Origin of the sequence: Bradyrhizobium iriomotense (assembly GCF_018129405.1) — a bacterium.
Lineage (GTDB): Bacteria > Pseudomonadota > Alphaproteobacteria > Rhizobiales > Xanthobacteraceae > Bradyrhizobium > Bradyrhizobium iriomotense_B.
The window spans coordinates 55273-112286 of sequence record NZ_JAFCLP010000004.1; the positions used below are offsets into that span (position 1 = coordinate 55273).

Consider the following 57014-nt stretch of genomic DNA (forward strand, 5'->3'; position numbering starts at 1 on the left):
CTGCCGGGGGATTTCGTTTGGGGGATAGATAACCCCGCAGATAAAGTGCTCGGCTGGAGTAACGGAAATCGCCAAACAACCTTTGCTAACTGGCGAACACCAGCGCCCATCTTCGGCGCACGACGTCGTGCGCACGGATGTTGAGGTGACCACCGCCTTCGACGTTTTCGGCTCGGAGCTTCCGGAGGAGGCGTTCGAAGGTGTGTTCGATCAGCCGCGGCCAATCTGCAAACCGGTCAATTGGTCATTTCGTGGCTCGTAAGCCCCGACACCTTCTTTACCCAACCACCGGCGCAACCAGAAAATTCTCGGACGCAGAGCTTCCCGCCGTCCTGCAGACATCGCCCTCGATCCGGACCTTGCCGGTCGCGAGCAGCCGCAGCGCTTCGGGATAGATGCGGTGCTCGACTTCGAGGATGCGCTCCGACAGCGTGTCCGCCGTGTCGTGGTCGCCGACGGGAACCGCGCCCTGCATCACGATCGGGCCGGCATCGGTCTCGGGAATGACGAAGTGCACCGTCGCACCGGACAGCTTGACGCCGGCGCGCAGGGCTTGGCCGTGCGGGTCGAGGCCGGGGAAGGACGGCAGCAGCGAGGGATGGATGTTGAGCATCCGCCCGTACCAGGCTTTGGTGAACTCGGCCGTGAACAGGCGCATGAAGCCGCCGAGGCAAATCAGCTCGATGCCGTGCTGGTCGAGCGCTGCCTGCAGCACCTTCTCGAAACCGGCGCGGTCCTTGCCGAACGGCTTGCTCTCGATCACCAGCGTATTCACGCCGCTCGCTTTGGCCCGTTCGAGCCCGAGCGCATCGGCCTTGTTCGAGATGACGAGCGAGATCTCCGCCGGAAAATCAGCCGCGGCGGCGGCCTTGATCAGCGCGGCCATGTTGGAGCCGCGACCGGAGATCAGGATGGCGACGCGGCGCTTCATCACAGCGCCAGATCGAGGTGACCGTTATAGACGACGCGGTGCTCGCCTTCGGCCGGGATCACGGTGCCGAGCTGCGCCACGATCTCGCCGGCGGCGGTGAACACCTCGATCACCTTGTCGACCTTGTCGGGCTCGACGATCGCGATCATGCCGATGCCGCAGTTGAAGGTCCTGAGCATTTCGAGCTCGGCGATGCCGGCCTGCGCCGCCAGCCATTTGAACACCGGCAGCACCGGCAGGCGCGCGAGGTCAATGCCCACACCGAGGTTCTGCGGCAGGACGCGCGGAATGTTGTCGGTGAAACCGCCGCCGGTGATGTGGGCGAGCCCCTTCACCGCGCCGGTCTCGCGGATCGCCCGCAGGCAGGATTTGACGTAGAGCTTCGTCGGCGTCAGCAGCGCGCCGCCGAGCGTCATGACGGGCGCAAACGGCGCCTTCGCCCCGAAGCCGAGGCCGGATTGTTCCACGATCTTGCGCACCAGCGAGAAGCCGTTGGAATGCACGCCCGACGAGGCGAGGCCAATCACGGCGTCGCCCGCGGCGATATCCTTGCGCGGCAACAACGTACCGCGCTCGGCGGCGCCGACGGCAAAGCCGCCGAGGTCGTAGTCGCCATCCTTGTAGAGGCCGGGCATCTCGGCGGTCTCGCCGCCGATCAGGGCGCAGCCGGATTCGCGGCAGCCTTCGGCAACGCCGGCGACGATCGCGGCGGTGGCCTCCGGGTCGAGCTTGCCGCAGGCGAAATAGTCCAGGAAGAACAGCGGCTCGGCGCCCTGCACCACGAGGTCGTTGACGCTCATGGCGACGAGGTCGATGCCGATCCCGCCATGCAGGCCGGTCTCGATCGCGATCTTCACCTTGGTTCCGACGCCGTCGGTGGCGGCAACCAGGACAGGGTCCTTGAAACCGGCCGCCTTGAGGTCGAACAGGCCGCCGAAGCCGCCGATCTCGGCGTCGGCGCCGGGGCGCGCGGTGGCGCGCACCATCGGCTTGATCAGGTCGACCAGGCGGTTGCCCGCGTCGATATCGACGCCTGAATCGGCGTAGGTGAGGCCGTTTTTGCGGTCGGTCATGCCCGATTTCCAGTGGGTTTGCGGCTGGTTACGTCGAATTCCGGGGATGCGCAATGGCTCGCATGGCGCTCCCGGGCGTACTATGTAGATATCAACCGGTTCAGCCTCCAAGGGGCCGGATTCGAGGTCAGGCCGGGTGCCGGGAAGCGCCGCGTGAGTATTCCGAACATCATTACCCTGGGCCGCATCATGCTGGTCCCGATCATCGTCTGGGCCATCGTGTCGAGCCAAATGGAGGTGGCATTTGCCGTCTTCCTGATCGCCGGCATCAGCGACGCCGTCGACGGCTTCCTGGCCAAGCGCTTCAACATGACGAGCGAGCTCGGCGCCCTGCTGGATCCGCTCGCCGACAAGGCGCTCCTGGTCTCGATCTACCTGGCGCTCGGCATCTGGGGCGACATCCCGCGCTGGGTCGTGATCCTGGTGGTGTCGCGCGACATCATGATCGTCACTGCGGTGATCGTGTCCTGGCTGTTCGACAAGCCGGTCGAGATGAAGCCGTCGAAAGTATCCAAGCTAAACACAGCCGCCCAAGTCGCCTACGCCGCCCTGGTGCTGGCGTCTCTTGCCTTCGGCTTCAAGCCTGCGCCCTATGATATAATCATGATGGGCCTCGTTACGGTCTTCACGCTCTCCTCCGTGTCGCTCTACCTCGTCGAGTGGCTGCGGCACATGAGCACGATCGAGGCCAAATGAGGTGGGATGCGGCCCCGCAAAAGGCCAACTCCCGCTCGATGAAGTCGAATCTATCAAGCGAAGCCGGTGCGCCGGCACGGAGCAAAGCAAGCGTGGCAGGCCGCGTTCACCCCCGACAATTGGCGTTTTCGCTTCCGCATGCGGAGAGCCTCAGCCGGGACAATTTCCTCGAAGGCCCCGCCAACGCCGCCGGCCTCGCCCTGATCGACGGCTGGCCGGAATGGACGAACCGCATCATGTGGCTGGCCGGCCCAGAAGGCAGCGGCAAGAGCCATTTGGCCGCGATCTGGGCCGAGGAGGCCGGCGCCCGCTCGACCACGGCCAATGCACTGACCGCCGCGGGCGTTCCGGCCGCGCTCGCCACCGGTGCCCTGGTGGTCGAGGATCTCAAGGCGAAGAATTTTGACGAGCGCGCCCTCTTCCACCTGATGAATCTCGCCCGCGAGGACGGCGCCTATATCCTCTTCACCGGACGCGACGCACCGGCTTCGCTCGAGATCGAGCTCCGCGACCTGCGCTCGCGGCTGCGCGCCTTGCCCGTCGTCACGCTGCTGCCGCCCGACGACCAGCTGTTCCGCGGCCTGATCGTCAAATTCTGCGCCGACCGCCAGCTCACCGTGGACGAGAGCGTGGTCGGCTACCTCGCCACCCGGCTGGAGCGGTCCTCGGCGGCCGCCCGGCAGGCCGTGGAATTGCTCGACAGCGAAGCCCTGCGCCTCGGCCGCCCCGTCACCCGGGCGCTGGCCGCCGAACTGCTTCGGGACGCCTGACCCCCGCCCGGGTTGCAACGCCGCTTGACGGCGCGGAGCGGCGGAACATCAATGTCATCGAAACGTCATCGCTCTAACACATGCTCCCGCCGGTTTTGCGCATAAGTCGCAAATTGGGGTGAACTGGATGGATCGACTTCTCATGGACTCTGTGCAAGCCGTTGAAATCAAAGAAAAAGCCCCGGAGACCGAGGGCCTTCCGGCGATCGCATCGAGCCCCGAACGGTTCATCAACCGCGAGCTGTCCTGGCTGCATTTCAACCGCCGCGTCCTGGAGGAAGCGGTCAATCCCAGCCACCCCATGCTGGAGCGGGTGCGATTCCTGTCGATTTCGGCCAACAACCTCGACGAATTCTTCATGGTCCGCGTCGCCGGCATCAAGGCCCAGGTGCGCGAGGGCATCGCCGAGCGCAGCCCCGACGGCCTGACGCCGTCCGAGCAGCTGGCGCTGATCAACCGCACCGTCTCCCAGCTCGCCTCCGACCAGCAGGCGATCTGGCGCGATCTGCGCGGCACGCTCGCCGATGTCGGCATCGTTCTGGTGGACGGCAAGGACGTCACCAAGGCGGAACGGACCTGGGTCGAGGACTACTTCCTCAACAACGTCTTCCCGCTGCTGACGCCGCTCGCGATCGACCCGGCCCACCCCTTCCCGTTCATTCCGAGCCTCGGCTTCACCATCGCGCTCCAGCTCACCCGCGCCGCGGACGGCAGGCAGATGAACGCGCTGATCCGCATGCCCGGCAAGATCGATCGCTTCATCCGGTTGCCGTCCGAAGGCAAGACCGTCCGGCTCATTTCGCTGGAGCAGGCGACCGGGCTATTCATCAACCGACTGTTCCCCGGCTACAATCTGCACGGTCAGGGCGCCTTCCGCATCATCCGCGACTCCGAGCTCGAAATCGAGGAAGAGGCCGAAGACCTCGTCCGCCTGTTCGAGACTGCGCTGAAGCGCCGCCGCCGCGGATCGGTGATCCGGCTCGAGATCGACGCCAAGATGCCGGAAGAGCTGCGCAGCTTCGTGCAGCACGCGCTCTCAGCCGCCGACGACGAGGTGTTCCTGGTCGACGGCGTGCAGGCGATGAACGAGCTCTCGCAGCTCACCCGCCTCGACCGGCCCGACCTCGAATTCACCCCTTACGTGCCGCGCCACCCCGAGCGCGTGCGCGAGCATGGCGGCGACATCTTTGCCGCCATCCGGCAGAAGGACCTGATCGTCCACCACCCCTATGAGTCCTTCGACGTCGTCGTGCAGTTCCTGCAGCAGGCCGCGCGCGACCCCGATGTCGTCGCGATCAAGCAGACGCTCTACCGCACCTCCAACAACTCGCCGATCGTGCGCGCGCTGGCGGAGGCTGCCGAGGCCGGCAAGTCCGTCACCGCGCTGATCGAGCTGAAGGCGCGCTTCGACGAGGAGGCCAACATCCGCTGGGCGCGCGACCTCGAGCGCGCCGGCGTGCAGGTGGTCTACGGCTTCCTCGAATTGAAGACGCACGCAAAGCTCTCGATGGTGGTGCGCCGCGAGGGCGGCATCCTCACGACCTACGTCCATACCGGCACCGGCAACTACCACCCGGTCACCGCGCGCATCTATACCGACCTCTCCTACTTCACCTCGGATCCGACCATCGGGCGCGATGCCGCGCGCGTGTTCAACTTCATCACCGGCTATGCCGCGCCGAGCGATCTGGAAAAGATGGCGGTGTCGCCGCTGACGCTGCGCAAGCGCATCATCGAGCATATCCAGGGCGAGACCGCGCATGCGCGGCACGGCCGTCCCGGCGCGGTCTGGATGAAGATGAATGCGCTGGTCGACCCCGACATCATCGACGCGCTCTACGAGGCTTCGCAGGCCGGCGTCCAGGTTGAGCTTGTGGTGCGCGGTATCTGTTGCCTCAGGCCCGGCATTCCCGGCCTGTCGGAGAACATCCGCGTCAAGTCCATCATCGGACGCTTCCTGGAACATGGCCGAATCTACTGCTTCGGCATGGGCCAGGGCCTGCCGAGCGCGAAAGCGGCTGTGTATATCTCCTCGGCCGACATGATGCCGCGCAACCTCGACCGCCGCGTCGAGGTGCTGTGTCCGCTGCAAAATCCCACGGTGCATCAGCAGGTTCTCGAACAGATCATGGTCGCGAATCTCAAGGACAATGAGCAGAGCTGGCAGTTGTTGCCGGACGGGTCCTCAACGCGTATGAAGGCCGCGAAGGGCGAGGAGCCTTTCAACGTCCACAACTACTTCATGACAAATCCGAGTCTGTCTGGCCGTGGAAAGTCGCTCAAGGAATCCTCGCCGCGCCGTCTCACGCGCCGGAATGAACGTCATCAATCCTGATTCGGGATCCCTGACGTGACGCGGCCGCGCAAGCGCGGCGCCACCGTCGCAGTCATCGACATCGGCTCCAACTCGGTCCGTCTCGTCGTCTACGAGGCGCTGGCGCGGAGCCTCATTCCGATCTTCAACGAGAAGACGCTGTGCGGCCTCGGGCGCGAGGTACAGAGCACGGGCCTGCTCGCGCCCGATGCCGTCGACAAGGCGCTGACCTCGCTCAAGCGCTTCCGTGCGCTGTGCCGGGTGATGCAGGTCGGGCGCGTGTTCGCGATCGCGACCGCGGCGTGCCGCGACGCCTCCAACGGCCCCGACTTCATCGCGAAAGCCGAGCGCATCTGCGCCGTCAAGATCGAGATCCTGTCCGGACCGCGCGAGGCGCGGCTGTCGGCGCTCGGCGTCATCTCCGGCATCCACCATCCCGACGGCATCGTCGGCGACCTCGGCGGCGGCTCGCTCGAACTGATCGACGTGCGCCGGAACAGCGTGCGCAGCGGCGTCACGCTGCCGCTCGGCGGCCTTGCGCTGCAGGACCTCGCGCACAAATCGCTCAAGCGCGCCGACCGCATCGTGCGCGAGGAGATCGACGAGGTGCAGTTGCTCACTGCCGGTCGCGGCCGCACCTTCTACGCCGTCGGCGGCACCTGGCGCGCGCTCGCGCGCATCCACATCATCCAGAGCGGCTATCCGCTCCAGGTGATGCACGGCTATTCCATTTCCGCGACTGAGGCGCTCGACTTCTCGCGCCGCCTGCGGCGGCTTGCGGCCGCCGACATGCTCGCCGACATCGAGATCGTCGCCGATGCGCGCCGTCCTCTCCTCACCTATGCGGCGCTGGTGCTCGAGCACATCATCCGCGTCGCAAAGCCCAGGAACATCGTGTTCTCGACCTTCGGCGTGCGCGAGGGCCTGCTGCACGAGAAACTGCCGGAGTCCGAGCGCAACAAGGACGGGTTGATCTGCGCAGCCGAGGAGCTCAACCAGCTGCTGTCACGCTCGGCCAAGCACGCCCGAGAGCTGATCGCCTGGACCGACCGCCTCGCGCGCGTCGTGAGGCTGCGCGAGACCGAGGAGGACCGCCGCCTGCGCCACACCGCGTGCCTGCTCTCCGACATCGGCTGGCGCGTGCATCCAGACCATCGCGGCGAGCAGACGCTGAGCCTCGTCGTCAACGGCAATTTCGGCGCGATCACCCACACCGAGCGCGCCTTCGTCGGCCTGTCCGTGTTCTATCGCTATGCTGGCCTCAGCGAGGAAAACCAGCCGCCGGTCACCATGCAGGAGCTGCTGACGCCGGCGCAGCTCGAACGCGCCCGCCTGCTCGGCGCGGCATTCCGTGTCGCGCATCTGATCTCGGCGGCACGACCGGGCGTCCTGCCCGCCACGCATTTCCGCACCCAGGGCCGCAAATTGATGCTGGTGTTCGAGCACCGGCTCGTCGACCTCGTCGCCGACCGTGTCGGCAGCCGCTTCAAGCAACTCGCCCGCCTGGTTGGCCGCGCCGGCTCGATCGTGAGGCGGTGAGGCACGACGAGATCAGGTGCCGACGTTGCGCACCGACATCTACTTCGCGACGAAGCGGCTCCCATTCCAGCGTAACGTCCGGCGGTTTCCATCCTCACCCATGAGTTCGACGAAAGCCTGACCGTTGGCAGACGATAGCCGGACGTCGTAGGCGTGCACGGCGAGCACCCGACGGTATCGGCCGGCCGTCGCGACATACACCTGGTGCAGGCAGCCCGCGGAATTGCAGAGAACGGCGCCGCCGCGGCAGCGAAAATCGTCGAAATGCAGAGCCACGAACTCGGCGCCTGGCACGGTCAGATAGAGAGCAAAATGTTGAGCGGCAGCTATTGAGCCTCCGCAGGCAGCGTCCCATTTCCGCACGTCTGCGCGGATCTCGGCCGGGAGCATGTCAAGGTGCGCAGGGCTCCAGGGGTCTTGCGCCATTCCGCTATGGGGAAGCGCCGGCTGCGCAAGAGCAAGCAACGCAATGACACCGCTTAGCAGCGCGGTAGCGGGTTTGCGAAATTTCACGGCTTTGCTCCTGAGCCCGCATCCGGATCGACGCTAGATTCAAATGTACGCTCCACAGGCGAGGCGAGCTTGATGCACATCAACTCACCCGAGTCGCACCGGCCTTAAGAGAGATAAAGACGCGAGGCTTCGAGCGATTGCCGCCATGCAATTCCACCGTGGGACATTTCTTCCGAGCAGCGCTCGGAACGTGGCTGCCTGTGTGCTCCTTGCGCTCGCATTGAGTTTTTGGCCTTCGACGCCGAACGCGCAGGATGAATTGAAGCTGAGCGATGCGCAGGCCCGGAATCTCGGCGTGCGCGTCACCCGTCCGATCGCGAGTCGGACCGACCTGACGCTGCCCTACCCCGTCCAGATCGTGATCCCCACGCCGCAATTGTGGGTCGTCAGCGCGCCGGTGCCCGGCATGGTCGCCAATCTCCTGGTCGGGCGCGGTGACCGCACCTCGGCCGGCCAGCCGCTGGTCATCCTGGAAAGTCCGAGTTTCGTCTCCCAGCAGCGCGACTTCCTGCACGCGATCGCACAGGAGCTTCTCGCCAGCCAGCAGCTCAAGCGGAATATCGATCTGTTCGAGGGCAAGGCCGTGCCCCAGCGCGTGCTGGAGGCGAGCCAGGCCGAAGCGCGCCAGGCCACTCTCGTGGTCGCCGAACGGCGACAGATGCTGCATCTGAGCGGGATGTCGGACGGGGCGATTACGCGGCTGGCCCAGGAAGCTGCGATCAGCGCAACGCTCACGGTCAATGCGCCGCAAACCGCATCCGTGGTTGATATCACGGTATCGCCGGGGCAGCGGCTTGAACAATCCGCGCCGCTCGTCAAACTGGCGAGGCTCTCCCCGCTATGGGCCGAAATCGCGGTTCCTGCGGACAATATCCGGGCGATCCGTCCCGGTGCGAAAGTGGAGATCGAAGGCTATTCCACGCCCGGCAAGGTCGTGCTGGTTTCCGAGACGATCGACCCTGCTACCCAGACCATTCTGGTTCGCGCAGAAGTCCCCAACGACGGAGGGCTGCATCCCGGTCAGACGACCGCCGCCCGCATCGGCTTTCTCTCCGCCGGCGAAAGCGCCTGGGAGATTCCTTACAGCGGGCTGGTGCGGAGGGGCGAACAGACTTCGGTCTTCGTCGCCGTCGACGGCGGCTTCCGGCTGGTAGCGGTCAAGCTCCTCGCCGAGGATCAGGACCACGTCGTCGTGTCGGGTCCCGTCACAGACCAGGACGAGATCGCGATTGGCGGCATCTCGGCGCTTCGCGGCATTCTCTCGGGGCTGGGGCAATAGATGCTCCGGCGCCTGGTTGCGTTCGCTCTTTCCCAGCGACTGTTCGTCATGCTGGGCGTGCTGTTGTTGATCGGGGCGGGCGCAGTCCTCCTGCCCGGCCTGCCAATCGACGCGTTTCCTGACGTCTCGCCGGTGCAGGTGAAGATCATCATGAAGGCGCCGGGCCTCACTCCCGAAGAAGTCGAGCAGCGCATCACGGTGCCGGTCGAGCTCGAGCTGCTCGGATTGCCAAACAAGAAAATCCTCCGTTCAACCACGAAATACGCGCTGGCCGATATCACCGTGGACTTCGAAGACGGAACTGACATCTACTGGGCGCGTAACCAGGTCTCGGAGCGACTATCGAACATCTCGCGCGATTTCCCGGACGGGGTGAGCGGCGGTCTGGCGCCGATCACAAGCCCTCTCGGCGAAATGTTCATGTTCACGATCGACAGTCCCGAGCTTTCGCTCGCCGAGCGCCGAACCCTCCTCGATTGGGTGATCCGTCCTGCCCTGCGCACGGTCGCCGGCGTTGCGGACGTCAATGCGCTCGGCGGTTACGTGCGCGCCTTCGAGATCGTGCCACGCAACGATGCACTTGCCGCTCGCGGCATTTCCTACGACCTGTTTCGCCGGGCCATCGAAGCCAACAGCCGCAATGACGGCGCCGGACGGGTAAACCAGGGCGAGGACAGCGCCCTGGTTCGGATCGAAGGCAGCATACGCTCGATCGAAGACATCAAGGCCATCGTCGTCGACACCCGCGAGGGCGTGCCGATCCTGGTCAACGACGTCGCGAGCGTCAAAGTCGGAACGCTGACCCGCTATGGTGCAGTGACGTCGGACGGCCGCGGCGAAACCGTCGAGGGGCTCGTGCTCGGCTTGCGCGGCGCCAATGCGGGCCAGCTCGTCCGCGACGTGCGTGCCCGGATTGCCGAGCTGCAATCTTCGCTGCCGAAGAGCGTTTCGATCAACGTGTTCTATGACCGCAGCCGCCTGGTCAACCGCGCCGTCGGCACCGTGGTGCGAGCGCTCGGCGAGGCCACCGTCCTCGTCATCGTTCTTCTGCTGCTCTTCCTCGGCAACTGGCGGGCCTCGCTGGTGATCGCTCTCAGCCTGCCGCTCGCCATCGTCATCGCACTGATCGTGATGCGGCTAGTGGGAATGTCGGCCAACCTGATGAGTCTCGGCGGACTTGCGATCGCAATCGGCATGCTGATCGACGCACTGGTTGTCGTGGTCGAGAACATCGTCGGCAACCTGAGCAAGCACGAATCGAGCAAGGCGCTTCCGCTGATCCATCTGGTGTATCGTTCGGTTTGCGAGGTCCTGGAGCCGGTCGCATCGGGCGTCCTCATCATCATCATCGTGTTCGTCCCCCTGCTGACGCTGCAGGGATTGGAGGGCAAGCTTTTCATCCCCGTCGCGCTGGCAATCATTTTCGCGCTGGCCGGCTCGCTGCTGCTGGCGCTCACGGTGATCCCGGTCGCAACGTCCTACGTGCTCACGTCTGAGTCCCATCACGATCCCCTGCTAGTGCGCGCGGCACAACGGGTCTACGCGCCTGCATTAGACTGGGCCTTGAACAACGAGCGCAAGGTGATGGCTGCGGCGCTGATCGGCCTGCTCGCTGCGGGCTTCGCCTATACGAAGCTCGGCAAGACGTTCATGCCGACGATGGACGAAGGCGACGTCATCGTCAGCGTCGAGACGCTTCCGTCCGTCAACCTCGACGAGTCGCTTGCCATGAATGCGAGGCTCCAGGCAGCGCTGCTGGCCGTGCCTGACATCGCCGGCATCGTCGCGCGGACCGGGTCGGACGAGCTCGGCCTCGATCCCATGGGCCCCAACCAGACCGACACGTTCCTCGTGCTCAAGCCAGCCGCCGAGCGACAGACAGAGAATCGCGAGGCCCTGCTGCAGACCCTTCGCGAGGTCCTGGCCGGCTTTCCCGGTATTTCGCTCAGCTTCACCCAACCCATCGACATGCGCGTGCAGGAGATGATCAGCGGCGTTCGTGGCGACGTCGCCGTCAAGATTTTCGGTCCCGACGTCGCCAAGCTGAACGAAACCGCCGCCCGGCTGTCGGCCATCCTATCGAGCATCGACGGGGCCGAGGACGTCTACACCACCCTCAACGAAGGCGCGCAATATTACACGGTTGCCGTCAACCGGATGGAGGCCGGCCGCCTCGGCCTGACGGTGGACTCCATCGCGAACTCGCTCCGCACGCAGATCGAGGGCCGCACGATCGGGACCGCGCTCGAGGAAGGACGCCGCACACCGATTCTCGTTCGGGGCAGCAACACGACACGGGAGGCGCCGACGCTGTTGGCGAGCCTGCCGCTGACGCTCGCTTCCGGGCAGCACGTAGCCCTGTCGCAGGTCGCCCGAATCCAGCGCGTGGACGGGCCTGTGAAAATCGATCGCGAAGACGGCGCACGAATGAGCGTGGTGCGCGCTAATGTCCGGGGCCGCGACATGGTCGGCTTCGTCGAAGCGGCCCGCCAGAAGGTCATGGCCGGACTCCCGCTTCCCGAAGGCTACCGGTTGACCTGGGGCGGGCAGTTCGAGAACCAGCAACGTGCCGCCACGCGCCTGTCCGTCGTTGTGCCCGTCGCAATCGGCCTGATCTTCGTGCTGCTCTTCACCACGTTCGGCGCCATCCGGCAGGCCCTGCTGGTGCTCGTCAACATTCCCTTTGCCCTGATCGGGGGCGTCTTCGCGCTGGTCCTTACGGGCGAGTATCTGTCGGTGCCGGCGTCGGTTGGATTCATCGCGCTGCTCGGCATCGCCGTCCTCAACGGCGTCGTTCTCGTCTCTTACTTCAATCAGCTCCGCGCCCATGGCCTTAGCGAAGATCGTATCGTCGTCGAAGGCGCCATGCGCAGGCTTCGGCCGGTGCTGATGACCGCGAGTATCACCGCGCTTGGCTTGATCCCGCTGCTGTTCGCCTCGGGCCCCGGGTCCGAAGTTCAGCGCCCGCTCGCCGTCGTCGTGATCGGAGGACTCGTGTCCTCCACCGTGCTCACCCTGATTCTCCTGCCCATCCTGTATCGCCGCTATGGCGGATCACCGAAGGTGACTAAATGACCGAGCAGCCGGTCTGCCTCACGCTGATCGTGCCGCGCCAGCTCCGCGACGAGGTGTTCGACTATCTCACCGAGCAGGCCGACCTGATTTCGGGATTCTCGGCATCGCACGGCACCGGCCACGGTGCCGACGTCCGACTGCACACCGCCGCCGAGCGGGTGAAGGGCCATGCCGACCAAGCCATCGTGCAGGTTGTCCTGGCGAGGAGCGATGCCAGCCGCTTGCTCGAAGCTCTGCGGATCTCGTTCGCCGGAACCAGGCTCGTCTATTGGGCGACGCCGGTTACGGAATTCGGCAGGATCGATTGAACCTGCCTATTCCGCCGAAGCCTTGGCGTGCTGCTCGGAGGACTCCAGCGCCGCCGCGCTCAGGCTGCGCCGGCGCCAGATGGTGCCGACGACCAGCACGACGACGACGCCGAGCGCTGCGCAGAGATATTCGCCGCCTGCCCCGCCATGGGCGAATTGCGGCGGGATGCGGAACGTGCCGAGGATCGAATCCAGCGAGGCGCCGAGCGGGCCGTCGAACAGCGTGTGCAGCCTCGGGGCGACGCCGGGATCGGTCGCGATCACCTCGCCCGCGATCCAGCCGAGCAGCGCAGCACCAGCCCACACCAGCACCGGCAGCTTTGCGAGCAGCGCCATGATCAGCGCCGCGCCGGCGACGATCAGCGGAACGCTGATGGCAAGGCCGAGGATCAGCAGCGGCACGCTGCCATTGGCCGCAGCCGCGACCGCAATGACGTTGTCGAGGCTCATGACGATGTCGGCAACGACGACGATCTGCACCGCCTGCCACAGATGCGAGGCGGACTCGACGTCGTCCTCGTCCTCGTTTTCCGGCACCAGCAGCTTGGCCGCGATCACGATCAGCGCGAGACCGCCGACGAGCTTGAGATACGGCAGCTCCATCAGGCTCGCGACGATGCCGGTGAAGATGATCCGCAGCATCACCGCCGCGCCGGCACCGAAGATCATGCCCCACAACCGGTGCCGCGGCTTGAGGCCGCGGCAGGCAAGCGCAATCACCAGCGCGTTGTCGCCGGACAAAAGGATGTTGATCCAGATGATCTTGCCGACCGCAATCCAGAAGGTCGGTTCGGCCATCTCATTGCGGAACTGGGTGAAGAATGCCCCGATCGTAGCGGGATCGAAGATCTGCCAGAGCCAGCTCACAATAGGTCCTTTCGCCCCGTCGTCTTAAACTTTATCAGCTGATCGATCAGCCGACGATCTCGTTGCCCGAGAAGAACTGCGCGATCTCGATCGCGGCGGTCTCCGGCGCATCCGAGCCGTGTGCGGAATTCTCGCCGATCGACTTTGCGTAGAGCTTGCGGATGGTGCCCTCGGCCGCCTTGGACGGATCGGTCGCGCCCATGGCGTCGCGATACTTGGCGATGGCGTTCTCGGCTTCCAGGACCTGGACGACGACCGGGCCCGAGGTCATGAACTCGACGAGCTCGCCGAAGAACGGGCGGGCCTTGTGGACGGCATAGAAGGTCTCGGCCTGTTCCTTGGTCATGCGGATGCGCTTCTGCGCGACGATGCGCAGGCCCGCCTTCTCGATCACGGCGTTGACCGCACCGGTCAGGTTACGCGCGGTCGCGTCGGGCTTGATGATCGAGAAAGTGCGTTCGATGGCCATAATCTTGTCCTTGGGAAGAAAGCGATGGTTCGGAGTTGCGGGGCTTATATCGGCGCCTTTGCCGGACGGCAAGCGACCGCCGAACCCCTCTCACGGGCGCTTCGCCGCAGGGCTGCCCAGCCGAATTTAGGGATGGATTACCGCGATTTCACCCAGATGAACCGAATCTGAAGCCGCCATTCAGGGTTTGGTTCAGCCTCGCCGGCGTAAGGTCGGGCCTATCGAAACCGAAACCTGATCGACAGGCGGAACGTTTCGGCGGCCTTTCCATCGACGCGATAGCCCCGCGCCGGCAGTTTTGAGGAGATCACCATGTTGAGGAAACTTTCGCTTGCCGCCGTTGCCGCGGTCGCGCTGGGTGCCGCACTGGCACCGACCTCGGCCTCCGCGCACTGGCATGGCGGCGGCTGGGGCTGGCACGGCGGCGGCTGGCACCACGGCTACGGCTGGGGTGGCCCGCGCTTCTATGCCCCCGTCTCCTACGGCTATGGCGGCTGCTATGTGCGCCGGCTGGTCCCGACCCCCTGGGGACCCCGCTGGCGGCTGATCAACCGCTGCTACTGAGCCCGACAGCACCTTCTTAAAGCACCTTCCAAAGGTACCTAAGCCCCCCAGGTACCCCCCAGAGAGGCCCCGGTGATCCCCCCCGCCGGGGCCTCGTTTTTGGGCAGGCACGGCGAATTCATACAATTTTTGCTAGAACGCCGGACATCCCCCGAGGATGGCGAAACCATTTGGGGGGTCAATGACTTGGTACCGTGTCGTTACTCTGCAACATGGAACCCGTCATGACCGGCCGTCTCGCCAATGACAGCGAACAGATCGATCGGCGCACCAGCCGCGCGATCTGCGATGCCGTGGGCGAACGGCTCCAGCAGAGCCTGAGGCCCGACCCCCGCTTGCCCACACATCTCGAGCAGCTCCTGAACGAGCTGAAGCGGCTCGAGCGCGAGACGCACTGAGCATGATCCGGAAAAGTGCGAAGCGGTTTTCCGGAAAGATCATGCTCAAGCAATAATCTGACGGAAAAACGAGTTGCGTTCGGCGCGCCTTGCGGTGACAAGGCCGCATGCTTGCCATCACCGACCTCTCCATCCGCCTCGCCGGACGCCTTTTGATTGACCAGAGTTCCGTGCAGATCACGCCCGGATCGCGTGTCGGCCTGGTCGGGCGCAACGGCACCGGCAAGTCGACCCTGTTCAAGGTGATCCGGGGTGAGGTGGCCGCCGAGCACGGCACAGTGACCCTGCCGCCGCGCTGGCGCGTCGGCAGCCTGGCGCAGGAGGCCCCGAACGGCCCCGAAAGCCTGATCACGGTCGTGCTGAAGGCCGACCTCGAACGCGACGCGCTGCTCGCGGAGGCCGAGCACGCGACCGATCCGCACCGGATCGCGGAGATCCAGACCCGGCTCGTCGACATCGACGCGCATTCGGCACCTAGCCGCGCGGCGGCGATTCTCTCCGGCCTCGGCTTTTCCGCCGCCGACCAGCTGCGTCCCTGCGCCGAGTTCTCCGGCGGCTGGCGCATGCGCGTCGCGCTCGCCGCGACGCTGTTCGCCGCCCCCGATCTGCTGCTGCTCGACGAGCCCACCAACTATCTCGACCTCGAAGGCACGCTGTGGCTCGAGGATCACCTCGCGCATTATCCGCGCACGGTGATCGTGATCAGCCACGACCGCGACCTCCTGGAAAGCTCGGTCGACCAGATCCTGCATCTGGAGCGCGGCAAGCTCACGCTCTACAAGGGCACCTACTCCTCCTTCGAGGAGCAGCGCGCCGCGCGCGAGCTGCTCGACGCCAAAGCGGTCAAGCGCCAGGAGGCCGAGCGCGCCCGCCTGCAGGCCTTCGTCGACCGCTTCAAGGCCAAGGCCTCGAAGGCCCGCCAGGCGCAATCCCGCGTGAAGATGCTGGAGCGGCTGAAGCCGATCACGGCGCTGGTCACCGAGGACGTGCGCGAGATCAGCTTTCCCGCGCCGGAGAAGATCCTGTCGCCGCCGATCATCGCCGTCGACAACGCTTCGGTCGGCTACGATCCGGCGAGCCCGGTGCTCGGCCGCGTCACCTTGCGTATCGACAATGACGACCGCATCGCGCTGCTGGGGGCCAACGGCAACGGCAAGTCGACACTTGTAAAACTGCTCGCCGGACGGCTTGCGCCGTTCTCCGGCAAGGTCACGCGCGCCGACAAGCTGTCGATCGCCTATTTCGCGCAGCACCAGCTCGACGAGCTCAACGAGGACGCCTCCGCCTACGACCACGTCCGCAAGCTGATGGGCGATGCGCCCGAAGCCAAGGTCCGCGCCCGCGCCGGCGCGATCGGCTTCTCCGGCAAGGCTGCCGACACCAAGGCCGGCAAGCTCTCGGGCGGCGAGAAGGCGCGGCTCCTCCTGGGCCTTGCGACCTTCTTCGGCCCCAACATGATCATCCTGGACGAGCCGACCAACCATCTCGACATCGACAGCCGCGGCGCGCTTGCGGAGGCGATCAACGAATTCCCCGGCGCCGTGATCATGGTCTCGCACGATCGCTATCTGATCGAGGCCTGCGCCGAGCGGCTCTGGATCGTCGCCGACCGCACCGTCACCGATTACGACGGCGACCTCGACGAATACCGCCGCCTGGTGCTGTCGGCCCGCAACGCGGAATCCGCGCCGCGCGAGCGCAGTGCGCCGAGCGAAAAGCCGCAGCGTCCGAAGTCGGACAATCGCGGCTCGCTGAAGAAGCGCATCGCCGAGGCCGAAGCCGAGATCGCCCGCGTCGGCGACATCATCGCCAAGATCGACACGGCGCTGGCCCTGCCCGACATCTTTACGCGCGATCCCAAGCAGGCCGCGCAGCTGTCAAAAGCGCGCGCCAATGCCGCCGACGCGCTGGCGCGCGCGGAGGAGCAATGGCTCGAGGCGAGCGCGCAGTTCGACGAGGCGGCGGGGTAGATTCAAAACCTCGAAAACAACCCCATGCACAGTACAGGTAATAAATCACCAAGCCGCAAGTTATTGAACGGCTTGATCTTTACTCAATCCGCATATTGCCCCGCCGCCTTGATGATCGGCGCCCAGCGATCGACCTCGCTGGCCAGCATCGCGCCCAACGCCTCCGGCGTCGCCTTGTCCTGCGGGACCGGCTCGGTGTTGATGTCGTTGAACCGGGCGATCAACGTAGGATCCCTCAGCGCGGCCTGAAGCGCCGCCGTCAGCTTCTGAACGACCGCGGGCGGCGTGCCCTTGGGAGCATAGAGACCGTGCCAGACGCCGAGCTCGAAACCCTTGAGGCCGGCCTCGTCAGCGGTCGGCAGATCAGGCAGGCTCTTCAGCCGCTCCTTGGTGGTGATCGCATAGGCCTTGACCTGCTTGGCCGTGATCGGGCCGGTCGTGTTCGTCGCCTGGTCGCAGGTGAGATCGATCTGCTTGCCGAGCAGATCGTTCATGATCGGACCGTTGCCCTTGTAGGGCACCGTGGTGAGCTGCTTCTGGATCGCCGTCATGAACAGCATGCCGCAGAGATGCGATGCCGCACCTAACCCGGCATTGGCGTAAGTCAGCTTGTCGCCCTGCTGCTGGGCGTAGGCGACCAGTTCCTTGAGCGTGTCGGCCGGGAAATCCGGACGCGCGATGATGGTCATCGGCGCATTGGTCACAAGCCCGATCGGCGCAAAGGCCGTCTTCGTGTCGTAGCTCAGATTGCGGTACAGCGTGGCCGCAGTCGAAATGCCGACGTGATGGACCAGCAGCGTGTAGCCGTCCGGCTGGGCACGCGCGGCGCGGGTCGTGCCAATCGTGCCGCCGGCGCCGGTCGCGTTCTCGACGATGATCTGCTGGCCGAGCGATTTCCCCATGGCCGCAGCGGTCAGGCGCGCGATGGTATCCGTCGGTCCGCCCGCGGCGTACGGCACCAGCACGGTAATGGGCCGCGACGGATAGTCCTGGGCAACAGCCGAGCCGAGCGACACGAGCAGAGCCGATACGAGGGTAATGAACCGCACGATTTCCTCCAGTTTTTTCTCACGCCATATGAGCGCATTCCCGGCCGCTCCGCCATCACGAAAGCTCGTTTTGGCGAGCGTAGCCTAAAGCATGATCCGGAAAAGTGCGAAGCGGTTTTCCCTCGCGACAAACGCGGAACGCGTTTGCGCGGAGATCATGCGCAACAACAACCTAAAGCGTGATGACGATTCATCCTGATCTCATCGCGCTTTAGCCTTTTTCTGCCCCAGGCGGCAGAGGCATTCTGGCGGCATATCGCGAAAGGCGGCGGTCTCTGAGCTGTAAGCTCACGACGTGCACTCTGGCACCGGTCATGCCCCGGTCGGATTGAAGACCGGGCTGGTAGTTTGGCGCGCGATGCGTATGCCGCGCTCGGTCAGGTCGCGCAACTGCACGAACATCATCGCGGTCATCAATGCGTCGTTGAAGGCATCATGCTGTCCGAGCGGCGGAATGCGGAGGTCGCGGAGCATCGCGGCGAATGACAGATCGACCGAGGTGTTCGGAGGCGCGTCGCCGTATTTGCGGTCGTAGTAAAGTCGCGACACTTCGATGCGTTCGTTGGGCAACTCAATTCCCACCAGCGGCAGGATGTACTTGTCCAGCATGGCGATGTCGAAATCGACATAGTAGCCGATCAACGGGCGCGGCCCGATGAAGTGCAGAAAGCTCGGCAGCACCTTCCAGACGATCGGCGCAGCTTCGACGTCGGACCGACGCAAGCGGTGAATTCTGATCGCCTCCGCCCCGAGCTCCCTGTCAGGATGGATGATGGCTTCGAAACGCGTGCTGGTCAAAATCCGATTGCCGCGGATCTTGATGGCAGCAATGGCGACAACGTCGTCCGTTCGCACGTTCAGACCGGTGGTCTCGCAATCAATGACGACAAACTCGTCGTCAGGCGGGCGGTCGAACATGAAGCGGTAGGACTGGTCACTCAGGGTTGCCTGGTGCAACAGTCGCTTGATCGCGCGAGGCAGCATTCTAGAACATGCCGAGCTTGAAATGATGACCAACGATCTCGCGAAACTTCTTCACCACCTGGAGCGCATCACGCAACAGGTGGCGTTCCATGCTGGACAGGTGCGCCGGTCGCACCAGGGTCCCCGATGCGCCGGCGGACGCGGCCAGCTGCCCGTCGAGCCGAAGCATCAGCAGGAACCGGAAGGCCTGTTTCAAGTCGCGTCCGAAGTCCGTCTGCAGCACGCCGAGCTCACATAGCCGGGAGATGCGCTTGTCGGTGGAGGTCTCGCGCAGCCCCTGTTCGAGTGCCAGACTGCGAACGCCGTGCACGATCGGAAAGATGCCGCCTTTCTTGAGGTCGAGCGCGTCTCCCGTGCCCTCGGACGTGATCAGATTGTTGAAGAGGCCGATCGGCGTCTCGAACGCGTCAACCGCGCGGGCAAAATGGGCCATGAACGTCTGCTCACCTCGGGTCATATCGATCAGCGCCGTCTTGGCGTCATCCAGCAGTTGCTGATCGCCGGCGATCGCCTGCGCATCGTAGATGATGGCCACATTCATGTGCCCGGCCTGGTTGGGAAGCACGATCCAGCGGCGCAGATCTGCGAGATATTCGGACAGCGGCCGGGACCATGCCGGATTGCGCACCATGATCTCGCCGGGACAGGGAGGAAAGCCGAAGCTCTCGAGAGCAGCGAAGAACTCGTGACGGAACGCCTCCAGGATTTCACCTTGCACCGGGCCAGCCAGGATCAGGCCGTTGTCCTGGTCGGTCCGTACGGTCTGCTCTCCCCGTCCCTCGCTTCCCATCACGATCAGACAGCTGCCGGCGCGCAGCTTCGCCGGCGCGACCATGTCAAACAGCCGGGACAGGAGGCGCCGGTTGAGATCGGAGACGATCTCCGCAATGACTTCCACCTTGACGCCCTGCCGCCGCAGCACGCGCGTCTGCGTCTCGATCTCGCGCGCTGCGGTGGCCAGGTCCTGCCGGCTCGAGGCGCGATCGATGCGGCCGGCGGTGACCTGGGCGCTTCCCGCCAGGAATCCCAGCAGATCGATCTCCTCCAGAATTCCGACGAATTCCTCATCATCGCGCACGACAAGCCGCCGCTTGTTGTGCTTCGTCATCAGCAGGAGAGCCGAGGAGACGAAATCGTCGCGCCGCAAGGACACGATGTCGTAATTCGCGAGCGTGCCCACCGGGGTCTGGATCGACTGGCGCCTCAGCACCACCGCCTTGGACAGATTCATGCCCGTCACGATGCCGATCCGCTCGCCGTCCCGGACGAACAGCGCATTGCTGTTGATCTCGCGCATCAGGTGACCGGCGGTCTCGATCGTGTCGCTGGCCGCCAGAAACACCGGCGGATGCAGGAACAATTCGCCGACCTTGGCGTGCATCAACGAGCCGTAGCGTCGCGCCTCCTCATCGTTGGCGAGTTCGTCCAGTTTCTGGGATATCTCGCGGTAGAAGAACGCGGCAAAGCGCGGATTTGCCTTGATCAGATCGAGCGCGACCTTCCTGGGGATCACATAGCAGAGCGTCTCGTCGCGGGCGAAAAACTGGTGGCCGTTATGATCGTGAACGAGCGCGCGACTGTCGAACGTGTCCTTGGGGCCGAGCAATGCGAGCAGGTCGACCTCGCTCCGCTCCTCGACGATGCCCTTGATCACGACATAAAGCGCCTCCGCCGGAGCGTCCCGCCTGGTGATCGCTTCTCCCGGACTGAAGTAGGCGATGTCGAGCGCGGCCCGCAACGTCTCGGCCTCGTTCGGCGTCAAACGATCGAACGGCGGGTTGCTGATATCGAACGCCTTGGGCATTTCGACCTTTCGAAGATGCGGACGACCTGAGGACCAGACGATTGGCCATCGAACGAGTCGCACCGGCGGGGCCAACTGACCCGACCGGTGCCGAAGCGATGTCCTTGGACTCTCGTTCAGTGAGCCGTCGCCGAAGCAGCTCCGATGCCGGTCTGAGATCGGACATATTGCGCATCGAAGCCATCGCGATCGACCGCGGCACGCTTGCTGCGATCCAGGATCGAGACCAGCCAGATCCCCGCAAACGCGATGGCCATCGAGAACAGCGCCGGATTGTCCAGCTTGATCGGAGCCGAGCCCTTGGCGAAGCCAAGCGTCACCTCCCAGACCGCCGGCGAGAGCACCACGCCCACGACCGCGCTGACCAGACCAAGGAAGCCGCCGACCACGGCTCCCCGCGTCGTCAGGCCCTTCCAGAAGATCGACATCACCAGCACGGGGAAATTGCAGGAGGCGGCGATGGCGAAAGCAAGGCCGACCATGAAGGCGACGTTCTGGTTCTCGAACACGATGCCGAGGAAGATCGCGAGCACGCCAAGCACCAGTGTCGCAATCTTCGACACGCGGATCTCGTCCTGCTCATTCGCGTTCCCGCCCTTGATCACCATGCCGTAGAGATCGTGGCTGATGGACGATGCCCCCGCCAGAGCCAGCCCGGATACGACGGCCAGGATCGTGGCGAAGGCAACGGCCGAAATGAAGCCAAGGAACAGATTGCCGCCCACGGCGTTCGCGAGGTGAATCGCCGCCATGTTGGAGCCACCCTTGATCGCCGCGATTCCGCTCTTGGTCTTCTCGAGGATGCTCCCGTCCAGAAACATCGCGTCGGTCGAGACCAGCGTGATCGCGCCAAAGCCGATGATGAAGGTCAGGATGTAGAAGTAGCCGATGAAACCCGTGGCGTAGAAAACCGACTTGCGCGCAGCCTGGGCGTCCTTCACGGTGAAGAAGCGCATCAGGATGTGAGGCAGGCCCGCCGTTCCGAACATCAGCGCCAGGCCGAGCGAGACAGCCGAGAGCGGATTGGAGATCAGGGTGCCGGGCTCCATGATCGCGAGCTTCTTGGGATGCACTTCGGTTGCCTTGGTGAACAGTGCTTCCGGGCTGAACCCGAACTTGTAGAGGACGGCTCCGGCCATGAACGTGGCCCCCGAGAGCAACAGCACCGCCTTGATGATCTGCACCCACGTCGTCGCTTTCATTCCGCCGAACGTCACGTAGATCATCATCAGGCCGCCGACCAGGACGACTGCGATCCAGTAATCGAGACCGAACAACAGCTGGATCAGCTTGCCGGCCCCGACCATCTGCGCGATGAGGTAGAATGCAACGGTCACCAGCGAGCCGCATGCCGCCAGGATACGGATCTCGGTCTGCCCGAGACGAAACGAGGTGACGTCGGCAAAGGTGAACTTTCCGAGGTTGCGCAACTGCTCGGCGATCAGAAAGGTGACGATCGGCCATCCCACGAGCCAGCCGACCGAGTAGATCAGGCCGTCGTAGCCCGAGGTGTAGACGAGACCCGATATGCCGAGGAACGACGCCGCCGACATGTAGTCGCCCGCGATCGCAAGCCCGTTCTGGAAGCCCGTGATTCCGCCGCCGGCCGAGTAGAAATCCGCAGCCGACGCGGTCCGTTTGGCGGCCCAATAGGTGATGACGAGCGTCAGGCCGACGAACCCGACGAACATGCCGATCGCCGCCCAGTTGGTCGCCTGCTTCGCGCCGCCCTCGACGGCGCCGGCGGCGAGCGCGATGGTGGGAACGCTTGCGAGCAGAATTGCCGATAGCCAGGCGAATTTCTTCACGAGCGGTTCTCCTCGACAATTTTGCGGATGAGTACGTCGTAGCTGGAATTCGCCCGACGGACGTAGATGCCCGTCAGCACAAAGGCGAGCACGATGACGGACAGTCCGATCGGAATACCGATCGTCGTCACACCGCTGCCCAGTGGTATTCCCAGAAACTTGGGAGCGTAGGCGACCAGCAGGATGAAGCCGAAATAGATGACAAGCATAATCGCCGACAGCAGCCAGCCTAGCGACGAACGCCGGCGCACGAGCTCCCGGTAATTCGGATCGCGTTCAATCTTTGCGAGGTTGCTCACGTCAATGATCCCCTGGATGATCCTCTGAAATTTCTTGCCATGCCGGCAGCCCCTTCTTTCGGGGAGCTGTCCTAGCCTGCACTGGCGGCCGGCCGGGCTCCATGATCCAGATCAAGAGCGGTCGATCCCGTTGCGATGTGTCTGCAGGGCCGTCCCGAGTCCGACGCGGAGCCGAGAAGCGATGGCTCGGGAAATGTCCGCGCCTGCCGACGAAATGGCCCGTGTTGCTTCCGCGCATTTGGGATTAAGTTGGACGGAATTTGCGTCGGCGCATCGCGGATGATCCGGCTCCACGCTCGAGACCGATCGGCATTTTCAGTCCAAGCGATTTCCAGCCCAAGCGATATGCAAACGAGGAACGATCAAGGGATATCTCGAATGTCCACACCCGAACCGATCAAGTTCACCGACGGCGCGGCTTACGAGCGCTTCATGGCCCCGTGGAGCCGATCGGCCGGGGCACTTTTCCTCGATTGGCTGGCGCTGGGACCAGGTCTGTCGTGGGTCGACGTCGGCTGCGGAAACGGCGCGTTCACGGAGATGATCCTCGCCGGCGCCGCTCCCTCGCACGTGAGCGCGATCGATCCGTCCGAGGCGCAAATTGCAGCGGCACGGCACCGGATATCGGCGAAGCAGGTCGCGCTTTCGGTTGGCGATGCGTTGGCGCTTCCCTACGACGATGCGCGCTTCGACGCGGCTGTCATGGCGCTGGTGCTGTTTTTCGTGCCCGACCCCAAAAGGGGGGCAGCCGAATTGGTGCGCGTGACCAAGCCCGGCGGCATGGTTGCGTCCTACACCTGGGACATCATGCGCGGCGGCACGCCGACGCAGCTGCTGTGGGAGGAACTGGATGCCATGGGTCAGTCGACGGCGCGGCCGCCGAGCGCGGATGTCTCGCGTTTTGCAGCCCTCAAGGCACTCTGGGCAGAGCTCGGCATCCGCGATGTCGAAACCCGCGAGCTTGTCGTCGAGCGGACATTCGTGAACTTCGACGACTATTGGCTGTCCATGGTCGTGAGCAGTCCGAGCGGCGTCGTGGGAAAGCTGTCGGATGCAGAGAGCGCCGAGTTGCAGCGCCGGCTGCAAGACAGACTTCCGGCGAGCGCGACGGGAGCGATTACGGTCCACGCCTGGGCGACCGCGATCAAAGGGCGAAAAGCCGCGTGACGCGCGGCCCTTACGTCGCCGCCTTCTTCTTCGGCTTCGGCTTGGTCCCCTTCGGCATGACCGGCGCCTCCGGCGTGCCCTCGATCGAGGACAGGCGGCCCGAAGTGAACGTGTAGATGCCGGCACGCGGCCCGGTCGTCCAGGTGACGGCGGCGACGCGACGGCCGGCGGCGTCATTGGAGAGATTGACAGTCGAGGGCGCGCCGATGCCGCGCACCACATCGCATTCGGTGTGGCCGAGCGCGACCGTGCCGCCCGTCGGCGCGGGCGCCGTCGTCGACGCATTGGCGTCAGCCGGCCCGGGGGCCGGCGTCATACCGGGACAGGCACCGTCGGCGCTGACGAGATCCTCAGCGCCCACCGGCTTGTCGGGGGTCAGCGGCGGCGATTCGATCGAGATGTTCTTGATGAAGAGGCGACCCGGCCTCTGGAACCATTCGGCATCCTTCGACAGCAGATCGGACCCCGAGCAGCCCGCAACCAGCGGTGCTACGGCGGCCAACACAACTATGAGCGAGCCGGGAAGCTTTTGATGTCGCACGATAAACTAAATTCCCCGCGTGAAGGACCAGCCCTAAGCGATTGTCCCAACATCACTTTGCGGCACGAAGGTGGCCAAAGCCAGCATCGCCCGGAAAGTGCAAATTATCATTAATTGCGGTGGACGGCTAATTCCGCCGCTGCCACCTGCCCCGTTCGTCGGCCTGCCAATAGGTGACATCAAATCCCCGCGCCTTGCAATCCGTCCAGGCGGTGCGGGCCAAAGCGAGCGCATCCGGATCGTCGCCGTTGAACAACAGCACCATGCGCTCATAGCCCTGAGCGTCTTGCGGCAGTGCGGCGCTGTCGACCAGGAAGCGGACATTGGCGCCGTTGGGATTGCCCTCCTCGATCGCCAGCACGATCGGCTGATCGGCAGCATCGCTCACCCGCCAGGTCGCGTGCGGCAGGAAGGAATCGTCGCGATAGGTCCACAAATGCGCGTCGAGCGCATCGGCGCGTTCCTCCGAGGTCGACTGCACGACGACGCGCCAGCCGCGCTCGAGCGATTTCTCGAGAAGCGGCGGCAACACGTTCTCCACCGTCATGTTTTGCAGATGGTAGAACAGCACTTCGGTCATTTGGTCACTTGCGCTCGTAATGATCGGCGACCAGGCGGTCGAGCAGGCGGACGCCATAGCCACTTCCCCAGCTCTGGTTGATGTCGGTCTTCGGCGCGCCCATGGCGGTGCCGGCGATGTCGAGATGCGCCCAGGGCGTGCCGTCGACGAAGCGCTGCAGGAACTGCGCGGCGGTGATCGAGCCGCCGTGGCGGCCGCCGGTGTTCTTCATGTCGGCGAACTGGGAATCGATCAGCTTGTCGTATTCGGGGCCGAGCGGCAGGCGCCAGACCTTCTCTCCGCTCTCGATGCCGGCCGCGAGCAGGCGCTCGGCGAGCTCGTCGTTGTTGGAGAACATGCCGGCATGCTCGGTGCCGAGCGCGACCACGATCGCACCGGTCAGCGTCGCCAGATCCACCATGAATTTCGGCTTGGTCTTCTTGGCGACGTACCAGAGCATGTCGGCGAGCACGAGGCGGCCTTCGGCGTCGGTGTTGATGATCTCGATGGTCTGGCCCGACATCGAGGTGACGATGTCGCCCGGCCGCTGTGCATTGCCGTCGGGCATGTTCTCGACGAGGCCGATGGCGCCGACCACGTTGGCCTTGGCCTTGCGCGCCGCCAGCGCGTGCATCAGGCCGACGACGCAGGCCGCCCCGCCCATGTCGCCCTTCATGTCCTCCATGCTGCCGGCCGGCTTGATCGAGATGCCGCCGGTATCGAAGCAGACGCCCTTGCCGACGAAGGCGACCGGTGCCTCACCCTTCTTCCCGCCGTCCCAGCGCATGATCACGGTGCGGCTCGGCCGCGCCGAGCCCTGGCCGACGCCGAGCAGCGCGCCCATGCCGAGCTTCTGCATCGCCTTGACGTCGAGCACCTCGATCTTGACGCCGAGCTTGCGGAGCTGACCCGCGCGGCGTGCGAACTCCTCGGGGAAAAGCACGTTCGGCGGCTCGTTGACGAGGTCGCGGGCGATGACCACTCCGTCGACGACGTGGCCGGCCGAGGCAAACGCCTTCTTCGCAGCAGTCGCGTCGCCAACCGCAAGCGAGATGTCAGCGCGCGAGCCGCCCTCCTCGCCGTCCTTCTTCTTGGTCTTGTAGCGATCGAACTTGTAGGCGCGTAGGCGAAGGCCCGAGGCGACCGCGACCGCCTGCTCGCTGGTCATGGCGCCGCCGGGCAATTCCGCCATGATGGTCATGGCGGCGGTACCGGCCGTGAGCTTGCTCGCCGCCACGCCGCCGAATTTGAGGAAATCGCTCGCCTTCAGGCTCGCCGGCTTGCCGGCCCCGATCACCACCAGACGGGTGGCCTTCACGCCCTCCGGCGCCAGGATGTCCAGGGCAGCCCCGCTTTTACCCTTGAAGCCGGCGGCGGAGGCCGCCCGCTTCACGAGGTCGGCACCGGCTCCGAGCGCCTTGGCCGTCGCCGGGCCGAGCTTCAGGCCGTCGTCGCAGAACACGACCAGGATGCCACGGGCGGCAGCAGACAACGGGACGAAGCCGACCTTGATGGCATCGGACATGGATAACTCCTCCAAAACATGGGGCTTTTTGCCGTTCGGCGGTTCCGGCCACAGGCCGGAGCTGAACGGCGATTCACTGGACTTTGCCTACTATGGGCCACCGGCCCGGCAGATGCCAAGCACCGCCGTGGCCGCCAGGCCACAACGGGCGAAATATTAACCATATATCGAGGGCGCCACGGGGCAGCCATTTTGTTGACGGATCAAAGGGATGGTAGTGAGAGAGTAAGCCGGCGGAAGCGGTGGTTGGCCGACCTTGGGGATCCCCTGATCGGGGATTGGTTGGACAGCCGGAGTTCCGGCCTGCAGTGGGGCTTGGTGGGAATCGTGCGGTAGCGCATGGGGTCGATCGATAGGTATATTTTCCGCACGACGCTGGCGTCGTTTGCGCTGGTCCTGGTCAGCCTCACTGGCGTGATCTGGATTACGCAGGCGTTGCGCGGCATCGACCTGATGACGAGCCAGGGTCAGACCATTCTCACCTTCCTCGGCATCACCGGCCTCGTCATTCCGGCGCTGGTTCTGATCATCTCGCCGATCGCGCTGATGATCGCGATCTCGCACACGCTGAACAAGCTTGCGACCGATTCCGAGATCATCGTGATGAATGCCGCCGGCTTCTCGCCGTTCCGGCTGTTCTATCCGTTCTTCTACGCCACCTGCGTGGTGGCGCTGCTGGTCGCCTTCATCGCGGCGTATCTGGCGCCCGACGGCATGCGGCGGATCAAGCAATGGGACGCCGAGATCACCGCCGACGTGCTCACCAACATCCTCCAGCCCGGCCGCTTCGCCCAGCTCGACAAGAGCCTGACGATCCGCATCCGTGAACGCAAGCCCGGCGGCATTCTCGAGGGCATCTTCATCGACGACCGCCGCGATCCGAACGAGCGAGTCTCGATTGTCGCCGAGCAGGGCGAGGTCGTAAAGAACGAGAACGGCTCGTTCCTAGTGCTGAAGAACGGCAATCTCCAGCGCTTCGAGGCCGGCAAGCGCGATCCCGCGCTGGTGGCGTTCGGGCGCTACGGCTTCGACATGTCGAAATTCGGCAATCAGGGCCGTGACGTCACCCTCGGCATCCGCGAGCGTTATCTCTGGGAGCTGTTCTCGCCGGCCGAGGACGATCCCGTCTACAAGCAGATTCCCGGGCAGTTCCGCTCAGCGCTGCATGACAGCCTGCTGGCGCCGGTCTATCCCTTCGCCTTTGCCGTGCTGACCTTCGCCTTCCTGGGTGCGCCTCGCACCACCCGCCAGAGCCGCAACTTCTCGATCGGCTCCTCCATCATCGCGGTGTTCGGCCTGCGCATGGCCGGCTTCGCCTGCTCGGTGATGGCGGTGAAATCGCCGGAGGCGGTGCTCGTTCAATATGCGATGGTCGTGGGCGCCATCGGCGTCGGGCTGTGGATGATCATCGGCGGCGTCGTGGTCGAACCGCCACCCCGCCTCATGGAGGCCATCAACAGGTCGAACGCGCGTATCGCGCGGCTGTTCGGACGGCCGGCCACCGCATGAGCATGCTCACCAACACACTCGGGCGCTATTTCGCCGGCCGCTTCGTCGTCGCGGCGCTCGGCGTGTTCGCGAGCATCTTCCTGCTGCTGGTGCTGGTCGACTACATCGAGATGGTGCGCAAGACGTCCGGCCTTGCATCCGCCTCCGCGATCATGGTGGCCGAGACTTCGCTGTTCCGGGTGCCGCAGCTTTTGGAGAAGCTGACGCCGTTCTGCATGCTGATCGGCGCCATGACCTGCTATCTCGCCCTCTCCCGCCGGCTCGAGCTCGTGGTTGCGCGCGCCGCCGGCATCTCGGCCTGGCAGTTCATCGCGCCGGCGCTCGGCAGCGCGCTCCTGATCGGGGTCATCGCCACCGTCGCCTACAATCCGATGTCGGCCAATCTGCGCGAGCTCTCCAAGCGCATGGAGGCCGAGCTGTTCGGCTCCGCGCCCGGCGGCGGCATCCAGGATGCCTCCGGCTTCTGGCTCAATCAGGTGACCAGCGACGGCCAGACCATCATCAATGCGGCGCGCAGCGAGAAGCAGGGCGTGCGGCTAACGGGGCTCACGCTGTTCCGATTTGACACAAAGCAGCATTTCCAGGAGCGGGTCGAGGCGCGCGAGGCGACGCTCGAGGCCGGCCATTGGCTGTTCAAGGGCGTGCGCCGTTTCTCGCTGGATGCACCGCCGATCGACCAGGCCAGCCTGGAGATTCCGACGACGCTGACCGAGGCCCAGGTCCGCAACAGCTTTTCCACACCCGAGACTGTGTCCTTTTGGCAACTACCGAGCTACATCAGCTCTTCCGAAAGCTCGGGCTTCGCGACAGCCGGCTATCGACTCCAGTATCACAAGCTTCTGGCACAGCCGTTTTTGCTGGCCGCCATGGTGATGCTCGCGGCCTCGGTGTCGTTGCGCTTCTTCCGGATGGGCGGCGTGCAGAAGATGGTTTTGAGTGGCGTGGGCGCAGGCTTTCTGCTCTACGTTCTGTCGAAAGTGACTGAAGACTTGAGCAAGGCTGAGTTGATGCATCCGATCGCTGCGGCGTGGTTGCCCGTGGTGGTGGGCGGCCTGACCGGCTTTTTGGCCTTGTTGTATCAGGAGGACGGTTAGTGACTGCCGTCCGTCGAGGGCTCGTGTCTCGTTTGACGCGGCGTACTGTGGTGCGCGCGAACGGGGGCGGTTTGTCTATTCGCAGGCTGCTGCTCGCTGTTGCCGCCGTGGCATCGCTCGGCGGGCTGCTGGATGCAGCCCTCGTGGCCCCCGCCTCTGCCCAGGCCTTCACCTACAATCCGCTGCCGCCGCGCCCGAAGCCGCCGAAGGTCGCCAACGACAACCAGATGCTGGTCCAGGCGACCGAGGTCGACTACGACTACAACAATTCGCGCGTCTCCGCGGTCGGTAACGTCCAGCTGTTCTACAACGGCACCAGCGTCGAGGCCGACAGGGTCATTTACGACCAGAAGACCAAGCGGCTCCATGCCGAAGGCAACATCCGCATGACGGATGCCGACGGCAAGATCACTTATGCCGAGATCATGGATCTCTCCGACGATTACCGCGACGGTTTCGTCGATTCGCTGCGCGTGGACACCGCCGACCAGACCCGCATGGCGGCGAGCCGCGCCGACCGCTCCAGCGGCAATTACACGGTGTTCGAGAACGGCGTCTACACGGCCTGCGCGCCCTGTAAGGACGATCCGAAGAAGCCGCCGCTGTGGCAGGTCAAGGGTGCCCGCATCATCCACGACCAGCAGGAGAAGATGCTGTATTTCGAGACGGCGCAGCTCGAGTTCTTCGGCGTGCCGCTCGCCTACATGCCGTACTTCTCGACGCCCGACCCGACCGTGAAGCGCAAGACCGGCTTCCTGATGCCGGGCTTCACCTCGAATTCCTCGACCTATGGCTATGGCGTGGAAATCCCGTTCTACTGGGCGATCGCGCCCGACATGGACGCGACCTTCAACCCGCGCATCACCTCCAAGCAGGGCGTGCTGTTCCAGGCCGAATTCCGCCAGCGCCTGCTGGACGGCGCCTATCAGATCCGCGTCTACGGCATCGACCAGCTCGATCAAGGCGCGTTCGCCGGGCTGCCGGGTGACCGCCAGTTCCGCGGCGCCGTCGACACCAAGGGTCAGTTCGCGCTGAACGACAAATGGGTCTGGGGCTGGGACGGCGTCCTGATGTCCGACTACTACTTCTTCTCGGACTACCGCCTGGCACAGTACCGCGACACGCTCGGCTCGTTCCTGAACCTGCCGACCGACGCGGTTTCGCAGCTCTATCTGACGGGCGTCGGCAACCGCAGCTTCTTCGACGCGCGCACGATGTACTGGCTGAGCTACTCGGGCAACCAGGACAAGGTGCCGGTCGTCTACCCCGTGATCGACTACTCGAACGTGCTCAACTATCCGGTGTTCGGCGGCGAGTTCAGCTACAAGACCAATTTCCTGAACCTGTCGCGCGAGAACGCGGTGTTCGATCCGATCACGACGCTCGCCAACACCAACGGCCTGTGCACCACCGCCTCGGCCGATCCGCTCGCGCGCTTGCCGTCGCAGTGTCTGCTGCGCGGCTTCCCCGGCACCTACACCCGCCTCACCGCCGAAGCGCAGTGGCGCAAGTCCTTCACCGATCCGTTCGGCCAGATCTGGACGCCGTTCGCCAGCGTGCGCGCCGATGCGATCAATTCCTCGGTCTCCAATCAGCCGGGCGTGTCGAACTACCTGCCGGTCGGCGACACCCAGGCATTCCGCCTGATGCCGACCGTCGGCCTCGAATACCGCTACCCCTTCATCAACGTTCAGCCCTGGGGCTCGACCACCATCGAGCCGATCGCGCAGATCATCATCCGCCCGAACGAGACCTATGCCGGCAAGCTGCCGAACGAGGACGCGCAGAGCATGGTGTTCGACGCTTCGAACCTGTTCAGCGTCGACAAGTTCTCCGGCTACGACCGCGTCGAGGGCGGCGGCCGCGCCAATGTCGGCGTGCAGTCCACCACGCAGTTCGACAAGGGCGGCGCGGTCAAGGTGCTGTTCGGTCAGTCCTACCAGCTGTTCGGCATGAACTCCTTCGCGGTCCAGGACTCCATCAACACGGGCCTGGATTCCGGCCTCGACAAGCCGCGCTCGGATTACGTGGCAAGCGCCAGCTACTCGCCCAACCGCACCTACACCTTCAGCGTCCGCTCCCGCATGGACGAGCAGACCTGGAACGTGCAGCGCTTCGAGGCCGAAGGCCGCGCCAATTTCGATCGCTGGTCGATCAGCATGCTGTACGGCAATTACGCGCCGCAGCCGGAGCTCGGCTATCTGACGCGCCGCGAGGGCATCCTGACCTCGGGCTCGCTGAAGGTCGCGACCAACTGGGTGGTGACGGGGTCGGCGCGCTGGGATCTCGAGGCCAACAAGATCAACCAGTATGTGCTCGGCGCCGGCTATGTCGACGATTGCTTCGTGCTGGCGGCGAACTATGTAACCTCGTACAGCTACTCCGCGGGCTCGACCCCGCCCGTGCTGAGCCACGCGTTCATGTTCCAGATCGGACTGCGCACGCTGGCGACCTCGTCGACGAGCAGCAGTTCCGCCGGCGGCTTCCAGTGAACGGTTTGAAGTGACGGCCGCGCGATCCCGATCGCAGGATAACCGCGGCTGACATGCGAGCGACAACCATGACTACTCCATTGCCTGCCTTCCGCGTCCTCCTCGCCATCGGTGCCGGGCTGGTCCTGACCGGCCTGCCCGCGCCGTCGCGCGCGCAGAACATCGTGGTCATGGTCAACGGCGATCCGATCACCGATTTCGACATCGACCAGCGCGCCAAGCTCGACCAGCTGACGACGCAGAAGACTCCAGGCCGGCAGGAGGTCATCAACGAGCTGATCGACGACAAGGTGAAGCTCAAGGAAGGCAAGAAATACGGCGTCGATCCCGGTGTCAGCGACGTCAACCAGTCCTACGAGGGCATGGCGCAGCGCATGCGCATCTCGCCGGATCAGCTGACCAAGTCCCTGGAATCCAAGGGCGTCCGCCCTGAAACCCTGAAGGGCCGCATGAAGGCCGAGATGGTCTGGACCAGCCTCGTGCGCGGCCGCTTCAAGGAGAAGCTGCTGGTCGGCGAGCGCGACGTCGCGCAGGCCGTGCAGGCCCAGACCGGCGACAAGCTGCAGGTCGAGGGCACCGAATACAAGATGCAGCCGATCGTGCTGATCGTGCCGCGTGGCTCGTCCCCGGCCTTCCAGGAGACGCGGCTGAAGGAAGCCGAGCAATACCGCTCCCGCGTCGGAAGCTGCGAGGAAGCCAATTCGCTGTTCCGCTCGACGCCGAACGCCACCATTCGCGAGGCCGTCACCAAGACGACGGCGGACCTGCCCGAGGCGCTGCGCAAGGTGCTCGACGACACCCCGATCGGTCACCTGACCGCGCCGGAGGTGACCAAAGCGGGCATCGAGATGGTCGTGCTGTGCTCGCGCAAACCGACCGTGATCGACACGCCGAAGAAGCGCGAGGTCCGCGAGAAGATGTACCAGGAGAAGTACGAGAAGACCCAGAAGGCCTATCTCGAAGAGCTCCGCAAGGCGGCGATGATCGAATATCGCAACCGCTGATGGCCGCCCCCCCGATCAAGCCCCTCGCCCTGACCCTGGGAGAGCCCGCGGGCATCGGCCCCGACATCACGATCGCGGCCTGGCTCCGGCGCCGTGAACTGAACCTGCCCGCCTTCTATCTGCTCGGCGACGAGGCCTTCGTTGCGCGGCGCGCGGAGGTCATCGGCAAGGCGCTGGGCGCCGAGATCCGGATCGCCCCGGTGAGCCCCAGTGAGGCCGCGGCCGCCTTCGCCGAGGCCCTGCCCGTGGTCGCGACCGGCGAGCACGCGACGGCCGAGCCCGGCAAGCCCGATGCTACCAGCGCGCCCGCCGCGCTCGCCTCGATCCGTCAGGCGGTCCTTGACGTGCGCGAGGGGCGCGCCGGCGCCGTGGTCACCAATCCGATCGCCAAGAGCGTGCTCTACCGCGCGGGCTTCCGCCATCCCGGCCACACCGAATTCCTCGCCGAGCTTGCCGCAAATGGCGGCCACGTGCCGCAGCCGGTGATGATGCTGTGGTCGCCGCGGCTCGCCGTGGTGCCGGTCACCATCCACGTCTCCTTGCGCGAGGCGCTGAGCCAGCTCACCAGCGAATTGATCGTCTCGACCGTGCGCATCGTCGCGAGCGAACTGAAATCCCGCTTCGGCATCGCGCGGCCGCGCATCGCGATCTCCGGCCTCAATCCCCATGCCGGCGAGGACGGCTCGCTCGGCCACGAGGAACAGACGGTGATTGCGCCGGCGCTTAAAGTTCTGCGCAACGACGGCATCGAGGCCAGGGGGCCGCTGCCCGCCGACACCATGTTCCACGACGCCGCGCGCAACCTCTATGACTGCGCGGTCTGCATGTATCACGACCAGGCGCTGATCCCGATCAAGACCGTCGCCTTCGACGACGCGGTCAACGTCACGCTCGGCCTGCCCTTCATCCGTACCTCGCCCGATCACGGCACCGCCTTCGACATCGCCGGGACAGCCAAGGCCAATCCGGCCAGCCTGATCGCGGCGCTGCAGCTTGCCAGCCGCATGGCGGCTGCGAAAACCTGATGAGTGCGATCGACGACCTCCCGCCGCTGCGCGAGGTCATTCGCCAGCACGCGCTGTCGGCCCGCAAATCGCTCGGTCAGAATTTTCTGCTCGACCTCAATCTCACCGCGCGCATTGCGCGCGCGGCCGCGCCGCTCGAGGACTCCACCATCGTCGAGATCGGTCCCGGCCCGGGCGGATTGACGCGCGCCTTGCTCGCGCTCGGCGCCCGACGCGTCATCGCGATCGAGCATGACGAGCGCGCGATCCCGGCCTTGCAGGATATTTCCGCGCGCTATCCCGGCCGGCTGGAGATCGTGCATGGCGATGCCATGACGTTCGACCCGCGCCCGCTGCTCTTGGGCGAACGCGCAAAGATCGTCGCCAACCTGCCCTACAACATCGCGACCCAACTGCTGATCAACTGGCTCACCATAGAGCCCTGGCCGCCCTGGTACGACATGATGGTGCTGATGTTCCAGCGCGAGGTCGGCGAGCGCATCGTCGCGCGCGAGGACGAGGAGGCCTATGGCCGCCTCGGCGTGCTCGCCAACTGGCGCTGCGAGACCAAGATCCTGTTCGACATTTCGCCGTCCGCCTTCGTGCCGCCGCCGAAGGTCACCTCCTCCGTCGTGCGCCTCAAGCCGCGCGCAGAGCCGCTCCCTTGCGATCGCAGGCTGCTCGAGCAGGTCGCGGCCGCCGCCTTCGGCCAGCGCCGCAAGATGCTGCGGCAGAGCCTGAAATCGCTGGGCATCGATCCCGCGCGCCTTGCCGCGGCCGCCGGCGTCGATGCGACGCGGCGCGCCGAGACGATCCCGATATCAGGCTTTGTTGCCATGGCCCGTGAATTGGCGGATATACGAAAGGAAGCTGAATAACAGGAATTCCGGAGGAGAGAATATGGCGTTGATGCGCAGGCAGTCCCTGGTGAAGTTCGACGCGCCGCTGTGCGAGACCATCGTCGACACACCGAAGCCGCAGGGCCGCGAAGTGCTGGTGCGCATCGAGCGCTGCGGTCTCTGCCATTCCGACCTGCACATCCAGGACGGCTATGCCGATCTCGGCGGCGGCAAGAAGCTCGACACCACACGCGGCATGACACTGCCCTTCACGCTCGGCCACGAGATCGCGGGCGTCGTCGACGAAGTCGGCCCTGACGTTCCGGCTGGGCTGGTCGGCGCGAAGAAAGCGGTGTTTCCCTGGATCGGCTGCGGCCAGTGCCGCGACTGCGCCAAAGGCGACGAGAACCTCTGCGCCAAGCAGCGCTTCCTCGGCGTCTCCATCGACGGCGGTTTCGCCACCCATGTGCTGGTGCCCGACGCAAAATACTTGCTCGACTACGATCCCCTCCCCGTCAACCAGGCCGCGACCCTGATGTGCTCGGGCGTCACCGCCTACGGCGCGCTCAAGCGCCTGGTCGATCGTCCGCGCCAGCGCAATTTGCTGCTGATCGGCCTCGGCGGCGTCGGCATGATGGGCCTATCGTTCGCGCAGGCCATGTTCAAGCAGCCGATCACGGTCGCCGACCTCTCGCCGGCCGCGCGCGAGACCGCGCTGAAGAACGGCGCGGCCGTCGCCTACGATCCGTCCGAGCCGGAAGTGATCAAGCGCATCCTGAAAGAAACCGAGGGCGGCTTCGACGAGGTGGTCGATTTCGCCGGCAACGAGAAGTCGATGGCGTTCGCGGTCGCGGTCGCCGCGCGCGGCGGCAAGGTCGTGGTCTCCGGCCTGATGGGCGGCCAGTTCACGCTGCCGATGGTGCAATGGGTCTACAAGCGCCTGACCGTCGAAGGCTTCATGGTCGGCACGCTCGCGGAAGGCCAGGAGCTGATGGCGCTCGCCCGCGCCGGCAAGATCAAGCCGACGCCGATGCGCGAGGAGCCGATGGCCGACGTGCAGAAATGGATCGACGAACTGCGCGCCGGCAAGGTCGTCGGCCGCATCGTGCTGAAGAATTAGGATGCGAGGAACCTAAAGCTTCCCGCGGCGGGATCGAATGTCTCGCCGCGGAACGCGGGCGCTCGCGCTGCGTTGGCAGGGCATGAGCATCCGCTGCACCGTCGAGAGCGCATTCTTCATTGCCTGGAGCTGCCTGGAGCAGAGCGGCGAGCTCGGCGCGCCGGACGAGACTGCAAACTTTCTTCTCGACTTCATTGAAGCGCAGCTCAGGACCGGCGAACGCCGGCCGCTGATGCTCGCGAACCGGGCGATCGACGCCTGGCGCGCACACGCAGCCGGGAGCCGGCCGCAGCAAGCGCGCTTTGGGTGACCGGCGGCGTCGCCGACCGCTGCCATCGCTTTCCACCGGACGCATCAGGGTTTTGCCGGATTCCGATAGTGATTTCGTCGTGCCTCACTCGACCGGGACTTGCCGCCGGGCAAACCACAACTTGCATCGACTCATGAATGGCCGTTCAATGCCGGTTTGGACCGACGCCGCGTTATTTTGTGGTTTTCTGGAATGCGAACTTTTCTAATTGTCCTTGGCATCTGGCTGCTGATCAACGTGCTCTTCGTCGTCATCATGATGCCGCCGCGCAAGCCGCGGAAGCCGGATCATCCGCGTTCATCGGCCGGCCTCGCACCGGCAGCCATCGAGCGCAACGCCCACCCTTTCGATGAGGAAGAGAAGGTCTCGCTTCGTCACACCATCATTGCCATCGCCATGGGCGCGCTGTTCTCGCTGACGCCGCCGCTGCTCGAAGCGATCGACGACATCAAGCGGCTGGTCAGGAAGTCTCGCAAGTCGGGCCAGCCGTCCGAGGCCGAGGACGGCGAAGGATCGCTGGAGACGGTGTCAGAAGACCTCCGCACGCGCGAGGAGCCGAAGACGACCGGCGGATCGTCGTCCGATGACAGCAACGCACCGAAGCGCTAGCGCCTAGATTCTCTTCACAGATTCCACTTCGCTCGCGACATTGGAACGTCGCGCGCCGTCAGCGCGTTGGCTCTCCATCAAGGCGACGACCGGGTCGGAGCCGATGACAAGAGCGGGCGCAGCCTGCTCCGCAGAACATCCAGAACACCGGTAGCGGGCGCGTGGGGTGAGCGATCACGCATGGGGATCGGAAAGTTTGGGGGATCGAAAAGAGGAGAAGCGAGTTGACCAATCTGGGCAAGTGGTACGATCCCATCTCCGAGCGCTGGGTCGCGCCGCGCGAACCGCGCCACGGGACAATATCGTCCGAAGCGAGCGAGAACCACGTCCGTGAGCGTGAGAGGACCGTCGAAGTCCAACGCATCTGGCGAGCGCTGGTCGATTGCTGCGCACGCGACTGACGTTCTCCGCGCGCGTCGAAACCGGAACCTCCAATCAGCAGAGCCGTTGTCATTTGCATGAGCGATCCTGCACTCCCCGCAAGGCCGGTCGCAGTCGCGATACGCTATCTGTCGATCATCGTCGGATGCGCCTGCCTGCTTCTCGCCGCCATCTGCTTCGCCATCGCGGCACAGGTCTTTGTGCAGACCGGTGTGTTTGCGCAATCCTATGCGATGGTCGGTCTCGTTAGCGCCGTGCTGGGGCTTTTGGCGCTGACGCTGGCGCGGGTGTGGAAGTAGGTGGTTGCGATAGTCCGCCCCTCGTCACGAAATATTCATGGCCTATCGCGATAAGTCCAAGTCGGATTTATCGACTAATCAAACAGACGCCGCGCCGCTAGTCCTGCGGCATGACCATTCAATCTTCCTCCCCAGCCGCGCCCTGGAGCGCAGTTCTTGCACTGTCGCTGTGCGCCTCGACGCTGGTGGCCTCCGAATTCATGCCTGTGAGCCTGCTCACGCCGATCGCGACCGATCTGCACCTGAGTGAGGGCCAGGTTGGACAGGCGATCGGAGTGTCCGGCCTGTTCGCCGTGATCACCAGCCTGTTCATCGCAGCCGTGACCAGCGGCGTCGATCGCCGCTCCCTGCTGCTCTCGTTGACTGCACTGATGTTGCTGTCCGGCAGCGTCGTGTCCTCGGCTCCCGATTACATGACGCTCATGGGTGGCCGGGCGTTGATCGGAATCGTGGTCGGCGGCTTCTGGTCGATGTCGGCCGCCACGATGATGCGCCTTGTCCCCGCCGGCGCTGTGGCGCGGGCGCTTGCCATCCTCAACGGCGGCAATGCGCTGGCCACCACCGTCGCAACGCCCCTGGCCAGCTTCCTCGGCCAACATATCGGCTGGCGTGGTGCATTCTTCTGCGTCGTGCCGATCGCGGCGGCGACGTTCGTCTGGCAATTCCTGACCCTTCCCGCAATGCCCGATCGGAACCGGTCCGGCGCTGCGGTCACCTTCCGTGTCTTGCGCCGGCCGCAGGTGGCCTATGGCATGCTCGCCGCCGCGCTGTTCTTCCTCGGGCAGTTCTCGCTCTTCACCTATCTGCGCCCGTTTCTCGAGACCGTCACCCACACGAGCGTCTCCACCCTCTCTGCACTCCTTCTGATCCTGGGCGTCGCGGGACTCGTCGGCACATCGTTCATCGGCTTCATCCTCAGGCCGCACCTCCATGCTGCGCTGGTCGCCATGCCTCTCGCCATGGCTGCCGTCGCCATCGGCCTTGTGACCCTCGGATCCTCGCTCATCGCGACGACCATTCTGCTGGGGTTGTGGGGCCTGATCGGCACGGCCGCGCCCGTGGGCTGGTGGAGCTGGCTGGCCCAGACCCTGCCCGACGATGCGGAGGCCGGCGGCGGCCTCATGGTTGCGGTCGTCCAGCTGGCGATCGCGACAGGCGCTGCCTTCGGCGGCCTTCTCTTCGACAGCATCGGCTATCGCGCCACCTTCCTGTTCAGCGCCCTCACCCTGTGCCTGTCGGCCGGCGCCATCTTTCTCGGCACCCGTCGCCAAGCTCCGAAACCCGCCCATGCGGCTCACGACGGGTGCACCAGCGCTGCGCGCTCGTGATGCATGCGCATCCCAAACGAAGATGGAGGTCGACGATGAAGGACAGGATTGAAAATCAGGACGAGCAGACCGGCGCGAACATCGATCGCCGCGATCTTCTGAAGCTTCCGGCCCTGGGCGCCGCCGCGTTCGCACTCACATCGATCACGGAGACGCTTCCCGCCATGGCCCAGGACATGTCGAACGGTGCCGACAATTTCTACCGGAGCGACAAGGTCGCCGTGCGAAAGGTGACCTTCAAGAACCAGTATGAAATGGCTGTTGCCGGCAACCTGTTTCTCCCGAAGGACCTCGACCGCAACAAGCGGAGTCCGGCCATCGTCGTCGGTCATCCCATGGGCGCGGTGAAGGAGCAAAGCGCCAACCTCTATGCCACCAAAATGGCCGAGCAAGGCTTTGTTGCCGTCTCCCTCGATCTGTCGTTCTGGGGCGAGAGCGAAGGCCGGCCGCGCAACGCGGTTGCCCCGGACATCTATGCCGAGGATTTCAGTGCTGCAGTAGACTTCCTCGGTCTTCAGTCGTTCGTCGACCGAAACCGGATCGGCGCAATCGGCATCTGCGGCAGCGGCAGCTTCGTCATCAGCGCGGCCAAGATCGATCCGCGGATGCGGGCCATCGCCACGGTCAGCATGTACGATATGGGCTCCGTCAACCGTAACGGCCTGCGCCACTCCCTCTCGCTCGCCGAGCGCAAGCGGATCATCGCAGCCGTGGCCGAGCAGCGTTACGTCGAGCGGGCCGGCGGCAAGACCGAGTACACCAGCGGCACCGTGCATCGGCTCACGCCGGACACCGATCCGGTCCAGCGCGAATTCTACGATTTCTATCGCACCCCGCGCGGTCAATACACGCCGAAGGGCAGCTCGGACCTTTTGACCACGCACCCGACGCTGACCAGCAACGTCAAGTTCATGAACTTCTATCCGTTCGACGACATCGAGACGATCTCGCCGCGCCCGCTGCTGTTCATCACCGGCGACCAGGCGCATTCAAGGGAGTTCAGCGAGGACGCCTACAAGCGCGCAGCCGAACCGAAGGAACTGCTCTACATTGCCGGCGCCGGCCATGTCGATCTCTATGACCGCGTCAAGCTGATTCCGTTCGACAAGCTGAAGTCGTTCTTCGATCAGCACCTGACGGCGTAATCGCGACGGCCGTCATCGCGAGATGCGTGCGCCAAAATTTCCGGGCGACTCCTTACGAGAAGCATTGACAAGTTCCAGCCCACAGTGATGGTGGAACTCATTGCTGATGAGGACGCAACCGGGCTTACGCTAGTCGCCCGCATTGCGCGCGTCCATGGAAGGCTGGTGAGATGTCGTTTGCGACGCTCGGTGCCCGGCCAAGAGGGGCACTGGGAATGTCGCAAGGAGCGAGGGCTCTGAGCCGGAGCGCGAAACGCGGTCGAATCAGCATCACATCATTGGCTGCACTGGCGCTGTCTCTGGCGACATTGACATGGGCGACAACGACACCGGCGCAGGCGCAGAGCTGGAATGGCGCGACACCGGACTGGTTCACGGCCGGCAACTGGACCCCCAGCGGCGTCCCGACCAACGCCACCAATGCGTTCATCGACACCACCTCGCCCAATGCCGCCATCATCTCGTCCGGCAACGCGCACGCGCAGAGCGCAATCATCGGCTTGTCCGCGACCGGAGCCCTTACCATCCGGAACGGGGGAACGCTGTCCAATACGGGCGGTGCTCTCGGCCTCAATCTCGGCTCGACCGGCACGGCAACGGTTGAAGGCGCGGGCTCGTCCTGGAGCAACTCCGCCGACCTCTCCGTCGGCTATTCCGGCGCCGGCACGCTGACGATCCAGAGCGGCGGTGCGGTGAGTGACCAGTCCGGCTATGTCGGCCGCGGTGCCAGCGCGAGCGGCACCGTGACGGTCGATGGCGCGGGCTCGTCCTGGACCAATCACATCGCGCTCTGGGTCGGCTACTCCGGCACGGGGACGCTGACCGTCAAGAACGGCGCCACCGTGAGCAACGGCGCCGACGGATCCATCGGCGTCAATTCCGGTGCGACCGGCATGGTGACGATCGACGGCGCCGGCTCGTCCTGGACCGATGGCGGCAATCTCTATGTTGGCCAGGCCGGTACCGGCACGCTGGTGGTCAGCAACGGGGGCACCGTGAGCAACGGTGTCGACGGGTATATCGGCGTCAATTCCGGCGCGACCGGCACGGTGACCGTCGCCGGCACAGGCTCGTCCTGGAGCCATGCCGGCATCGTCTCGATCGGCGAATCCGGCACCGGCACGCTGACGGTCGCCAATGGCGGTGCGGTCAACAACACGGGCGCGGTGATCGGCACCAATGCCGGCGCGACCGGCACCGTGACCATCACCGGCGCCGGCTCGTCCTGGAGCAATGCCGGCAACCTGACCGTCGGCCAGGACGGCACCGGCACACTGACGATCGCGGGCGGCGGCGTGGTGAGCAACACGACCGCAATGATCGGCCTCAATTCCGGCGCGACAGGCACCGTGACGGTGACCGGTGCCGGTTCGTCCTGGGCGAATTCCAGCTTCCTCTATGTCGGCCAGACCGGCACCGGCACGCTGACGATCGCGGACGGCGCCGCGGTGAGCAGCCTGATCGGGGTGATCGGCGGCGATTTCTTCTCGACGGGCTCCGTGACGGTCACCGGCGCTGGATCGTCCTGGGCCATCTCCGGCAATCTCGACGTCGGCCTGGACGGCGCCGGCACCCTGACAATCGCCAATGGCGCCGTCGTCTCGGCTTCCAACGTGACGGTTGGCTTTTGGCCCCTGTCCACGGGAACGCTGAATATCGGTGCCGCGTCCGGCCAGACCGCTGTTGCGCCCGGCACGCTGAACACAGCGGTCGTCAGGTTCAGGAGCAGCGCCGGCAGCAGCATCGTCTTCAACCACACCTCCTCGAACTACGTCTTTGCGCCGGTCATTATGAGCAGCGTCGCCAACATTGGCTCGGTCATTGTCGAGGCGGGCACCACCATTTTCACCGCCGCCAGCACCTACACCGGCGCGACCACGATCAACGGCGGCACGCTTGCGGTCAACGGCTCGATCGTGTCGAGCACGACCGTGAACAGCGGCGGCACGCTGGCCGGCACCGGCACGGTCGGATCGGTGACCATCAACAGCGGCGGCAGGCTGGCGCCCGCCTCCGGTGCGCCCGGCTCTGTGCTGACCATCGCCGGCAGCCTCGCCATGCAGTCGGGCGCGCTCTATCTCGTGCAGGTCGGGGCGTCGACGGCGTCACGCGCCAATGTCTCGGGCACGGCGACGCTCACCGGCGCCAGCGTGCAGGTGGCGATCGCCCCGGGCAGTTCGGTCGCCAAGCAAACCACCATCCTGCACGCGACTGGTGGTCGCGGCGGCACGGTTTTTAGCGGTGTCAGCGCGACGAACTTCGTCGCCAGCCTGAGTTACACGCCGACGGACGTGCTGCTCGATCTCTCGGCTGCGCTCGGCACCGGCACCGGGCTGAACGTGAACCAGCAGAACGTCGCCGATGCGCTCAACAACGCCTTCAACAGCGGCGGCGCGCTGCCGGCGAACTTCGCAGGTGTGTTCGGCCTCACCGGCGGCAATCTTCGCACCGCGCTGTCGCAGCTCTCCGGCGAACCCGCGACCGGCGCGCAGCAGGGCGCATTCCAGTTCATGGGTCAGTTCCTCGGCCTGATGCTCGACCCATCCGCCGGTGGCCGCGACGGCGCCGGCGGTACCGGAGGTCAGGCGGTCGGCTTCGCACCGGAGCGCGCGGCCTTGCCGGACGACATCGCCCTCGCCTATGCCAGGGCGACGAAGACGCCGCTCGACAAAGCTCAGCCGGCATTCGAGCAGCGCTGGAGCGTGTGGGCCAGCGGCTTCGGCGGCACCAGCAAAACCAGTGGCGATGCGGTTATCGGCAGCCACGATCTCACCGCGCAAGTCGCGGGCGGTGCTGCGGGGCTCGACTATCACCTGACCCGCAACGCGATGGTCGGCTTTGCGCTGGCCGGCGGCGGCACCCGATGGGACCTCGCGCAAGGGCTCGGCGGCGGCAGGAGCGACGCATTCCAGGGCGGCATCTATGCGGCCGTGCGCTCCGGGCCGGCCTATGTCGCCGCCTCGCTGGCGGCGGCCAACCACTGGGTGTCGAGCGACCGCCTCGCCGCCTTCGGCGATCATCTCACCGCGCGCTTCAACGCGCAGAGCTATGGCGGGCGGATCGAAGGCGGCTATCGAATAGCGGCGCCGTTGATCGGGATCACACCCTACGCGGCGCTGCAGGCGCAAAGCTTCCGCACGCCGGCCTACAGCGAGACCGATCTCACCGGCGGCGGCTTTGGTCTTGCCTACAGCGCCCGCAGCGCGACCGACACGCGCGGCGAGCTTGGCGCCCGCTTCGACCGCGCCATGCTGGTTGCGCCCGGCGCCGCGTTGATGCTGCGCGGCCGCCTCGCCTTCGCGCATGACTGGGTCAGCGATCCCGCGCTGTCGGCGGTGTTCCAGACGCTGCCGGTGGCAAGCTTCGTCGTCAACGGCGCGACGCCCGCGAAGGACACCGCGCTTCTCTCCACTGGGGCCGATCTGCACCTCGCCCGCGGCATCACGCTGTCGGCAAAATTCGACGGCGCCTTCGCCGACCGCGCGCAGACCTATGCGGGCACGGGCACGCTGCGTTACCGCTGGTGATCCGGATAGCTCGCCCCTGCGCGGCACCGTAAGCGCGAGCGGCGCGGTGCGCACATCCGGCGCGGGCAATGGCGTGACCTTCACGCGCGCCGGCCGTCTGTCGGGCCGTAGCGGCTCCGGAACCTTCCGCCACTCCGACGGCTGCTCGGGAACCTGTATCTCGGCTAAGCAATAACGCGGTCGAAAAAGGCCGGCAGCACGGCGGAACGAACGCCCGCCAAGCCCAATTCAAGCCACATCCTCTCCGGATTTGCGGCTCATTGCCACCCAAGTCTTTGACGAGAAAGGGCTGGTTAAGAGTTGCGTCATGCGTAACCGGGAGACCAGGATGGGCAACCGAACCGCGAAATTCGTATCTGCGCTTGTTGGCAGCATCATTGCCGGCGCGCCACTCGCCGCCGTGTCGCAGAACGCGCCCACCGCATCGAACACGGCCGGTGCGGCCGAGGAGTGCCTCGCTTCGCCGAAGGGGGCCGCGCCGCAGGGGCAGCACTGGCGCTATCGCGTCGAGCGCGGGACCAAGCGGCAATGCTGGTATCTGCGCGCCGAAGGCGCCAAGGTCACACAGAGCGCGCAGGCAACGACCGACGGACAAAATGCCGATGCAGCCGCGCCGCAATCAGTGCAGAACGCGCGTGCCGAATACATTGCACCGCAGACCGGTGCCGCGCCGAACATGGTAGCGCCCACGCCGGCCGCAGCGACTGCGCCGCCGGTCGCCGTCGCGGACACCAATTCAGAACAGCCCGCCGTTGCCACGCGCTGGCCTGATACCTCCACAACGCCCGCTGCGTCGCAGCCGATGGCCGCGCCAGCCCCGCAGCCGGGCGCAAAGCCGGCGAAGGCGCCTGCTCCGGTGGCGCTCGCCGCGGCCGAAATTCCCGCCGACAAGCCGACGGGCTCGCTCCAGATGCTGATGCTCGTCGTCGGCGGCGCGCTGGCGCTCGCCGGCATCCTCGCCAGCCTCATCTACCGCTTCGCCGGCGCGCGCGTCCGCGTCCAGGCGAGCGAACACCGCCGCGTGAATTGGGACGATCGGGAGCACCATCACCAGGACCGTGCGCCCTGGCTCAATGCGATGCCGGCCGCGCCGCGCGCGCAGCAGCCGCGCCCGATCGACTTCGATGCCGTGCGTCCGCAGGCCGCGCAACTTGCCGCGATCGACCGCGAGATCGATGTGATCGAAGCGCACGAGCCGCCGGCCGCCTCCGAAGCCGCGCAGCCCGATGCGGACATGATCCCGATGTTCGACAAGGAGTTCGAGATCGAGACCCGTGCGCCCCGATTGGCTGCGAACGAAGCCGCTGAACAACACGACGACCGCAATCAGGATGCGGTCGAGATCGACATCATCACGACGATGCTGGAACGGCTGCTGAAGGAAGGGCCGCGACTGTCGCAGCCTAGCCCTGCAGCTGAGCTTGCAGCCCTCGCACAAAGCCGACGAGGCCCGTCCGCCGCTCGCGCTTGAGGCGTTCGGCCTTCAGGATCGACTGCACCTCGGCGAAGGCCGCGTCGACATCGTGGTTGATCACGATGTAGTCGTACTCGGCCCAGTGGCTCATCTCGTCACTGGCGCGGCTCATGCGCTTGCGGATCACCTCGTCGGAATCCTGCGCGCGCGAATGCAGCCGCTTCTCGAGGTCGGCCGCCGAGGGCGGCAGGATGAAGACGCTGACGACATCCGCACGCGCCTTCTCACGCAGCTGCTGCGTGCCCTGCCAGTCGATGTCGAACAGCACGTCCTGCCCCGATGACAATGCGGCATCGACGGGCGCGCGGGGCGTGCCATAGCTGTTGTCAAACACGGTCGCCCACTCCAGCAGCTCGTCGCCCTTGACCATCGCTTCGAACCGGGACTTGTCGACGAACAAATAGTCCTTCCCGTCAACCTCGCCGGGGCGCTTTGCGCGCGTGGTCGCCGAGACCGACATTTGGAGACCTGAAGTCTCCGCAATCAGTTTACGCGACAGCGTTGTCTTGCCCGCGCCCGACGGCGAGGACAGCACGAACATCAATCCGCGCCGCTCGACACCGTCAGTTCCGTGACCGCCCGTCGTCATCGATCACTCCAGATTCTGGACCTGCTCGCGGAACTGCTCGACCACGTTCTTCATGGCGAGTCCCGTGTTGGTGAGCTCGATGTCGTTCGACTTCGAGCAGCAGGTGTTGACCTCGCGGTGAAACTCCTGCGCCAGGAAGTCGAGCTTGCGCCCGATCGGGCCGCCCTTGCCGATCAGCTCGCGCGCCTGCGCGATGTGCGAAGCGATGCGGTCGAGCTCCTCGCGGATGTCGGCCTTGGTGGCGATCAGGATCGCCTCCTGCATCAGGCGATCGGAATCGAAACGGTCGGAGGTGTCGAGCAGGGTTGCAATCTGCTCGGCGAGCTTCGCCTTGATCGCCTCGGGCTTGCGGCCCGGCGAGGCTTCCGCCTTTTTCGCCAGCGTCTCGATCTCGTCGACCCGCTGGGTCAGGATCTGGCCGAGCGAAGTCCCCTCGCGCTTGCGCATCGCGACGAGTTCGTCGAGCGCCTTGTCGAAGGCCTCCGCGGCAGCGGCACGGGCCGCCTTGTCCTCCTCCTCGTCGCCCTCGGGCTCGGCGACCTCGACGACGCCCTTGATGGCGAGCAGGCCGTCGATGCTCGGCGCGACGGCATCGACCTTGCCGGAGATCAGCGCGGCGGCCTTCAGCACCGCATTGAGCACGTCCTCGTTGACGCGGACCGTGGCGGCCGCGTTGGTGCGCTTGACGTTGAGATTGGCGTAGACCGTGCCGCGCGAGAGCAGCTCGCCGGCGCGTTTCTTGGCATGGGCCTCGACCTCGTCGAACCCCTGCGGCAGCCGCACCCTGAGGTCAAAGCCCTTGGCGTTGACCGACTTCAATTCCCATTCGAACGTGTACGGCCCGCTCGCGCCGTGGCTTCGGGCAAAGCCGGTCATGGACGACAGCGCCATCAGGTCAGATTCTCCAGGAACAAAGGATTCGCGAGGCTATCAAGCCACGCGAATCTTAAGACTATTTTGCAGGAAAGTGGAATCCGCAAAGTCCCGTAGGCAGGTCTGCACGGCCTAACGCTGGACCACCGGCGGCGAGGACTGCACCGCGCCCTGCCGGGCCGGCGCGGGATTGGCTGGATTGGCCGGGCGCGTCGCCGGCGGCTTTTTCTGCTGGTTCGGCCGCGCCGGCGTGGTCGCGGTCGGCGCGTCGGCAGCGCCGGGCGTGGCGGCGGCCGGGGGCTGCGCATCCTCGGCCGGCTCGACCGTGTCGTTCTGTATCTGCTTCTCCATCGCCCGCAGCTTGGCGACGTTCTTCTGGTGCGCGTCGTAGGTCTCGGTGAAGGCGTGCCCGCCGGTGCCGTCGGCGACGAAATAGAGGTCGCGGGTGCGGGCCGGGTTGGCGGCGGCTTCCAGCGAGGCGCGGCCCGGGTTGGAGATCGGGCCCGGCGGCAGGCCGTCGATCACATAGGTGTTGTAGGGCGAAGGCTGCGTGATCTCGCTGCGCTTGATCGGACGTCCCAGCGTGCCCTTGCCGCCGACAAGGCCATAGATGATCGTGGGATCGGACTGCAGCTTGATCTTCTGCTTCAGGCGATTGACGAACACCGCGGCAACGCGGCTGCGCTCGTCGGGCTTGCCGGTCTCCTTCTCGACGATCGAGGCCAGCGTCACCAGCTGCTCGGGAGTCTTGACCGGAACGTCCTGGTTGCGGCGTTCCCAGATCTCCGCCAGCACGCGCTTGTGCGCCTGCTGCATGCGCTGGATCACCTGCTCGCGCGTGGTGCCGCGCGGGAATTTGTAGGTCTCGGGCAGGAGCGTGCCCTCGCGCGGCAGCTCGCGCACGCTGCCGGTGAAGATGTCGTTGTCGGACAGCCGCGCCACGATCTGCTCGGAGGTCAGGCCCTCAGGGATCGTCACGGCGTGCTGCACCACCTTGCCTTCGACGATGGTGGCGATGACGTCGCGCAGCGATGCGTTCTTCTGGAACGAATACTCACCCGGCTTGAGGTCCGAGCTCGCCTTCAGCGCCGCGACGCTGGCGATGAAAACCCACGGATTGACGTCGGTGACGCCTTCCCGGTTCAACGTCTCGGCGATGTCGCGCTTGCCGGCACGCTGCGGGATGTTGACGATCTTGTCTTCCCTGAGCGGCCCGGGTGCTTCCAACACCTGCCGGCCGTAATAATACACGCCGCCGGCGCCGAGCATGGCGATCAGCAGCAGCGTGATGATGGCATTGCCGACGACCACGAAGGGGTTGCGCGCGCGCTCCGATCGCTTCGGCGGCGGCGGAACCTGCTCGGGCTCGAGCGCTGCCCGCGGACTCCGGGGCGAAATGGGCGGCCTTTCACTCATCGAAGCAACCTGAATCCTGCCGGTTCAATCGCGGCCTGACAATCGCTTGCCCAGCCAAATGCACGCGCCCACTTCTATGACTATCGCCGAATACGGCAAAACGGTGGATTCGTCTCAAACGCAAACTAGCTGGCCAAACGCCGGACGATCACCGACGCATTGGTGCCGCCAAAACCAAAAGAGTTCGACAACGCGACGTTGACCTCACGCTGCTTCGCCTTATGCGGCACGAGATCGATCGCAGTCTCGACCGACGGATTGTCGAGGTTGATGGTCGGCGGCACGACATTATCGCGAATCGCGAGAATGGCGAAAATCGCCTCGATCGCGCCGGCCGCGCCGAGGAGATGGCCGGTCGACGACTTGGTCGAGGACATCGCAACCTTGGAGGCGGCATTGCCGAGCAGGCGCTCGACCGCGCCGAGCTCGATCTCGTCGCCGAGCGGCGTCGAGGTGCCGTGCGCGTTGATGTAGTCGAGATCGGACGGCGTCAGGCCGGCGCGCTTCAGCGCGGCCGACATGCTGCGGAAACCGCCATCGCCATCGGGCGACGGCGACGTGATGTGATAGGCATCGCCCGACAGGCCGTAGCCGATCACCTCGGCGTAGATCCTGGCGCCGCGGCGTTGCGCGTGCTCGAATTCCTCGAGCACCAGAACGCCGGCACCCTCGCCCATGACAAAACCGTCGCGGTCCTTGTCGTAGGGACGCGAGGCCTTCTCGGGCGTCTCGTTGAAGCCGGTCGAGAGTGCACGCGCGGCGTTGAAGCCGGCAATGCCGATGCGGCTGATCGGCGATTCGGCGCCACCGGCGACCATGACGTCGGCATCGCCGAGCGCGATCAGGCGGGCGGCATCGCCGACCGCATGCGCACCGGTCGAACAGGCCGTGACCACCGAATGGTTCGGCCCCTTCAGTCCATGGGCGATCGAGACGTAGCCGGAGGCCAGATTGATCAGCCGCCCCGGGATGAAGAACGGCGACACCCGGCGCGGCCCCCGCTCCTTCAGCAGGATCGCGGTGTCGGCGATGCCGTTGAGGCCGCCAATGCCCGACCCGATCATGGTGCCGGTCGCGCACTTGTCCTCTTCGGATTCGGGATGCCAGTTGGCATCGTCGAGCGCCTGGCCCGCGGCGGCCATGGCGAAGATGATGAAGTCGTCGACCTTGCGCTGGTCCTTCGGCTCCATCCATTTGTCGGGATTGAAGGTGTCGTTGCTGCCGTCGCCGCGCACGACGGTGCAGGCGTATTTGGTCTGAAGATCGGAGACATCGAAGCTCTCGATCCCGCGCGCACCGCTTTCGCCGTTGAGGATGCGCTTCCAGGTCGGCTCGACGCCACAGCCGAGTGGCGAGACCATGCCGAGACCCGTGACGACGACCCGCCTCATATCCGAAAACTCCGCATCGAAAGATTCACGGCCAATAACAAGAAACCGGCTGGCCGCTGCGAAGCGGCCCGTCCGGTTTCAACTGTTGTCCCCGCGAAAATGAAGAGCCTTAGCTCTTCGCGTTCTTCTCGAGAAACTTCGTGGCGTCGCCGACGGTGAGAATCGTTTCCGCAGCGTCGTCCGGAATCTCGCAACCGAATTCTTCTTCGAACGCCATCACCAGTTCGACGGTGTCCAGACTGTCGGCGCCGAGGTCGTCGATGAAGCTCGCAGCGTCGACAACCTTCTCGGGCTCAACACCAAGGTGTTCGACCACGATCTTCTTAACCCGCTCGCCAATGTCACTCATTGCTTAACCTCGTGTTGTTCCCTGTAGACCCGACCCCCCGGGACGATACGAGCCGTCGTGGTCGTGTTACTTGCCTTTGCTTACGAACTTTGATTTGGCCCCATCCTAACCGATGCAGGGCCCGGCGAACGACGGCCAAGGCTCCGCATCGCCAATATACAGGGTTTCAAAAACCTGCAATGGCGTTCTTTGCCCATCCGTTGAAGGTCCGGTTATCATACTTCAATTGCCTTGACTACAAGCCTCATTTCGCTCCGGAAACGGCCGTTTGCCGCATCCCGCGCCGCCCATGTGGGCGGTGCGGAACGAGGGCTTCAGATCATGGCCATGCCGCCATTGACGTGGATGGTCTGGCCAGTGACATAGGCCGCTTCGTTCGAACTCAGGTAGACGGCGGCGGCGGCGATGTCCTCGGGCGTCCCCAGGCGGGCAGCCGGAACCTTGGTCAGAATCGTCTCGCGCTGCTTGTCGTTCAGCGCATCCGTCATCGGCGTCTTGATGAAGCCGGGCGCGATGCAGTTCGCGGTCACGCCGCGCTTGGCGTATTCGGCACCGAGAGTCTTGATCATGCCGATCAGGCCCGCCTTCGATGCAGTATAATTGCCCTGCCCGGGATTGCCGGTGACGCCGACCACCGAGGTGATCGCGATGATGCGGCCGAAGCGCTTGCGCATCATCAATTTGGTGGCGGCGCGCGCCAGGCGGAAGGTCGCGGTCAGATTGACGTTGATGACCTCCTCCCAGTCCTCGTCGCGAAGCTGCACGAAGAGATTGTCGCGCGTGATGCCGGCATTGGCGACGAGAATGTCGACCTGCCCCATCGCCGCTTCCGCGGCGGGCACCAGCGCCTCGACCTCGTCGGCCTTGGAGAGATTGCAGGGCAGCACGTGCGCGCGCTCGCCGAGCTTGCCGGCAAGCTCGTCCAGCACTTCCTTGCGCGTCCCTGATATGGCGACCGTGGCGCCCTGCGCGTGCAGCGCCTGCGCGATCGCGCCGCCGATGCCGCCGGTCGCGCCGGTGACGAGCGCCTTTCGGCCAGTCAGATCGAACATAGAAAACTCCTCCAAAGCACGATCCGGAAAAATGTGTAGCGGTTTTCCGGAAAGATCGTGCGCAAACTTAGGCCTGCTTCGCAGCGGCCAATGCATCCTTGGCGGCGGCAATGTCGTTCGGTCCGCCCACGGCAACGCCGACGGCACCGTCGGCGATACGCTTGACGAGTCCCGTCAGCACCTTGCCGGCGCCGATTTCCAAGAAACGGTTGACGCCCTGCCCAGCCATATAGGCAACCGACTCGCGCCAGCGCACGGTGCCGGTGACCTGCTCGACCAGGCGGCGGCGGATCTCGTCGGGATCGGTGATGGCGCTCGCCAGCACGTTCGACACCAGCGGCGCAGCCGGCGCCTTGATCGTGACCTTCGCCAGCGCCTCAGCCATCGCGTCGGCGGCAGGCTGCATCAGCTTGCAATGGAACGGCGCGGACACCGGCAGCAGCATGGCGCGCTTGGCGCCTTTGCCCTTGGCGATCTCCACGGCGCGGTCGACCGCCGCCTTGTCGCCGGAGACCACCACCTGCCCGCCGCCATTGTCATTGGCGGCCTGGCAGACCTGGCCCTGCGCCGCCTCGCCCGCGACCTCCATCGCGGCCTCGTAATCGAGGCCGAGCAGCGCGGCCATCGCACCGGCGCCGACCGGCACGGCCTTTTGCATTGCGAGACCGCGGGTGCGAAGCAACCGCGCGGTATCGGAGACAGTCAGGCTGCCGGCCGCAGCCAGCGCCGAATATTCGCCGAGCGAGTGGCCAGCGACGAAGGCCGCGTCCCGCCCCACGGAAAAACCGGCTTCAGCCTCCAGTACGCGCAGGGTGGCGATGGAAACCGCCATCAGAGCCGGCTGGGCGTTCTCGGTGAGCTGGAGGGTTTCGGCCGGACCATCCCAGATGGTGGCCGTCAGCTTCTCCCCAAGCGCGGCATCGACCTCATCGAAAACCGCGCGCGCCGCCGGAAAGGCGTCGGCCAGGGCCTTACCCATGCCAACCGCCTGGGACCCCTGCCCCGGAAATGTGAATGCTGCCGTCATCGGCGCTCCCTGGATCGCTCGAGCCATTGTGTTCGAGAAGCCGGCAGCCGACTACGTCCGGCCCAAGCCCTTGGTTCCCGATCATGCTCCAAAGGGGGCCGTAGACACTGTCCGGGGCCGGAATGTCAAGCCAAGAAGGGAACTGCGACGGGCATTCAACCGGGAATGCGGTCCATCAAAACCCGCCCGCCGTCTGGTTGGCATCGACCTCCGCCCCCGCCCGCGCGCGGCGTGCGCTGCTCGCCAGTTGTCCCGGACGGTCGTCGCGGTTCGGCTTGGCCGTGGCGAGCCGCAGCACCGCCGCGTAACTCGGCTGCACTTCCATGCGGCCGGCATGCCGGCTCTCGCTGAGTAGGCGATGCACCTTCGGCAGATTGTAGCAGGGCACGTAGAACAGGAGATGATGCTCGAGGTGGTAGTTCACGTAATACGGCGCGATGAACAGGCGCTCGAGAAAATTGGCGTGGGTCGTACGGGTGTTACGCAGGGGATCGCTACTATCAGGGACGACGGCGTGCTCAGCGATGTTGCGGATGCGGGTGATGACCATCATCCAGGTGAGCAGCGGCACCAGCCATAGCAGCGGATAGGCCCACCACACGCCGGCCGCCGCGAGGCCAGCGAACATCACGGCATTGACGATGCATTGCGGGCCGAGCTTCTCCCAGAAATGCGCCAGGCGCTGCCGCCACGGCCAGTCCTTCGGGCCGAGCGCATTGAGCAATTGCGCCTTGCGCTGCTGGTAGCCGGTCTGCCCGGTGATGTCGCGAATGAACTTGCGCCGATAGCTCAGTTGCGTGATCGGAAACGGCGCGGACAGCACGAGATCAGGGTCGTCCTCCTGCTGGGTCCGCGCGTGATGCTGAAGATGATAGCGGCGATAGGCGCGTGTCTCCGCAAAGATGGGATAGGCGCAGAACCATTGGCTCAGCGTCAAATTGGCTTTCTCGTCGGCGGACAGGCAGCCATGCGCGCCGTCATGCATCAGGATCGCAAGGCCAAGCTGGCGCGAGCCGATGATGGCGACGGCCAAGATATACGTCAGCGGATTGGGCCACCACGCCACCAGTGCGATCGCAGCAATGATCAGCGCCCAGGCATGCGCAATCAGCGCGACGCCCTTCCACGTCACACGCTGACGCACATCGACGAGTTGATCCTCGGTCAGGAAATCACGGGCACGCATGCGAAGCGCGGTCATGGCCTAATTCTCCTCGTCCGAAGGGGGAGCTGCATCGCGGTCGTCGACGAGGCGCAGGCGCGCAGCCTCGCCCGTGGACTTCGCCTGCTCGCCAAGCACACGCAGCATCTCGGCGCAGAGCTCATCCGGCGAGCGGCCCATGGCATAGCCTTCCAGGATGACGCCGATGGCGACGGCCCAGAACCGCCGTGAACTCTCGTCGGGCGCGCGCAGGGAGCGCCAGCCGTGGCGCGCCACCTGGCCGGCATAGGCCCGCGCGCCCTCGGCGTGCAGGCGCTCAATGGTGCGCTCGACCAGCGGCGCCAGATCCTGGCGCCGACGTGTCAGGGTGAGCGCCTCGGCGAAGAACGCGACCGAATCGCTCGCCGTCACCGTCTCGGCCAGCGCATGGGTGTACTCCCGCGGCGTGCGCGCCTTCAGCGCAGCCTGCTCGGTCGCACGGGCGAGGTACAGCAGGTCGCGGCAGGCGCATTCGACGAACAGCGCCTCCTTGGTGCGGAAATAATAGGTGATCTGGCTCGGGAATGCGTTCGCGGCAGCCGCGATGTCCGTGATCGAAGCGCCCGACAGTCCCCGCTCCCGGAACAGCGGGCTTGCCGCATCCAGCAGCAGCGAGCGCATCTTGCGGCCGGCCGAGCGCGTGGCGCGCGCCGCATGCTTGGGGTCGCCGGCAGCCGGCTCGGATGGCGCATGGGCAGATTTGTCTGCCATTGGATCCTCCCGTTGACTTATTTGTATGCTATACAAACAAATAAATCAAGCTGGTATGATGGTGGAAGCTGGTCTCGCCTATGCCCGCAGGCGCCCCCGGGGTCGAAATCTGGCCCCCAACCTTGCAAAGCCGACCAAAATCCGTATAAGGCGCGCATCCGCAGACCCCGGCCGGGAGCTGAACGGACGGTCTCAGCAAATCATTCGTGATTTTGGTGTGGCAGGGCCAGTCGGCCCGTCGTCCCGTGTTTCCGCCTTCTGAGCTTAATCCCAGAGTCCTTTCCGAAGGTCTCTTAAGGGCTTGACGCCGGGTGATGCGCCAACATGAGGAAAGGACCACCATGGCTCTCTATGAGCATGTTTTTCTCGCGCGTCAGGACGCGAGCCCGCAGCAGGTCGAAGAGCTGACTGCGCAGATGACCGGCATCGTCGAAGGTCTCGGCGGCAAGGTCACCAAGACCGAGAATTGGGGCGTTCGCTCCCTCACCTACCGCATGAACAAGAACCGCAAGGCGCACTTCGTGCTGCTCAACATCGACGCGCCGTCCGCGGCGATCGCCGAGATCGAGCGCCAGGAGCGCATCAGCGAAGACGTGATCCGCTATCTGAGCGTCCGCGTCGAGGAGCTCGAGGAAGGCCCGTCCGCGATGATGCGCAAGGCCGACCGTGATCGCGAGCGTGACGACCGTGGCGGCGGCTTCCGCGGCGAGCGCGAAGGCGGCTTCCGTGGCGACCGCGAGGGTGGTTTCCGTGGCGGCGATCGCGACGGCGGCTTCCGCGGTGATCGCGGCCCGCGCCGTCCGCGCGAAGAAGCTGAAACCACGACGGATGGGGAGTAAGATCAATGGCTGAAGCTGGTGCACGCCGTCCGTTTTTCCGTCGCCGCAAGAGCTGCCCGTTCACGGGCGCCAATGCTCCGAAGATCGACTACAAGGACTCCAAGCTGCTGATGCGCTACGTCTCCGAGCGCGGCAAGATCGTGCCGAGCCGCATCACCGCGGTGTCCGCGAAGAAGCAGCGTGAACTCGCCCGCGCCATCAAGCGCGCGCGGTTCCTGGGCCTGCTGCCCTACGTCATTCGCTAAGACGAATACGACCGGCGGCGATCGCCGCCGGTCGCGACTTTTTCTGAACTCATAAGGCTTCCGGGTCGTCCGGTTGCCGATGGTTGGGGCAGGACGCCTCTAACCGCTCGTTTGAACGACAACAATTTTCCCCAATAGAATCAACGCATGCAGTGCCGCCGGTTCACGTTGCGTACCCGGGTTTTTCGCACCGTTCCTGCTACGAAACTGCTACGGTTGAGGCTCCGTTCTCTCTACCCGCCCCGCCCATGCGCGCTCGGCGATCCGGGCGCCAGGACCATCGAGCTGTGCGCGTCGGCGCCGCTTCAACTCCGGCCAGGTTGACGTTTGTTGAATGCTGCCCATCTTGGCCGCAACCTCACACCAGAATTGATCGGAACCCAATGGCAGACCTGTACGCGATCATGAAAGCCAGGGCGCTGCCCTTGGCGCGAACCATCGTCATGAACCCAGATGAAGACGCCTTCGCAGTGATCATGGCGGACAGCGATGACTCTCGCCAAGCTCATTTCTTGATGATGCTTGAGGGGTCTATCCCCGCTGAAGGTCACCGCCGGATTCTGCTCGATGGCTTGGCCCGTGAATACGCGGGCGTGGATGGGTGGATGGCCTATGTCGATCGCGAGTGCAAAGACGATTGACCCGCGCCGCCCTCAGGTCCGGTACGCTGATCATTTCAAGGCAAGCGGGATGCTAGGACTTGACCGGGCTGGTATGTGGAGAAGTATGCAGCGCCCCCCTTTTTGAGTGAGCAGATGGCCAAAGCACGCGACGTATTTGAAAAGCTGAAGGCGGCAGTGGACGAGGCGGAGAGCAAGAAGAATTACCTCTATGCTCTCGACGCGGCCAAAGCCGAAGGCCTCAAGGGCGACTCCTTGGACAAGACCTCAATCGCCTATGAGTTGCGGCTAGTCGGCGAAGATGGTCTCGAAGTGAAGCTGAAGATCGAGTCGTACGACACTACCAAAACCTTCGGACCGATCGGCCCGGATGCGAACAGGATTGGTCTGGAACTGCTCGAAAATGGCCGATATCTCGACCATTATGCGAAAGGATATCACGACTAGGATTGTCAACGTGGACATGGACCGCATCCCCACGACCTACTCTTGCACCTTGCTGATTTTGACCTCACAATTGCGCATTAGGTCAGGGGGCTACCTATGGTCGTGGTATTCGGAGACAATCTGCGCCGAAAGCGCGTAGCCGTCGCCACGCACATCATCGCAGTCGCCTGCGCGCTCGCGACCGCTGTCGTGATGCTGGCAGGCGCGACCGCAGGCACCGTGAGGGCGCTTGCGTTCACCCCTGTAGACTTTAGCCTGCACCCCGTTGTGTCGTTCTACACGCTGTTCACCGCCGAGTTTGTTCACTCAGGTTCGGTGCATCTGGTCGGGAACCTAATCTTCCTATATGCCTTCGGGCGCTCCATTGAAAATCTTGTAGGCCCGGCCGTGTTCGCGGCAGCATTCGTCGGACTTGGGGCCTTGTCGTTTCTGGGGTCGTGGTTGATCGGCCCGGCCTCCCCCGTCCCTATCGTCGGCGCATCGGGCGCGTTGTCGTTCCTCATGGGCGCATACACTATCGTCTTTCCCCGGGCGAAACTGCGCATCGTCCCGTTTCTGCGCGTGCCATACCTACGCGCGTGGCAGTTCTCATCCGCATGGATCGCTCTTCAGATATGGAGCGCTGTAGAGGTCGGAGAACTGGCCAGCGGTGTCGCCTATGCCACGCACCTCGCGGGCTTCGTCATAGGCCTAGTGGCCGGCGTGGCCTGGAAAGAATTTGCACTCGACACCGACCGACTCATTGCTGAACTTTCCGACGAGGTTTCGTCATGAAGCACATCATTCTTCTGATCTCGATGGCAATCACTTGCGTCCTGGTCGCAGTCGCCAACGTCATCATCACTAGGATAATTGGGCTCAACTTCTTCACATTCAAGCTATGGTTCGTCGTCCCTGCCGGAGCCGTCTGTGTGGGGATGCTCGGGGCGAGCGGCGCAATTCTTGCCGCGAGATATTTCAACATCCGGCCAACGGTCGTCGATGCCATCCTCATGGTGGTCATCGCCGCTGCGACCATGGGCCTCATCTATTTTCTCGACTACACGACGTTCGTTCTCGACGATGGCCGCAAAGTCGCGGATCTGATCGACTTCGGCAGCTACGTTGATCTCGTCCTGACGAAAGCACACATGCGAGTTGGCCGGGGCGCCGGAGTTGATTCCGGAGAAGTAGGCCAGATGGGTTACGCGCTGGCGGGCATCGAGTTCGTCGGCTTCCTGATCGGCGGTGCGGCCACATTCTTCCTCATCAAAGGCCTGTGGCGCTGCGCTGAGTGCGGTTCGTATCTGCGCAAGCTCAAAACCAAGAAAACGAAAGAGCTGACGTTCGACGAGGCGAGCAAGATCATAGACCTATTCAAGGCGGGCAATCTTGAAACGGTACAGGGTGTGATGGCGTGGTCGCCGGCAGTACGTACCCTTGATCGCAATGGGCAGAAGGCGCTGATCTCGTTTGACCTCCATGGCTGCCCGAAGTGCAAAACTGAGGTGGTCTCGGCCAAAGTCAACGCCTTCAACGGAAAAGAATGGAAGGACGTGCCAGCACTGACAACGCGACGCGATCTGCTGAGTGGTGTGTCGTTGCGGGATCAGTTTGCCTAGGTCGTTGTCGCCACAA

At 64.9% G+C, this 57014-nt stretch carries 54 protein-coding genes; 32 read left to right on the forward strand and 22 right to left on the reverse strand.

What is annotated here, in order from left to right; all coding sequences use genetic code 11:
- Positions 1 to 277: 277 nt before the first annotated feature.
- Together purN and purM are read right to left on the reverse strand one after the other, a co-directional pair.
- Positions 278 to 931, reverse strand: a complete 654-nt coding sequence (purN, locus tag JQ592_RS11670) for a phosphoribosylglycinamide formyltransferase (protein WP_211403006.1) — start codon at positions 929 to 931, stop codon at positions 278 to 280.
- Positions 931 to 2004: a phosphoribosylformylglycinamidine cyclo-ligase gene (purM, locus tag JQ592_RS11675; protein WP_211403007.1), complete on the reverse strand. Its 1074-nt coding sequence runs from the start codon at positions 2002 to 2004 to the stop codon at positions 931 to 933. The genes purN and purM overlap by 1 nt, the downstream gene beginning before the upstream one ends.
- 153 nt (positions 2005 to 2157) lie before the next feature.
- Between purM and JQ592_RS11680 the strand changes: the two genes are divergently transcribed.
- The 4 genes from JQ592_RS11680 to ppx all read left to right on the forward strand — a co-directional run bounded on the left by JQ592_RS11680 (position 2158) and on the right by ppx (position 7323).
- A complete protein-coding gene (locus JQ592_RS11680) occupies positions 2158 to 2700 on the forward strand; it encodes a CDP-alcohol phosphatidyltransferase family protein (protein ID WP_211403008.1) in 543 nt (180 codons plus the stop codon).
- Positions 2701 to 2792: 92 nt separating this feature from the next.
- Entirely contained in the window at positions 2793 to 3470 is a 678-nt protein-coding gene (locus JQ592_RS11685) for a DnaA ATPase domain-containing protein (protein ID WP_211403009.1), read from the forward strand.
- A gap of 142 nt (positions 3471 to 3612) precedes the next feature.
- Positions 3613 to 5805, forward strand: coding sequence for an RNA degradosome polyphosphate kinase (locus JQ592_RS11690; protein WP_211403010.1), 2193 nt, complete (start codon positions 3613 to 3615; stop codon positions 5803 to 5805).
- A 15-nt stretch (positions 5806 to 5820) separates the two neighbouring features.
- Positions 5821 to 7323: an exopolyphosphatase gene (gene ppx / locus JQ592_RS11695; protein WP_211403011.1), complete on the forward strand. Its 1503-nt coding sequence runs from the start codon at positions 5821 to 5823 to the stop codon at positions 7321 to 7323.
- Between the two features lie 39 nt (positions 7324 to 7362).
- On the opposite strand, the gene JQ592_RS11700 is transcribed toward ppx, so the two are convergent.
- Entirely contained in the window at positions 7363 to 7836 is a 474-nt protein-coding gene (locus tag JQ592_RS11700; protein WP_211403012.1) for a hypothetical protein, read from the reverse strand.
- 145 nt (positions 7837 to 7981) lie between these two features.
- On the opposite strand from JQ592_RS11700, the gene JQ592_RS11705 reads away from it, so the two are divergent.
- The 3 genes from JQ592_RS11705 to JQ592_RS11715 are packed head-to-tail and all read left to right on the forward strand — an operon-like array spanning position 7982 to position 12498.
- Positions 7982 to 9115: an efflux RND transporter periplasmic adaptor subunit gene (locus JQ592_RS11705; RefSeq protein WP_211403013.1), complete on the forward strand. Its 1134-nt coding sequence runs from the start codon at positions 7982 to 7984 to the stop codon at positions 9113 to 9115.
- On the forward strand, positions 9116 to 12190 hold the full coding sequence (locus JQ592_RS11710) for an efflux RND transporter permease subunit (RefSeq protein ID WP_211403014.1): 3075 nt from the start codon (positions 9116 to 9118) through the stop codon (positions 12188 to 12190).
- Positions 12187 to 12498, forward strand: coding sequence for a DUF3240 family protein (locus JQ592_RS11715; protein WP_211403015.1), 312 nt, complete (start codon positions 12187 to 12189; stop codon positions 12496 to 12498). The genes JQ592_RS11710 and JQ592_RS11715 overlap by 4 nt, the downstream gene beginning before the upstream one ends.
- Positions 12499 to 12504: 6 nt before the next feature.
- Here the strand turns inward: JQ592_RS11715 and JQ592_RS11720 are convergent, their stop codons facing one another.
- Positions 12505 to 13365, reverse strand: a complete 861-nt coding sequence (locus JQ592_RS11720; RefSeq protein WP_211403016.1) for a TerC family protein — start codon at positions 13363 to 13365, stop codon at positions 12505 to 12507.
- A 46-nt stretch (positions 13366 to 13411) separates the two neighbouring features.
- A complete protein-coding gene (gene ndk / locus JQ592_RS11725; protein ID WP_018645406.1) occupies positions 13412 to 13834 on the reverse strand; it encodes a nucleoside-diphosphate kinase in 423 nt (140 codons plus the stop codon).
- 312 nt (positions 13835 to 14146) lie between these two features.
- Between ndk and JQ592_RS11730 the strand changes: the two genes are divergently transcribed.
- The 3 genes from JQ592_RS11730 (at position 14147) to JQ592_RS11740 (ending at position 16766) form a co-directional block, all read left to right on the forward strand.
- Positions 14147 to 14398: a hypothetical protein gene (locus tag JQ592_RS11730; RefSeq protein WP_027576269.1), complete on the forward strand. Its 252-nt coding sequence runs from the start codon at positions 14147 to 14149 to the stop codon at positions 14396 to 14398.
- Between the two features lie 224 nt (positions 14399 to 14622).
- The gene (locus tag JQ592_RS11735) at positions 14623 to 14796 is read left to right on the forward strand and encodes a hypothetical protein (protein WP_211403017.1); all 174 of its coding nucleotides are present in this window, start codon (positions 14623 to 14625) and stop codon (positions 14794 to 14796) included.
- Positions 14797 to 14903: 107 nt separating this feature from the next.
- Positions 14904 to 16766, forward strand: coding sequence for an ABC-F family ATP-binding cassette domain-containing protein (locus JQ592_RS11740; RefSeq protein WP_211403018.1), 1863 nt, complete (start codon positions 14904 to 14906; stop codon positions 16764 to 16766).
- 83 nt (positions 16767 to 16849) lie between these two features.
- On the opposite strand, the gene JQ592_RS11745 is transcribed toward JQ592_RS11740, so the two are convergent.
- The 5 genes from JQ592_RS11745 to JQ592_RS11765 all read right to left on the reverse strand — a co-directional run bounded on the left by JQ592_RS11745 (position 16850) and on the right by JQ592_RS11765 (position 22710).
- Positions 16850 to 17815 carry a tripartite tricarboxylate transporter substrate-binding protein gene (locus JQ592_RS11745; protein ID WP_211403019.1) on the reverse strand — a complete coding sequence of 322 codons (966 nt, stop codon included), beginning with the start codon at positions 17813 to 17815 and terminating at the stop codon, positions 16850 to 16852.
- 312 nt (positions 17816 to 18127) lie between these two features.
- Positions 18128 to 18799 (reverse strand): 3'-5' exonuclease, encoded by a 672-nt coding sequence (locus tag JQ592_RS11750; RefSeq protein WP_211403020.1) that lies wholly within the window; start codon positions 18797 to 18799, stop codon positions 18128 to 18130.
- A gap of 1 nt (position 18800) precedes the next feature.
- A complete protein-coding gene (locus JQ592_RS11755; RefSeq protein ID WP_211403021.1) occupies positions 18801 to 20603 on the reverse strand; it encodes a putative nucleotidyltransferase substrate binding domain-containing protein in 1803 nt (600 codons plus the stop codon).
- A 116-nt stretch (positions 20604 to 20719) separates the two neighbouring features.
- The gene (locus JQ592_RS11760; protein WP_211403022.1) at positions 20720 to 22411 is read right to left on the reverse strand and encodes a cation acetate symporter; all 1692 of its coding nucleotides are present in this window, start codon (positions 22409 to 22411) and stop codon (positions 20720 to 20722) included.
- Complete coding sequence (locus tag JQ592_RS11765; protein WP_211403023.1) at positions 22408 to 22710, reverse strand: DUF485 domain-containing protein; 303 nt, start codon at positions 22708 to 22710, stop codon at positions 22408 to 22410. Before JQ592_RS11765 ends, JQ592_RS11760 begins: the two co-directional genes overlap by 4 nt.
- A 432-nt stretch (positions 22711 to 23142) precedes the next feature.
- Here JQ592_RS11765 and JQ592_RS11770 point away from each other — a divergent pair, with 432 nt between their 5' ends.
- The gene (locus tag JQ592_RS11770; RefSeq protein WP_246820371.1) at positions 23143 to 23877 is read left to right on the forward strand and encodes a class I SAM-dependent methyltransferase; all 735 of its coding nucleotides are present in this window, start codon (positions 23143 to 23145) and stop codon (positions 23875 to 23877) included.
- A 10-nt stretch (positions 23878 to 23887) separates the two neighbouring features.
- Here the strand turns inward: JQ592_RS11770 and JQ592_RS11775 are convergent, their stop codons facing one another.
- The 3 genes from JQ592_RS11775 to JQ592_RS11785 form a co-directional block, all read right to left on the reverse strand.
- Positions 23888 to 24379, reverse strand: coding sequence for a hypothetical protein (locus JQ592_RS11775; RefSeq protein WP_211403024.1), 492 nt, complete (start codon positions 24377 to 24379; stop codon positions 23888 to 23890).
- Between the two features lie 166 nt (positions 24380 to 24545).
- Complete coding sequence (locus JQ592_RS11780; RefSeq protein ID WP_211403025.1) at positions 24546 to 24998, reverse strand: DNA polymerase III subunit chi; 453 nt, start codon at positions 24996 to 24998, stop codon at positions 24546 to 24548.
- A 4-nt stretch (positions 24999 to 25002) separates the two neighbouring features.
- The gene (locus tag JQ592_RS11785; RefSeq protein ID WP_211403026.1) at positions 25003 to 26502 is read right to left on the reverse strand and encodes a leucyl aminopeptidase; all 1500 of its coding nucleotides are present in this window, start codon (positions 26500 to 26502) and stop codon (positions 25003 to 25005) included.
- A 339-nt stretch (positions 26503 to 26841) separates the two neighbouring features.
- Between JQ592_RS11785 and lptF the strand changes: the two genes are divergently transcribed.
- The 15 genes from lptF to JQ592_RS11860 all read left to right on the forward strand — a co-directional run bounded on the left by lptF (position 26842) and on the right by JQ592_RS11860 (position 44634).
- Complete coding sequence (gene lptF, locus JQ592_RS11790) at positions 26842 to 28011, forward strand: LPS export ABC transporter permease LptF (RefSeq protein WP_211403027.1); 1170 nt, start codon at positions 26842 to 26844, stop codon at positions 28009 to 28011.
- Positions 28008 to 29105 carry an LPS export ABC transporter permease LptG gene (gene lptG / locus JQ592_RS11795; protein ID WP_211403028.1) on the forward strand — a complete coding sequence of 366 codons (1098 nt, stop codon included), beginning with the start codon at positions 28008 to 28010 and terminating at the stop codon, positions 29103 to 29105. The genes lptF and lptG overlap by 4 nt, the downstream gene beginning before the upstream one ends.
- Entirely contained in the window at positions 29105 to 31597 is a 2493-nt protein-coding gene (locus JQ592_RS11800; protein ID WP_211403029.1) for an LPS-assembly protein LptD, read from the forward strand. The genes lptG and JQ592_RS11800 overlap by 1 nt, the downstream gene beginning before the upstream one ends.
- Before the next feature lie 68 nt (positions 31598 to 31665).
- Positions 31666 to 32601 (forward strand): peptidylprolyl isomerase, encoded by a 936-nt coding sequence (locus tag JQ592_RS11805; RefSeq protein WP_211403030.1) that lies wholly within the window; start codon positions 31666 to 31668, stop codon positions 32599 to 32601.
- Positions 32601 to 33626, forward strand: coding sequence for a 4-hydroxythreonine-4-phosphate dehydrogenase PdxA (gene pdxA / locus JQ592_RS11810; protein WP_211403031.1), 1026 nt, complete (start codon positions 32601 to 32603; stop codon positions 33624 to 33626). The genes JQ592_RS11805 and pdxA overlap by 1 nt, the downstream gene beginning before the upstream one ends.
- Positions 33626 to 34483, forward strand: a complete 858-nt coding sequence (gene rsmA, locus JQ592_RS11815; RefSeq protein ID WP_211403032.1) for a 16S rRNA (adenine(1518)-N(6)/adenine(1519)-N(6))-dimethyltransferase RsmA — start codon at positions 33626 to 33628, stop codon at positions 34481 to 34483. The genes pdxA and rsmA overlap by 1 nt, the downstream gene beginning before the upstream one ends.
- A 22-nt stretch (positions 34484 to 34505) precedes the next feature.
- The gene (locus tag JQ592_RS11820) at positions 34506 to 35564 is read left to right on the forward strand and encodes an alcohol dehydrogenase (protein ID WP_211403033.1); all 1059 of its coding nucleotides are present in this window, start codon (positions 34506 to 34508) and stop codon (positions 35562 to 35564) included.
- A gap of 82 nt (positions 35565 to 35646) precedes the next feature.
- Positions 35647 to 35874 (forward strand): hypothetical protein, encoded by a 228-nt coding sequence (locus tag JQ592_RS11825; protein ID WP_211403341.1) that lies wholly within the window; start codon positions 35647 to 35649, stop codon positions 35872 to 35874.
- Between the two features lie 192 nt (positions 35875 to 36066).
- Positions 36067 to 36483, forward strand: a complete 417-nt coding sequence (locus JQ592_RS11830; RefSeq protein WP_211403034.1) for a phosphonate metabolism protein PhnM — start codon at positions 36067 to 36069, stop codon at positions 36481 to 36483.
- A 224-nt stretch (positions 36484 to 36707) separates the two neighbouring features.
- Positions 36708 to 36884: a hypothetical protein gene (locus JQ592_RS11835; protein ID WP_211403035.1), complete on the forward strand. Its 177-nt coding sequence runs from the start codon at positions 36708 to 36710 to the stop codon at positions 36882 to 36884.
- A 57-nt stretch (positions 36885 to 36941) separates the two neighbouring features.
- On the forward strand, positions 36942 to 37163 hold the full coding sequence (locus JQ592_RS11840) for a hypothetical protein (protein WP_211403036.1): 222 nt from the start codon (positions 36942 to 36944) through the stop codon (positions 37161 to 37163).
- A gap of 110 nt (positions 37164 to 37273) precedes the next feature.
- Positions 37274 to 38491, forward strand: a complete 1218-nt coding sequence (locus tag JQ592_RS11845) for an MFS transporter (RefSeq protein WP_211403037.1) — start codon at positions 37274 to 37276, stop codon at positions 38489 to 38491.
- A 35-nt stretch (positions 38492 to 38526) separates the two neighbouring features.
- Positions 38527 to 39636, forward strand: a complete 1110-nt coding sequence (locus JQ592_RS11850) for an alpha/beta hydrolase (RefSeq protein ID WP_211403038.1) — start codon at positions 38527 to 38529, stop codon at positions 39634 to 39636.
- 278 nt (positions 39637 to 39914) lie between these two features.
- Positions 39915 to 43163 carry an autotransporter outer membrane beta-barrel domain-containing protein gene (locus JQ592_RS11855; protein ID WP_211403039.1) on the forward strand — a complete coding sequence of 1083 codons (3249 nt, stop codon included), beginning with the start codon at positions 39915 to 39917 and terminating at the stop codon, positions 43161 to 43163.
- Between the two features lie 328 nt (positions 43164 to 43491).
- Positions 43492 to 44634, forward strand: a complete 1143-nt coding sequence (locus JQ592_RS11860; protein WP_211403040.1) for a hypothetical protein — start codon at positions 43492 to 43494, stop codon at positions 44632 to 44634.
- Here JQ592_RS11860 and gmk read toward each other — a convergent pair.
- The 9 genes from gmk to JQ592_RS11905 all read right to left on the reverse strand — a co-directional run bounded on the left by gmk (position 44567) and on the right by JQ592_RS11905 (position 53246).
- On the reverse strand, positions 44567 to 45226 hold the full coding sequence (gene gmk, locus JQ592_RS11865) for a guanylate kinase (RefSeq protein WP_211403041.1): 660 nt from the start codon (positions 45224 to 45226) through the stop codon (positions 44567 to 44569). The two genes, JQ592_RS11860 and gmk, sit on opposite strands and share 68 nt — an antisense overlap.
- A 3-nt stretch (positions 45227 to 45229) precedes the next feature.
- Positions 45230 to 46117 carry a YicC/YloC family endoribonuclease gene (locus JQ592_RS11870; RefSeq protein WP_211403042.1) on the reverse strand — a complete coding sequence of 296 codons (888 nt, stop codon included), beginning with the start codon at positions 46115 to 46117 and terminating at the stop codon, positions 45230 to 45232.
- Between the two features lie 114 nt (positions 46118 to 46231).
- Positions 46232 to 47515, reverse strand: coding sequence for an endolytic transglycosylase MltG (gene mltG, locus JQ592_RS11875; RefSeq protein WP_211403043.1), 1284 nt, complete (start codon positions 47513 to 47515; stop codon positions 46232 to 46234).
- Positions 47516 to 47640: 125 nt separating this feature from the next.
- Positions 47641 to 48906: a beta-ketoacyl-ACP synthase II gene (gene fabF / locus JQ592_RS11880; RefSeq protein ID WP_211403044.1), complete on the reverse strand. Its 1266-nt coding sequence runs from the start codon at positions 48904 to 48906 to the stop codon at positions 47641 to 47643.
- A 109-nt stretch (positions 48907 to 49015) separates the two neighbouring features.
- Entirely contained in the window at positions 49016 to 49255 is a 240-nt protein-coding gene (locus tag JQ592_RS11885) for an acyl carrier protein (protein WP_008130699.1), read from the reverse strand.
- A 314-nt stretch (positions 49256 to 49569) separates the two neighbouring features.
- Complete coding sequence (fabG, locus tag JQ592_RS11890; protein WP_211403045.1) at positions 49570 to 50307, reverse strand: 3-oxoacyl-[acyl-carrier-protein] reductase; 738 nt, start codon at positions 50305 to 50307, stop codon at positions 49570 to 49572.
- A gap of 67 nt (positions 50308 to 50374) precedes the next feature.
- A complete protein-coding gene (fabD, locus tag JQ592_RS11895) occupies positions 50375 to 51334 on the reverse strand; it encodes an ACP S-malonyltransferase (RefSeq protein WP_211403046.1) in 960 nt (319 codons plus the stop codon).
- Positions 51335 to 51509: 175 nt separating this feature from the next.
- A complete protein-coding gene (locus JQ592_RS11900; RefSeq protein ID WP_211403047.1) occupies positions 51510 to 52535 on the reverse strand; it encodes a fatty acid desaturase family protein in 1026 nt (341 codons plus the stop codon).
- Positions 52536 to 52538: 3 nt separating this feature from the next.
- Positions 52539 to 53246: a TetR/AcrR family transcriptional regulator C-terminal domain-containing protein gene (locus JQ592_RS11905; protein ID WP_211403048.1), complete on the reverse strand. Its 708-nt coding sequence runs from the start codon at positions 53244 to 53246 to the stop codon at positions 52539 to 52541.
- A 341-nt stretch (positions 53247 to 53587) separates the two neighbouring features.
- On the opposite strand from JQ592_RS11905, the gene rpsF reads away from it, so the two are divergent.
- The 6 genes from rpsF (at position 53588) to JQ592_RS11935 (ending at position 56998) form a co-directional block, all read left to right on the forward strand.
- Positions 53588 to 54085, forward strand: coding sequence for a 30S ribosomal protein S6 (gene rpsF, locus JQ592_RS11910; protein ID WP_020607995.1), 498 nt, complete (start codon positions 53588 to 53590; stop codon positions 54083 to 54085).
- Positions 54086 to 54090: 5 nt separating this feature from the next.
- Positions 54091 to 54330, forward strand: coding sequence for a 30S ribosomal protein S18 (gene rpsR / locus JQ592_RS11915; RefSeq protein ID WP_007592020.1), 240 nt, complete (start codon positions 54091 to 54093; stop codon positions 54328 to 54330).
- A 383-nt stretch (positions 54331 to 54713) separates the two neighbouring features.
- Positions 54714 to 54971 carry a hypothetical protein gene (locus JQ592_RS11920; protein WP_211403049.1) on the forward strand — a complete coding sequence of 86 codons (258 nt, stop codon included), beginning with the start codon at positions 54714 to 54716 and terminating at the stop codon, positions 54969 to 54971.
- A gap of 114 nt (positions 54972 to 55085) precedes the next feature.
- On the forward strand, positions 55086 to 55397 hold the full coding sequence (locus tag JQ592_RS11925) for a hypothetical protein (protein WP_211403050.1): 312 nt from the start codon (positions 55086 to 55088) through the stop codon (positions 55395 to 55397).
- A gap of 96 nt (positions 55398 to 55493) precedes the next feature.
- Complete coding sequence (locus JQ592_RS11930) at positions 55494 to 56171, forward strand: rhomboid family intramembrane serine protease (protein ID WP_211403051.1); 678 nt, start codon at positions 55494 to 55496, stop codon at positions 56169 to 56171.
- Positions 56168 to 56998 (forward strand): hypothetical protein, encoded by an 831-nt coding sequence (locus tag JQ592_RS11935; RefSeq protein ID WP_211403052.1) that lies wholly within the window; start codon positions 56168 to 56170, stop codon positions 56996 to 56998. The genes JQ592_RS11930 and JQ592_RS11935 overlap by 4 nt, the downstream gene beginning before the upstream one ends.
- Positions 56999 to 57014: the final 16 nt, after the last annotated feature.

Excerpts from the sequence above, each read along its gene's own strand:
- purN (WP_211403006.1), bottom strand. The coding sequence starts at position 931 with ATGAAGCGCCGCGTCGCCATCCTGATCTCCGGTCGCGGCTCCAACATG.
- purM (WP_211403007.1), bottom strand. The coding sequence starts at position 2,004 with ATGACCGACCGCAAAAACGGCCTCACCTACGCCGATTCAGGCGTCGAT.
- JQ592_RS11690 (WP_211403010.1), top strand. The coding sequence starts at position 3,613 with ATGGACTCTGTGCAAGCCGTTGAAATCAAAGAAAAAGCCCCGGAGACC.
- JQ592_RS11705 (WP_211403013.1), top strand. The coding sequence starts at position 7,982 with ATGCAATTCCACCGTGGGACATTTCTTCCGAGCAGCGCTCGGAACGTG.
- JQ592_RS11710 (WP_211403014.1), top strand. The coding sequence starts at position 9,116 with ATGCTCCGGCGCCTGGTTGCGTTCGCTCTTTCCCAGCGACTGTTCGTC.
- JQ592_RS11715 (WP_211403015.1), top strand. The coding sequence starts at position 12,187 with ATGACCGAGCAGCCGGTCTGCCTCACGCTGATCGTGCCGCGCCAGCTC.
- ndk (WP_018645406.1), bottom strand. The coding sequence starts at position 13,834 with ATGGCCATCGAACGCACTTTCTCGATCATCAAGCCCGACGCGACCGCG.
- JQ592_RS11730 (WP_027576269.1), top strand. The coding sequence starts at position 14,147 with ATGTTGAGGAAACTTTCGCTTGCCGCCGTTGCCGCGGTCGCGCTGGGT.
- JQ592_RS11735 (WP_211403017.1), top strand. The coding sequence starts at position 14,623 with ATGACCGGCCGTCTCGCCAATGACAGCGAACAGATCGATCGGCGCACC.
- JQ592_RS11740 (WP_211403018.1), top strand. The coding sequence starts at position 14,904 with ATGCTTGCCATCACCGACCTCTCCATCCGCCTCGCCGGACGCCTTTTG.
- JQ592_RS11750 (WP_211403020.1), bottom strand. The coding sequence starts at position 18,799 with ATGCTGCCTCGCGCGATCAAGCGACTGTTGCACCAGGCAACCCTGAGT.
- JQ592_RS11755 (WP_211403021.1), bottom strand. The coding sequence starts at position 20,603 with ATGCCCAAGGCGTTCGATATCAGCAACCCGCCGTTCGATCGTTTGACG.
- JQ592_RS11770 (WP_246820371.1), top strand. The coding sequence starts at position 23,143 with ATGGCCCCGTGGAGCCGATCGGCCGGGGCACTTTTCCTCGATTGGCTG.
- JQ592_RS11780 (WP_211403025.1), bottom strand. The coding sequence starts at position 24,998 with ATGACCGAAGTGCTGTTCTACCATCTGCAAAACATGACGGTGGAGAAC.
- JQ592_RS11785 (WP_211403026.1), bottom strand. The coding sequence starts at position 26,502 with ATGTCCGATGCCATCAAGGTCGGCTTCGTCCCGTTGTCTGCTGCCGCC.
- lptF (WP_211403027.1), top strand. The coding sequence starts at position 26,842 with ATGGGGTCGATCGATAGGTATATTTTCCGCACGACGCTGGCGTCGTTT.
- lptG (WP_211403028.1), top strand. The coding sequence starts at position 28,008 with ATGAGCATGCTCACCAACACACTCGGGCGCTATTTCGCCGGCCGCTTC.
- JQ592_RS11805 (WP_211403030.1), top strand. The coding sequence starts at position 31,666 with ATGACTACTCCATTGCCTGCCTTCCGCGTCCTCCTCGCCATCGGTGCC.
- pdxA (WP_211403031.1), top strand. The coding sequence starts at position 32,601 with ATGGCCGCCCCCCCGATCAAGCCCCTCGCCCTGACCCTGGGAGAGCCC.
- rsmA (WP_211403032.1), top strand. The coding sequence starts at position 33,626 with ATGAGTGCGATCGACGACCTCCCGCCGCTGCGCGAGGTCATTCGCCAG.
- JQ592_RS11820 (WP_211403033.1), top strand. The coding sequence starts at position 34,506 with ATGGCGTTGATGCGCAGGCAGTCCCTGGTGAAGTTCGACGCGCCGCTG.
- JQ592_RS11825 (WP_211403341.1), top strand. The coding sequence starts at position 35,647 with ATGAGCATCCGCTGCACCGTCGAGAGCGCATTCTTCATTGCCTGGAGC.
- JQ592_RS11830 (WP_211403034.1), top strand. The coding sequence starts at position 36,067 with ATGCGAACTTTTCTAATTGTCCTTGGCATCTGGCTGCTGATCAACGTG.
- JQ592_RS11840 (WP_211403036.1), top strand. The coding sequence starts at position 36,942 with ATGAGCGATCCTGCACTCCCCGCAAGGCCGGTCGCAGTCGCGATACGC.
- JQ592_RS11845 (WP_211403037.1), top strand. The coding sequence starts at position 37,274 with ATGACCATTCAATCTTCCTCCCCAGCCGCGCCCTGGAGCGCAGTTCTT.
- JQ592_RS11850 (WP_211403038.1), top strand. The coding sequence starts at position 38,527 with ATGAAGGACAGGATTGAAAATCAGGACGAGCAGACCGGCGCGAACATC.
- JQ592_RS11860 (WP_211403040.1), top strand. The coding sequence starts at position 43,492 with ATGGGCAACCGAACCGCGAAATTCGTATCTGCGCTTGTTGGCAGCATC.
- gmk (WP_211403041.1), bottom strand. The coding sequence starts at position 45,226 with ATGACGACGGGCGGTCACGGAACTGACGGTGTCGAGCGGCGCGGATTG.
- JQ592_RS11870 (WP_211403042.1), bottom strand. The coding sequence starts at position 46,117 with ATGGCGCTGTCGTCCATGACCGGCTTTGCCCGAAGCCACGGCGCGAGC.
- mltG (WP_211403043.1), bottom strand. The coding sequence starts at position 47,515 with ATGAGTGAAAGGCCGCCCATTTCGCCCCGGAGTCCGCGGGCAGCGCTC.
- fabF (WP_211403044.1), bottom strand. The coding sequence starts at position 48,906 with ATGAGGCGGGTCGTCGTCACGGGTCTCGGCATGGTCTCGCCACTCGGC.
- JQ592_RS11885 (WP_008130699.1), bottom strand. The coding sequence starts at position 49,255 with ATGAGTGACATTGGCGAGCGGGTTAAGAAGATCGTGGTCGAACACCTT.
- fabG (WP_211403045.1), bottom strand. The coding sequence starts at position 50,307 with ATGTTCGATCTGACTGGCCGAAAGGCGCTCGTCACCGGCGCGACCGGC.
- fabD (WP_211403046.1), bottom strand. The coding sequence starts at position 51,334 with ATGACGGCAGCATTCACATTTCCGGGGCAGGGGTCCCAGGCGGTTGGC.
- JQ592_RS11900 (WP_211403047.1), bottom strand. The coding sequence starts at position 52,535 with ATGACCGCGCTTCGCATGCGTGCCCGTGATTTCCTGACCGAGGATCAA.
- JQ592_RS11905 (WP_211403048.1), bottom strand. The coding sequence starts at position 53,246 with ATGGCAGACAAATCTGCCCATGCGCCATCCGAGCCGGCTGCCGGCGAC.
- rpsF (WP_020607995.1), top strand. The coding sequence starts at position 53,588 with ATGGCTCTCTATGAGCATGTTTTTCTCGCGCGTCAGGACGCGAGCCCG.
- rpsR (WP_007592020.1), top strand. The coding sequence starts at position 54,091 with ATGGCTGAAGCTGGTGCACGCCGTCCGTTTTTCCGTCGCCGCAAGAGC.
- JQ592_RS11920 (WP_211403049.1), top strand. The coding sequence starts at position 54,714 with ATGGCAGACCTGTACGCGATCATGAAAGCCAGGGCGCTGCCCTTGGCG.
- JQ592_RS11925 (WP_211403050.1), top strand. The coding sequence starts at position 55,086 with ATGGCCAAAGCACGCGACGTATTTGAAAAGCTGAAGGCGGCAGTGGAC.
- JQ592_RS11930 (WP_211403051.1), top strand. The coding sequence starts at position 55,494 with ATGGTCGTGGTATTCGGAGACAATCTGCGCCGAAAGCGCGTAGCCGTC.
- JQ592_RS11935 (WP_211403052.1), top strand. The coding sequence starts at position 56,168 with ATGAAGCACATCATTCTTCTGATCTCGATGGCAATCACTTGCGTCCTG.